Raw genomic sequence first — 57671 nt, 5'->3', positions numbered from 1 at the left:
CTTTGCGTCGAGGCGTTTCACCGTCTCGTAAGACTCCTGCGGCGACATGCGTTTGTTGATGTGGTTAAAGATGATTAATGACGTGCCGGTGTACTCCCAAGTCATATCAATCTGTTTGTTGATCATCGCGTTACGGGAAATCACCGTGGCGATATTGGTTTGCGGCTGTACCTGGAATCCTTTCTTCTGTAAATACTGCACGGTCATGGCCGAGAGAATATGCTGCTCGGTAAAGCTTTTGGTTGCCAGGATCAGCGGGGCTGCTATTGCCTGGCTGGTGAAGAGCGCCGCGGCGCACAGCGCCGTCAGGCCGGAAAACAGTCTCATAAAAGCTCCTTGTTATTGTTATTGAGCGAGATGGGGGCTCATCACGCGACCCAGCGCCGCCAGCAGGGTGTCGAGGATCAGGGCGAACAGGGCGGTGGCCGCCGCGCCGAGGATCAGGGTCGGAAAATCGTTCAGGTAGATGCCGGGGAAAATCAGCTCACCGTAGCTGCTGGCACCAATCAGGAAGGCCAGCGGCGCGGTACCGACGTTGATGGCGGTGGCGATGCGGATCCCGGAGAGCATGACGGGCCAGGCGTTGGGCAATTCAACCTGACGCAGACGCTGCCATTTGGTCATCCCGATCCCGTTTGCGGCTTCAAGTAACGAGGCCGGAACGGAACACAGTCCCGCGTAGGTATTGCGCACAATGGGCAGCAGCGAGGCAAGAAACAGCGCGATGATGGCGGGCGTATCGCCGATGCCAATCACCACCATCGCCAGGGCCAGCACGGCCAGCGGTGGCAGCGTGTTACCCACGTTGAAAATTTGCATCACATATTCGGCGATACCCCGCGCGGCCGGGCGGCTCAGCAGGATACCGGCCGGAATACCGACCAGCAGGGCAAAAAACATCGACGAGAAAACCAGGATCATGTGCTGTTGCCCGAGATAAATCAGGTCAACCTGACGCGCCTTGATTGTCTCAAGTCCGATCCCCCAGATGAGAAGGGCAAGAACCATGATAATCGCGCCAACAAACAGCAGCGAACGTTTGAGTAATGAGTGCATTGCGGTGTGTCTCCCTGTGCGCATGCGTTATAGCAACCACCGGTTGCCTGTTGTTATGCCATGTTTCGGCAGGGGTAATTGACCTATAGCAAGCGTTTGGGAAGGGTTCCAGCGAAGGGGGAAAATCAGTAACCCTATGAAAAGCGTGACAACCTTAAGTCAGGCCTTATGGCGTAAGGGCTGAATATGGCGCAGGCAGAATAGTCCTAAAGCGCAGCCCATAAAGTGACAGGGTCACGTATCGCGATGTTCCTGTCACCCTGCCTGAGAGCTTTATCTGCTGAGTAGGGGGCGTACACGGCGAACACGCACTGAGATACTGATAATCGATACGGTCGCGACAACGGAGAGCATCAACCCGAGCGCCAGCATGGCGTTGAAGCCAACCCATCTGAAGAGCAGTAACCCGGCGATACCCCCGGTAATGAACGAGAAAAGGGTGGTTAAGTGGGTTTTCAACTGACTTTTTTGTGCCGCGGTATCTTTGGAGTAATCCCTGCGAAGCATGGCAACCGTGACGGAGGCCAGGGAAATTCCCGCGTCCGTCAGCGTGCCGGTAATGTGCGTCGATCTCACCCGTCCGCCGGAAAGCTGTGTGGAGGTTGAATTATGAATGCCCATCAGACAGCACAGGAAAATAATAATCTCGCGGTTGCTGGTGAGCGCATGGAAATACATCTCGTAGAGAGATACGCCGGTTAATAATATCCCTTCGACAAAAAGGATTTGGCAAAAAACCAGCCTGACGTTATGGATAATGCCCCATATCACGATAAGACGCGCAAGGATTGCACCCGCCACAAAGGAGAGAATAATCGAGCCAAAGAAAATGATATCGCTCAGATCGGTGGAGGAGACTTCGCTGGATAATTGTGAGGTGTTGCCGGTCATATGAGAGGGGAAAAAGCCAAAGGCCCCAAGGGCAATGGCGTTGAGCAAACCTGCTGAGGTCGCCAGCCAGAGAGCAAGCCGGCGATCCTCCTGGTGCGTTCGTTCTTTCTTGAGTTTAATCAGCAAGAATACCTCCGGGGTGAGCTTTGCCTGAATAATCAGGCTAGCAAAGCGTGTCGACGGGCTGTCCAGGATATTGCTTAATTATTATTCCCTCTGGCGACGTTGAGGGTTTAGTAATTAAATAAAATATCCTTACGAAAAGTATTCCAAACTGAAACCTCACGCTACGCCGTTATTTCCATGAGGCGCTTTCGCGGAGGCGTGAAAGCATAAACGTCAACGCAGCTGCACAAAGCAGCACTATGCCGCTCAGGGCAAACGTGCTCTGCCAGCCGAGGCGATCAAACACCATACCGCCCGCCGTTGAACCCAGTGCAATGGCGAGTTGGATCACCGCGACCATTAACCCTCCGCCCGCTTCGGCATCCTCCGGTAGCGTTCGGGCGACCCACGCCCACCAGCCCGTCGGTGCTGCCGTCGCCAGCATTCCCCACAAGCCTGACAGCAGGGCAACAATCCACACGTTATGCCCGGTCAAAATCAACGCGCCAGCGATGGCGGCCATCAGCAGTGGAATCGCTATTAACGTCAGGTAAAACGCCGCGTTCAGAACCAGAGTAACGAGAAGGGTGCCAACAAATCCGGCAATGCCGATGGCGAGCAAAATCAGCGATAGCCCGGAGGCGCTGACGTGCGTGACGGTCTCGAGAAATGGGCGCACATAGGTAAACAGCGCAAACTGTCCCATAAAGAACAGGCTGCAGGCTATCAGACCGACGGATACGACAGGCTGGCGAAATAGCCGAAAGACGCCTTCACCTGACGCACCGTTTTTACGCCCGCTCATATTTGGCAGGCTAACGTACTGCCACAGGAATGCGGCGATTGCCACGGGCACCAGACAAAGGAAGGCACCGCGCCAGCCAATGGTTGCACCCAGGTAGCTGCCTAGCGGGGCGGCCACGACCGTTGCCAGCGCGTTACCACCGTTGAAAATAGCCAGCGCGCGCGTGACCTGATGATGGGGAACCAGGCGAATAGCCGTTGCCGCCGACATGGACCAGAACCCGCCGATGGCGATGCCGATCAGCGCGCGACCGGTCATATACGTCTGATAGTTCTGGGCGAAGGCAATAATGAGCCCCGAGAGCGCCATCAGTATCGTCATGCCCAGCAGAAGGTGTTTACGATTCATATTCCCGGCAAGCCGGGAGAGGAAGAGGCTGGTCAGTACCGCCAGCGCGCCGGAGATAGCAATGCCCTGGCCTGCAAGCCCCTCCGTCACGCCTAAATCTGCGGCAAGCGGGGTGAGCAGGCTCACGGGCATAAATTCCGAGGCAATCAGGACGAATACGCAAAGGGTCATGGCAAAAATGCCTCCCCAGTACGCATGTTCCTCATGCTGTGAAGTGGTGTGGTTTAATGTGGACATCGTCTGATTTCGCGAAGAGAGCCGCCCGTCGAAACGGGCAGCAGGGAGGTTTATTTCAGGCTGTTTTTAAAGAATTGTTCAAACTGAGCGAATGGGATCTTCCCGGCAGCATTGTCGTAGAGATCGACATGGTTGGCGCCCGGGACAATCACCAGTTCTTTCTGCTTGCTGCCGACCGCGTTAAACGCATCTTCGGCGAAATAACGGGAGTGCGCCTTTTCGCCGGTCACGATAAGCGTCGGGATAGCGATCTCTCCGGCATAGCTCAGCAGCGGCATGTTCATGAACGAGAGCGGCATAGTTGCCGTCCATGCGCCGGTTGAGTTGACGGAACGCGCGTGGAAGCCACGCGGCATGCGGTAGTAGTCATAAAACTCTTTCAGCACCGGATTCGGGTTGGCGGGCAAGGCTTCTGGCAGAATACGTTCTGACGCGGTCACTTTGCCGTTCTCGTCAACATAAATGTCATGGCCGCCCTGTGCAAAGGTGCCGTTCCCGGCATCCTTCCAGCGCTGTTCATTCAGGTACTGCAGCACAGCATGGCGATCTGCCGAAGAATAACGATCTTTGCCGTCGCCTACGCCGTGACCCATCGCCCGGCTCATGTCATACATTACGCTGGTGGCGACAGCTTTGATGCGCGTATCCATGGATGCCGCATTCAGCGCCATACCGCCCCAGCCGCAGATCCCAAGGATGCCAATGCGGTTACGGTCGACCTCTTTCTGCACGCCCAGGAAATCAACCGCGGCGCTAAAGTCTTCGGTGTTGACGTCCGGTGACGCGACGTTGCGCGGCTGGCCGCCACTTTCGCCCGTCCAGGAAGGGTCGAACGCCAGGGTTACAAACCCCTTTTCCGCCAGGGTCTGCGCGTAGAGACCGCTGGACTGTTCTTTGACCGCGCCAAATGGCCCGCTGACGGCAATCGCTGCCAGCTTACGGTCGCCACGGTTTTTAGGAAGATAGAGATCGCCTACCAGGGTAATACCGTAACGGTTCTGGAAGGAGACCTTACGGTGGTCAACCCGGTCACTTTTGGCAAAGGTTTTGTCCCAGGCTGTAACCATCGAGACGGGGGCGTTAGGATTGGTGGCTTCTGCATAACTCATGGTTGTCACTCCACTTAATGATGCGCATAGCAGCATCGCAACAGACAGTTTTTGGGTGAATGTTTTCATGTATCGATACCCTGCGGTGTTGTGTTGCGGCCATTATAGTTAGCAGAATGAGTGCTGATTAGAGGCCATAATCTGCTAGAATTAATATCAAATTGTTATGAATTGCGGGGCGTAATGGCGAAGCGAGAAAACTACAATGAGCTGTATCTGTTTATGCAGGTGGTGCGGGAGGGAAGTTTCACCGCGGCTGCGCAGCGGCTTGGGCTGGCGCAATCCGGGGTGAGCCGCTCGGTGCGCGAGCTGGAGGAGCGGTTGGGCGTCCAGCTTCTCGTTCGCACCACGCGTAAGCTGTCGTTAACCCACGCCGGAGAGCAGCTCTATCAGACAGCCGAATCCGCGTTCGATGCACTTGATTCGGGTCTGGCGACCCTCGCACATTATCGTCAGACACCGTCCGGCACGGTGCGCATTAACGCCAGTCAGCACGCCATCGACAAATGCCTGCTGCCAAAGCTCGCCATTTTTAAACAGCGTTACCCGGATATCAGGCTGGAACTCATAAATGAAAGCCGCTTCGTCGACATCATCACCGAGCGGTTTGATGCGGGTGTCAGGCTGGGAGCTGAGGTCAGTCAGGGAATGATTGCGGTGCGCATCACGCCCGATATGGAAATGGCCGTAGTGGCTGCACCGGGGCACTTCAGGCGTTATGGTTTTCCCCAGACGCCAGCTGATTTAGTGGCGCATCCCTGCATTGCCTATCAGTTTGCTGATGGAAGTGATTATCAGTGGGAACTGGTCGAGGACGGGAAAAAAATCACCCATCGGCCAGAAGGGCAGTGGGCATTGTCAGACAGCTATATGGAAGCCCAAGCCGCCCGTCTTGGGCTTGGGCTGGCTTATGTTCCGCTTGAGCTGGTGGCTGATGATCTTGAAAAAGGAACGCTTATCCGCGTATTGCAGCGCTATAGCCTGCGCATGGACGGGCTGTATCTTTATTATCCGCACCGCAACGTATCGCCGGCTTTGAGGGCCGTTATTGATACGCTGAAAATGTAATTTCTGTGAACGTGTTTTTCTTCGACATGTGAACTGCAGGCCCCTGCTTGCTTAAGTCAGGAAAAAAACTTAGGCTAACGTCAAGATCTGCTTGCTCAACAAAGGCTTAAAAATGGAAAAAATAATCCCGGAATATACGGCTGTTGATTTATCCCGTTGGGCAAGAAAGGAGCATTTTGAGGTATTTCAGGGGTTTGCTCAATCGACGTTTAACCAGACGGTGTTGGTCGATATTACCGTGCTGCTAAGCCATATTAAAAACGTTGGCTGGAAGTTTTATCCGACGATTATTTTTCTCGTTGCTAAAGTCGTTAACCGTCACCCAGAATTCCGTATGGCCATGAAGGACAATGAGCTTGTCATATGGAATGAAATTCATCCAAATTATACGATTTTCCATAATGAAACAGAGACCTTTTCATCATTATGGAGTCATTACGATGGCGATATACAGCACTTTCAGAAAACCTATTCTGAAGACATGGCTCGCTATGGCGATAAACTTGCGTATTGGCCAAAAGAAGAATCCAGGGAAAATATCTTTTTTATATCCGGCATTCCGTGGGTAAGTTTTACGAGCTTCAGCGTTAGCGTGGCTAATATGAAAAACTTTTTTGCCCCTATGTTTACGCTTGGAAAATATTACGAGCAAGCGGGCAGGGTATTATTACCTCTCGCCGTTCAGGTACATCATTCTGTCTGCGATGGTTTCCATGTGGCAAGGTTTTTTAATGAGTTACAAGAGGTCTGCGATGCGTTACCACAGCAGACCGGGCAACAGGAATGATGATGTGGCCATCAGGCCGCTTTAACCGCCCTGATTTTTTTACTGTCAGCTGCACCTGACTCGGTTTTATCGTCAGCAGGGGTATCAAGAGCCGGGAGCTTACTGGTTCGCAAAATATGCTGCACGGCATCTTTCTGCTCGGCGAGATACAGGCCAAGATCTTCAGCCTGCGTTTCATCCATCTGCATTCCGCTTTGCAAAAGCCAGTCGGTAAACGCCTCTGCCATATCAAGCAGTTTGTCGTGAGCGTCAGCCTCTTTCTTACTGGCAAATGTCATTTTCTCTTCACCTTTTCTTACGACAACATATTTTGTTTCAACAGCCATCACGCACCTCTCATACTGTATTTATGTACAGTATAACAGAGGCCGGAAAAAGTTGCAGCAAAATGTGCGTTACGTGTGCGCCTGCTGGGTTTCACGGCAGGCCACACTGCGCCGCCATGCGCCTGGAGCCTGGCCATATTGCCGTTTAAAACTGCGGTTGAAGGATTGCTGAGAGTCAAAACCCAACGCGATCGCCACGTTCAGAATCGGTTCGTCGCTGTGGGTTAAGCGCTCAACGGATTTTTGCAGCTTTTGCGCGCGAATGTACCCGGCGAGAGGGTAGCCCGTATGTTCTTTAAACAGGCGCTGAAGGTGCCATTTCGAATAGCCGGAGCGCCTGGCGACGGACTCAATATCCAGACGGCTATCAAGGTTGTTGTCAATCCAGTCGAGTAAATCATGCATAAATGCGCCCGTGTTCATCGGGTTACCTCCACGCAGCCTGTTAAATGGTATCTTTATCTGTTGCATTTAAAGGTGGCGCGTTTTTGCAGCAATTGCAAGTTTTATTGTTGCATTTAAATCCTTACCTGAAACGGGTCTTTTTAACATCCGATCGAATAGCACATAAAGTGCAACAATTATTCTTGCACTTAGTTAAGCGCCTTCCTACAATCGCCGCGAATAGTGTATTCGCAACTGTTACAGTTTTGTGGCGATGAACGACACAAATGGCCTTAAGCCAGCCCGGACAAAGGAAGTGGCGCGGTGCCTCCTGCCGCGTCTTGCCCGGCGGCTACAATTACCGGAATAAAAATAATGAGCCTGCAAAAAACCTGGGGAAACGAACCTCTGCATGCGCTGGGAGCGATATTGCTCTCCCTGTTGCTTGTCGGATGTGATAACAGCGCCGCGCAAAATGCTGCACCACCTGCGCCCGCCGTCAATGCTGCTGATGTGGTTGTGAAATCCATTAGTCAGTGGGATAGCTTTAACGGCCGGATCGAAGCCGTGGAGAGCGTTCAGCTTCGCCCCCGCGTCTCTGGCTATATCGACAAAGTGAATTTCACCGACGGCCAGGAGGTGAAAAAGGGTGAGGTGCTGTTCACGATTGATGACAGAACCTATCGTGCCGCGCTGGAGCAGGCGCAGGCGACGCTGGAGAGAGCCAAAACGCAGGCCAGCCTGGCCCGAAGCGAGGCTAACCGTACCGATAAACTCATCAATACCAACCTGGTATCCCGTGAAGAGTGGGAGCAGCGCCGTGCGGCCGCCATTCAGGCGCAGGCCGATATTCGCGCCGCGCAGGCTGCGGTAGACGCCGCTCAGCTTAACCTCGATTTCACGAAAGTAACGGCACCGATTGATGGCCGTGCCAGCCGCGCGTTGATCACCAGCGGTAATCTGGTCACGGCGGGCGACAGCGCCAGCGTGCTGACAACGCTGGTCTCGCAGAAGACGGTTTACGTCTACTTTGACGTGGATGAGTCAACCTACCTCCACTATCAAAACCTCGCCCGCAGCGGGCAGGGGGCGTCCAGCAATCACACTGCACTACCGGTTGAAATTGGCCTGGCGGGTGAGGAGGGGTATCCCCATCAGGGCAAAGTGGATTTCCTGGATAATCAGCTGGCGCCGAGTACCGGCACGATCCGTATGCGCGCGCTGCTGGATAACGCGCAGCGTCAGTTCACGCCGGGCCTCTTCGCTCGCGTTCGCCTGCCGGGCAGCGCTGAATTCCAGGCCACGCTGATTGACGACAAAGCGGTGCTGACCGATCAGGATCGCAAATATGTTTATATCGTGGATAAAGAGGGCAAAGCACAGCGACGCGATATTACGCCAGGGCGCCTGGCGGACGGCTTACGCATCGTGCAGCAGGGGCTGAAACCCGGCGATAAAGTCATCGTCGATGGTTTACAAAAAGTGTTTATGCCGGGTATGCCGGTTAACGCGAAAACCGTCGCCATGACCGCCAGCACCGCCCTCAACTGATCATCTGACCTGAGAATCCTACCCATGGACTTTTCCCGCTTTTTTATCGACAGGCCGATTTTCGCTGCCGTCCTGTCGATTCTGATTTTTATCACAGGATTAATCGCCATCCCGCTGTTGCCGGTGAGCGAATACCCTGATGTCGTACCGCCAAGCGTGCAGGTGCGCGCGGAGTACCCGGGCGCCAACCCGAAAGTGATTGCTGAGACCGTGGCGACGCCGCTGGAAGAGGCGATCAACGGCGTTGAGAACATGATGTACATGAAATCCGTCGCGGGTTCTGATGGCGTGCTGGTGACGACCGTCACTTTCCGTCCGGGAACCGACCCGGATCAGGCGCAGGTTCAGGTACAAAACCGCGTGGCGCAGGCCGAGGCGCGTCTGCCGGAGGATGTGCGCCGTCTGGGCATCACGACGCAGAAACAGTCTCCTACGCTGACTCTGGTGGTGCATCTGTTTTCGCCTGGCGGTAAATATGACTCTCTGTATATGCGCAACTACGCCACGCTGAAAGTGAAGGACGAACTGGCGCGTCTGCCCGGTGTCGGCCAGATCCAGATTTTTGGCTCAGGCGAATACGCGATGCGCGTCTGGCTGGATCCCAATAAAGTAGCGGCGCGCGGGCTGACCGCCTCGGATGTCGTCACGGCGATGCAGGAGCAAAACGTGCAGGTATCGGCCGGGCAGCTGGGCGCCGAGCCGCTGCCGAAGGAGAGCGATTTCCTGATCTCCATTAACGCCCAGGGGCGTCTGCATACCGAAGAAGAGTTTGGCAATATCATTCTCAAAACGTCTCAGGACGGGTCGCTGGTACGCCTGCGCGACGTGGCGCGTATTGAAATGGGATCGGGCAGCTATGCGTTGCGTTCGCAGCTTAACAATAAAGACGCGGTCGGGATCGGTATCTTCCAGTCTCCTGGCGCAAACGCCATCGATCTGTCTAACGCGGTGCGCGCTAAAATGGCGGAACTGTCCACCCGTTTCCCGGAAGATATGAAGTGGGCGGCACCTTACGATCCGACGGTATTCGTGCGCGATTCTATCCGTGCGGTGGTGCAAACGCTGCTGGAAGCGGTAGTGCTGGTCGTACTGGTAGTGATCCTCTTCCTGCAAACCTGGCGTGCGTCGATCATTCCGCTGATCGCGGTGCCGGTCTCGGTCGTGGGGACGTTCAGCGTTCTCTACCTGCTGGGCTTTTCGCTTAATACCCTGAGTTTGTTCGGGCTGGTATTGGCTATCGGTATCGTGGTGGATGATGCCATCGTGGTGGTGGAAAACGTCGAGCGAAATATCGAAGAGGGGCTTGCTCCGCTTGCGGCGGCGCATCAGGCGATGCGTGAAGTGTCCGGGCCGATTATCGCGATTGCGCTGGTATTGTGCGCGGTGTTTGTGCCGATGGCGTTCCTTTCTGGCGTCACCGGCCAGTTCTACAAACAGTTTGCGGTAACGATTGCCATTTCGACGGTGATCTCCGCTATCAACTCGCTGACGCTCTCGCCAGCGCTGGCTGCTCTGCTGTTAAAACCGCACGGCGCACCGAAAGATTTCCCGACCCGGCTTATCGATCGTCTGTTCGGCTGGATTTTCCGACCGTTTAACCGCTTTTTCCACCGTAGCTCGACTGGCTATCAGGGGCTGGTGGGTAAAACGCTTGGCCGACGTGGCGCGGTGTTTGTGGTGTATCTGCTGCTGCTGTGTGCCGCAGGCGTCATGTTTAAAGCGGTTCCCGGTGGCTTTATTCCGACACAGGATAAGCTGTACCTGATTGGTGGTGTGAAAATGCCCGAAGGCTCGTCGCTGGCGCGTACTGATGCGGTGATCCGCAAAATGAGCGAAATCGGGATGAATACCGAAGGCGTGGACTATGCGGTTGCTTTCCCGGGTCTGAATGCGCTGCAGTTCACCAATACGCCGAACACCGGAACGGTCTTCTTTGGCCTGAAGCCGTTCGACCAGCGTAAACACAGTGCTGCGGAAATTAACGCTGAAATCAACGCGAAAATTGCGCAAATCCAGCAGGGCTTTGGCTTCTCCATTCTGCCGCCGCCGATTTTGGGGCTGGGGCAGGGGTCGGGCTATTCCCTCTACATTCAGGATCGTGCCGGTCTTGGCTATGGCGCATTGCAGAACGCGGTGAATACCATGTCCGGTGCGATTATGCAGACGCCGGGGATGCATTTCCCGATCTCGACCTACCAGGCCAACGTTCCACAGCTGGACGTGCAGGTTGACCGTGACAAGGCGAAAGCGCAGGGCGTGTCGCTGACCGATCTGTTCGGTACGCTGCAAACCTATCTGGGCTCGTCTTATGTGAATGACTTCAACCAGTTCGGGCGTACCTGGCGTGTAATGGCGCAGGCCGACGGACCGTACCGTGAGAGCGTGGAGGATATTGCGAACTTACGTACCCGTAATAACCAGGGCGAAATGGTGCCGATTGGCAGTATGGTTAATATCAGCACCACCTACGGGCCGGATCCGGTGATCCGCTACAATGGCTACCCGGCGGCAGACCTGATTGGCGATGCCGACCCGCGCGTACTCTCGTCCGCCCAGGCGATGACGCAGCTGGAAGGTATGTCTAAGCAGATATTGCCGAACGGAATGAATATTGAATGGACGGATCTGAGCTTCCAGCAGGCGACACAAGGTAATACGGCGCTGATCGTCTTCCCGGTCGCGGTGCTGCTGGCCTTCCTGGTGCTAGCGGCACTGTATGAAAGCTGGACGCTGCCGCTGGCGGTGATCCTTATCGTGCCGATGACAATGTTGTCCGCGCTGTTTGGCGTCTGGCTGACCGGTGGCGATAACAATGTGTTCGTGCAGGTTGGGCTGGTGGTACTGATGGGGCTGGCGTGTAAAAACGCGATTCTTATCGTGGAGTTTGCCCGCGAGCTGGAAATTCAGGGCAAAGGTATCATGGAAGCCGCGCTGGAGGCCTGCCGCCTGCGTTTACGCCCGATTGTGATGACCTCCATTGCCTTTATCGCCGGAACCATTCCGCTGATCCTTGGCCACGGCGCGGGCGCAGAAGTGCGCGGTGTCACCGGGATTACGGTCTTCTCCGGGATGCTGGGCGTCACGTTGTTTGGTCTGTTCCTGACGCCGGTGTTTTACGTGACGCTGCGTAAATTCGTTACGCGCGGTAAAGAGGAAAGGGAGGTTCTGCCTGCATAGGGATGTTGCAGAAAACAAAAAAGCGCCTTCACAGTAAGGCGCTTTTTTTCACATCAGATCAACCGTTAAAACGTTTCTTTATACTGGGCCATAAGCTCAGGTACCGGATCGCAGCCGCTGCTATCGGCTTTTTTGACCTCTTCCAGCGCGCTTGCCACGGTGTGTCGGGCTAATACCGCCAGCGAAGCCTGCTCAGCTTCTTCGGATACCGATTTAAAGTACCAGCAGGCGTTAGCGCTGACCACACAGCGAGCCGGTACGTCAGGACGCGACGCCCACAGCTTTTTATCTTCAGTGACCGAAAGGTAGATGTCACGCAGGGTGATCTCTTCCGGCGGGCGCCCAAGATGAATGGAGCCGTTGCGGCCAAGCGTGGAGACGATAATTCCGTCACGCGTAAGGGGAACCATCAATTTGCGGATAAAGCTCGGGTTGGCTTCCAGGCCGTAGGCCAGAACGCCACTCGTCGAACGTTTACCTAATTGCTCCGCCATCGCTACGCTGAGGACCATCTGCAAAGCTGTCGGGAAGCGGTAATCTAACATTTCTCTGTCCTGGGTCGCGGTGAATCTTGTTCTTTTTGGCACCGCAGAGGTGAATAAGCAATAAACAACAATATAACAAATAGGGTAATTTTTTTGAAGCAATCTGCGGCATTTGCGATCAAACACCCTGTTCTGGTTTAGCTAAACGTGCGGTTCGGGAAGGCAACCGTCACCAGGAGGCCACCTTCTGCGGACGCACTCAGGGCTGTACTTCACGGCATTTTCAATCAGATTGTCTATCAGCGATATCAAACTTTGCCTGACGCCGCTAATCCGGATGTTCTCCTCGGCGAAGAATTCCAGTTCAATTCTGCGCGCTGAGGCTAACGGTTCCAGCTCGGCCATTCGCTCCGGTATGAGCGACGTTAGCGGCACGGACTCCTTCGCGGCGTCAATGCGCGCCTCACTATGCAGTGGTACGGCTTTTAAGGGGGAGATATAGTCAGGTGTGCGTAAAATGCGGTAACGCTGGCGCTGACCAGCAGTTGGGGCTCCAGCAAGTATATGCAAACGTATTACGGCGTGAGCGATGCCCAGTCGGCGGCATCGGGGTTTGCCCGACATGACGCCGGCGCAGGGATTTACGCCTGGTCGATGGATCTTGACTGGAACCACAAGCTCACCGCCCGCTGGAGCGTGCTTGCCGCAGCGGGCGTAACGCAGTTGACGGGAGAGGCAGGCGATAACCCGATTGTGTAACGAAAAACGTCGCCCACGGGGAGTTTGAAAGTGACGTATCTTATCTCATTAATACCTGAAACAGCTGAACAAAGATATATATTGTCGCTGCCACTTGTATCGTCCGGAACCCCCATCTGAAATAGCGCCATTCATGGCGTTCTCTGGCATCAGCTGCTTCAATAGCGGGGTCAGAACATTTTCTTTTCCTCGCCCTGAATGCACTGATTATCCACAAGATGAGAAGAAAGATGACGATGGTTTTCTCAAGGATTGGATTACCCACAAAATGTGACTCCGTCCTGCCCGCGGTTACAAGCAGGATGGATGAACTACCTTCACATAGCAACCACTAAATGTAGGGGTTATATTCGTTTTCGCTCTGGTGGATTTGCAGTGATTCCGTCACGAGATGTTTTACTCGTAAAATTCGACTTATATTTTGCCAAGCAAAATATTCAACATCCGGCGCAACGGTTCTGCCGCCCCCCATAATAGCTGATCGCCCACCGTCAGAACCGAGTAAATAGGGTCATTATTCAGGGACATTTTTTTGTAACGGCCAACGCCAACCTGTAGCGAACCGCTGATGTAAGCTGGGGTCAATCGACTGACACTTTCATCCTTGTTATTGGGTACGTAGTTAACCCAGGGGTGGGAATGCGTTACTAAGCTTGCGAATTCTTTTTCGCTGACTTCACGCTTGAGCTTCAGGGTGATGGCAGCACTATGGCACCGGATCACGCCGACACGAATACACAAACCGTTTACCGGGATTGTACCTGGAGAAAGCCCAAGAATCTTGTTCGTTTCTGCCTCACCTTTCCACTCTTCGCGGCTATTCCCATCGCCTAAATCGCTATCAATCCATGGAATGATGCTGCCCATAAGAGGTACGCCGAAATTCTGGATGGGCATGTCAGCACTGTTAATAAGCTCACTGACTTTATTGACTAAAGGAAGCACCGATCCTGATGACATGAGTTCATCTGAGGATAAATGCTGGCTGATATATGCGCTTTGAGCGATTAATTCTCTAACATATTTAGCCCCTGCACCTGATGCAGACTGATACGTCATTACGCTCATCCATTCGATTAAGTCAGCCTTTATCAGTCCAGCAAGCCCCATAAGACTCAGGGTGATGGAGCAGTTGCCACCCACAAAAAGTTTAATTCCTTCTTTGATTGCACGATCAATATTAGAACGATTGACGGGGTCGAGAATAATACAGGCTTTCTCATCCATCCGTAACGCTGAGGCCGCATCAATCCAGTAGCCTTTCCAGCCATGATCAATCAAATCAGGATATATTGCTTTAGTATAATCACCGCCCTGACAGGTTATAATGATATCCATTTCGGACAGGGCATTGATTGAATTAGCATCTTTTAGCGTATAGCCGACGCCACCAATGACAGGACCGGCGACACCTGCACTTGAAGTACTGTAAAAATGCACAGAAATACCGTCGAAGTCGTTCTCTTCGACCATTCGCTGTAACAAAACAGAACCTACCATTCCTCGCCAACCGACGATGCCAACCTGCTTCATTTGCTTAACCTTTGTAATGTTATGATATTGTTAACTTGTGTTCGGGGGACGTTATATCGCATCTAAAGTTGAAGGTCATTACGTATGGCATCAGATTTAATCATTATTAAAATGTTTCATACGGCATCAGTGATTTTTATAGCTAAATCAGACAAAAAATTCACATTCACCGGGTATTAAATAAATAATCATGGGCTGGCGCGTCATACATAAGTAATGAGCGTTAAGCATTTAGAACAATTGCGGACATACGAGCCACACATATTACGTCGCTTTCATTAAGGGCTAAGAAGGGCTCTGAATGGTTAAGGTTGAGGAAATAAAAATGAGGAATTCACCTGCCTGGATGAAGAGGTTTATCTGTTATCTTTTTTTAAAAATCCGCTTCCGGCACAAGCAAGACCGCAAGCGGACAATCTCAACACCTCATCACATCCCTTAGCGATACAGCGTCTTTTCCGCAACAGGGATAACCAGCGCGGATCGCCAGTCCGCCAGCGTCAGCTGCGCAAGCCTGCCCAGCGCGGTGTAAAACGGATGACCCGCATTGTCGACAAATACCGACAGGAAGCGGGTACTCCACGGCAGCAGGTGCCACGCCAGGAGCTGGTCGCACTCCGAATCGCGGCCATTCTCAATCAGCCACGCCGCCAGCAGCAGCAGGGTACCGAAATGATCTTCCGGTTCGTTCTGCTGCATCTCAAAAGCGATGCCGTTTTCACGCATCCACTGGCGCAGCGCAAGGGTTGAGTCACCAAACAGCACGGATTCGCGATCCAGCCATACGGAACCCCACGGCGGCGCGGGCAGGGCATAAGGGCCAATAAACAACCGTTGCCAGGCGTCCGTCAGCGGCTCATCGGAAGACGTGGCAAAGGTATCGGCAACGGGCTGCAGCGTTTCCGGAGACAGGGGCCAGTCCTGAACCCATTCGCCAGCGATAAGAGCCTGTACCAGGGGCGCAGTCTGCTCGCTGTCAGGAGCGAAATAAAACAGCGCGCCCAGCACCCGGGCGCTGAACGCGAACGATTCACGCTGTAAGACGTCTTTCATTAAACCTTCCTTGCTTGCGCGGGGCACGCCCGCGCGACTGTGTTAATCAGTAATACACACCATAGAATAAACCACGGCCATCCGTTTCACCCCTTATACCTTCTCAATCTGTACCAGGTTGGTGTGCTGCGGGTTGCCCTTGGCCAGCGGAGACGGGCGATGGGTCGTCAGGGTGTTGATGCAGGAGCCGTGGTCGATACGATCGCCATTCATATTGGCGTCATGCCAGGCGCCCTGGCCCATGGCACTCACGCCGGGCATGATGCGAGGCGTGACTTTCGCTTCAATTCTCACCTCACCGCGATCGTTAAACACGCGCACCGTATCGCCGTTCTTAATGCCGCGTTTTTCGGCATCGAGAGGATTAAGCCAGACCTCCTGGCGGCAGGCCGCTTTCAGCACGTCAACGTTACCGTAGCTAGAGTGGGTACGGGCTTTGAAATGGAAGCCAAACAGCTGCAGAGGATACTGCGCGCGCGCGGGGGCATCCCAACCGTCAAATGTTGAGGCATAGACGGGAAGAGGGCTGATGGTTTCGTCTTTTGCCAGTTCCCAGGTCGCTGCAATTTCAGCCAGCTTACTCGAGTAAATTTCAATCTTACCCGATGGCGTTTTCAGCGGATTGGCTTCCGGGTTTTCGCGGAACTTTTTATACGCCACAAAGTGTCCGTTCGGATCTTTGCGCTTATAAATGCCCATTTTCTTCAGCTCATCATAGGACGGCAGTTGAGGGTCTTTTTCGAGCATTTTGGCATACAGATACTGCAGCCATTGCGCTTGCGTCCGTCCTTCGGTGAATTTCTGATGGATATCCGGCCCAAGACGTTTCGCCACTTCACTCATGATCCAGTAGATGGGCTTGCGTTCAAACTTCGGTGCGGTGACGGGCTGGAGAAAAATCAGGTAACCCATGTTCCCGGCGTAATCGTTAGGAATAATATCTTCCTGCTCGACGGTCATTAAATCCGGCAACACGATATCGGCATACTTCGCTGACGACGTCATGAAATTATCGATGACGACAATCATTTCGCACTTGCTCTCATCCTGCAGGATATCGTGGGTTTTATTGATATCGGAGTGCTGGTTGATGATGGTGTTACCCGCGTAGTTCCAGATGAACTTAATCGGCACATCCAGCTTATCTTTACCGCGCACCCCGTCGCGCAGGGCGGTCATTTCCGGTCCGCGGGCGATGGCGTCCGTCCAGCTAAAGCAGGAGATCTGCGTTTTGACCGGGTTTTCCGGCAGCGGCATCCGTTCGATGGTGATGGTGTACGTCGACTCACGCGCGCCGCTGTTACCGCCGTTGATCCCTACGTTGCCGGTCAGGATCGGCAGCATCGCGATGGCGCGGGACGTCAATTCGCCGTTCGCCTGACGCTGTGGACCCCAGCCCTGGCAGATATAGGCTGGCTTCGCAGAACCGATCTCCCGGGCAAGCTTAACGATACGATCGGCCGGTATGCCCGTAATGCGCGAGGCCCACTCCGGGGTTTTCGCCGTTCCGTCATCGCCCTGGCCGAGAATATACGCTTTGTAGTGCGCGTTAGCCGGCGCGCCTTCCGGCAGCGTTTTTTCGTCGTAGCCGACGCAGTACTTGTCGAGGAAAGGCTGGTCGACCAGATTTTCGTTAATCATTACCCATGCCAGACCGGCCACCAGCGCGGCATCGGTCCCTGGACGAATTGGGATCCATTCATCTTCACGTCCGGCTGCCGTGTCGGTATAGCGCGGATCGATGACAATCATACGCGCGTTGGACCGCTCGCGAGCCTGCTCAAGATAATAGGTAATCCCGCCCCCGCTCATGCGCGTTTCCGCCGGGTTGTTGCCGAACATCACCACCAGTTTGGTGTTTTCGATATCCGAGGTGCTGTTACCGTCATTGCTGCCGTAGGTGTAAGGCATTGCGCAGGCGATTTGCGCCGTGCTGTAGGTGCCGTAGTGGCTCAGGAAACCGCCGTAGCAGTTCATCAGGCGCGCCACCAGCGACGCGTAAGGGGAGGAGCGGGTGATATTGCCGCCGACAATCCCGGAGGAGTAGTTGATGTACACCGATTCATTGCCGTATCTGGCGACCACGTCTTTCAGGCTGGCGGTGATGGTGTTGAGCGCTTCATCCCAGCTGATACGCTCGAACTTGCCTTCACCGCGTTTGCCCACGCGCTTCATCGGGTAGTTCAGACGGTCAGGGTGGTTGATGCGACGGCGAATAGAACGTCCGCGCAGGCAGGCGCGAACCTGGTGATTGCCGTAGATATCCTCGCCGGTGTTATCCGTTTCGACCCAGTACACCTCATCGTCGCGGACGTGCAGACGCAATGCGCAGCGGCTGCCACAGTTAACCGAGCAGGCGCCCCAGACGACTTTATCGTCAGCAGGTTTCGTGGCGCTTTGCACTGCGGCGGCAACGCGTTTCACGCCAAAAGGCAATGAGACGCTACCGGCGGCGAACGCCAGCGATCCTATCGCCGTAGATTTCACGAGTGTTCGACGGCTAATCCCGCCGTGATGTTCGATATCGGACATGGCTCACCCCACCAATGTAATTGCGTATTATTTTTCCCGAAATGATAACCGGGCTAATGGTGGGGTGAGTGTTACTGATTTAGGGGTAGTAAATATTAATCCTTATCAAATCAAAGGGGATTGAGGGTAAATTACTGCGGTTCAGTTGGCGCATTATCCTGACTGGCGGACGCCGCTCCGCTCCCTGTGCGGGTGTACAGAATTTTAAAGGTGTCGTTGGCACAATGGCCTACCACCTGTGCGTCCGGCTGATCGGCCTGATCGTTCGGCACAATGTTCAGCGTGAATCCTGACTCCGGCACGCCGTTGTTGATGATCTTCTGCTGAATATCGCTTTTCACGCGTTCGCAGGAATCGGGTGCCGCCAGGGCGGCCGTTGAAGCACTCATTAACAGCAGGGCGGTAATCCAGGGTAACCGTTTCATCTGTCGCTCCTTTTCTCTGTGTGTAGACATTAATTTTAGCAGGCTTCGTGTAAACAACTGTATTTGCTAATATGATTGGGAATAATCTCTCTGTACGGTAATCAATGTGAAGAAATATGCAGCGATAACGCTCCTGGCAGCCACTCTCGTGGGGTGTGACAACAACTCCGCACCGCTGTCGTTTACGCCGGAGATGGCGAGTTTCTCGAACGAATTTGATTTTGACCCCCTGCGCGGCCCGGTTAAAGACTTTACCCAGACGCTGTTCAACGAGAAGGGCGAAGTGTCTAAACGGGTGACGGGCACCGTGTCGACAGAAGGGTGTTTCGATACGCTGGAACTGCACGACCTGGAGGCCAACACCGGCGTGGCGCTGGTGCTGGATGCGAATTACTACATTGATGCCGAAACCCAGCAGCGCAAAGTGAAGCTGCAGGGGAAATGCCAGCTGGCCGAACTGCCGTCAGCCGGGGTAACGTGGGATACCGACGATAACGGTTTCGTGGTGGCGGCGCACGGCAAAGAGATGGAAGTGAAATACCGCTATGATGCCGATGGTTACCCGTTGGGCAAAACCACCGTCTCCGGGGATCAGCATCTGTCTGTCCAGTCGACACCGTCTCAAGACGTACGCAAAAGGATGGATTACTCGGCAGTGAGTTTGTTAAACGACAAGCCGCTGGGTAACGTGAAGCAGAGCTGCGACTACGATCGACACAACAATCCGGTGAGCTGCGATCTGATCATCACCGATGACAGCGTCAAGCCCGCCGTTGAGCGCAAGTACACCATCAAAAACACGATTGAATACTACTGAGCAATGTATTGATATTATTGCACAATGTAGGCCGGGTAAGCGCAGCGCCACCCGGCAAGAAAGACGGCGCAATTGTTGATGACAGGGGTTGTCATCAAACTCACTGCGCGGTTGGTTTCAGCAGGCTGGCGCCTGAGGGTTTATGCCCGGCCAGGTGCTGATGCTGGAAGATGCACATGCGGATGGTATTGCGGTATTCACCGTTGATAAAGAACTCGTGGATCAGCTCGCCTTCCACCATAAAGCCCAGCTTGCGGTAGATATGGATCGCTTTCTCGTTCTCTTTGTCCACAATCAGGTACAGCTTGTAGAGATTCAGAACGTTGAATCCGTAATCCATCGCCAGCTTCGCCGCGCGTGAGGCCAGGCCTTTCCCCTGGTGCTCAGGCGAAATGATGATCTGGAACTCTGCCCGACGGTGAACGTGGTTGATTTCAACCAGCTCCACCAGCCCGGCTTTTTCGCCGCCACACTCCACCACAAAACGACGTTCGCTCTGATCGTGAATGTGTTTGTCGTACAGATCCGACAGCTCGACAAAGGCCTCGTAAGGCTCTTCGAACCAGTAGCGCATCACGCTGGCGTTGTTGTCGAGCTGATGGACAAAGCGCAGATCTTCACGCTCCAGCGGACGGAGCTTAACGTCACACGAAGCCGACATTATGGGGCTACCGTACGGCCAGTGCGACGGTCCAGGCAGCGTAGAGTGTTAGGCTCCCAGTAGGCATTGACGTTTGCACTTTGCTGACATTTATCGCGTGCGTCAAAAGCGACATCTTCTTTATCCCACTCTTTTTCAGCACGTTTGTTGACCTTCTGACGAAGGCTACGGGTGTCATTCCATTGTTCTTTGTCCATGGCGGCGTTCTGGCGGCTTTGCGCGCTGTCACCAGACTCAATAATGAGTTTGCTGGTTTCCGCTGTCGCAGAGGCGGCAAAAGCGAACGATGACAGCGCCAGCAGGGCTGTCAGACAAAGGCGTTTGCTTAATGTTGTCATAGCGTTTCCTTTTAAATGGGTGCAGATAATCAAGTAACCCCTTACAGATTCTACACCAAAGAGAAAAGACGGCATACCCGCAGCGCAGGTATGGAAAAGTTAACGCCATCATCGGGTATGATGTTTAAATAAATCCTCACCTGAAGTGAAATATGCTCAAAACCACGCTGCTTTTTTTTGCCACCGCGCTCTGCGAAATCGTCGGTTGCTTCCTGCCCTGGCTCTGGCTGAAGAAGGGAGGTAGCGCATTATTGCTAATCCCGGCGAGCGTCGCGCTGGCCCTGTTTGTCTGGCTCTTAACGCTGCATCCGGCAGCAAGTGGGCGCGTCTACGCGGCCTACGGCGGTGTATATGTCTGTACCGCGCTGCTGTGGTTACGCGTGGTGGACGGCGTCAGGCTTAGCGCATATGACTGGGCCGGCGCGCTAATTGCTCTGTGCGGGATGCTAATTATCGTGGCGGGATGGGGGCGGGCCTGAGCCCCCGGTTTTGTGATCGCCAGCTGATTTTATGATCATTATACTTGTATGGTAGTATTGCAATTGAGTAAATTTCCGACATCACAACGAACGATGTAAGGAAAGGAATTATGAAGATTGTCGCGGCTGACGTGTTTGTTACCTGCCCGGGGCGGAACTTTGTCACCCTTAAAATCACCACCGATGACGGGATTGTCGGCCTCGGTGACGCTACGCTGAACGGACGCGAGCTCTCCGTCGCTTCGTACCTGAAGGATCACCTCTGCCCGCAGTTAATTGGTCGCGACGCGCACCGTATCGAAGATATCTGGCAATTCTTCTATAAAGGCGCCTACTGGCGTCGCGGACCGGTCACCATGTCGGCCATCTCCGCCGTGGATATGGCGCTGTGGGACATCAAAGCCAAAGCGGCCAATATGCCGCTCTACCAGCTGCTGGGCGGCGCCTCCCGTGAGGGCGTGATGGTCTACTGCCACACGACCGGTCACACCATTGACGACGTGCTGGAAGATTACGCGCGTCATAAAGAGATGGGCTTCAAGGCGATCCGCGTGCAGTGCGGTGTGCCGGGTATGAAAACCACCTACGGCATGTCGAAAGGAAAAGGGCTGGCCTACGAGCCTGCCACCAAAGGCGACTGGCCGGAAGAGCAGCTCTGGTCGACCGAGAAATATCTCGATTTCACACCCAAACTGTTCGACGCGGTGCGCAGTAAATTTGGCTTCAATGAACACCTCCTGCACGATATGCACCACCGTCTGACGCCCATTGAGGCGGCGCGCTTCGGTAAGAGCATCGAAGACTTCCGTATGTTCTGGATGGAAGATCCCACGCCTGCCGAAAACCAGGCCTGCTTCCGTCTTATCCGCCAGCACACCGTCACGCCCATTGCGGTGGGCGAGGTGTTTAACAGCATCTGGGACTGCAAGCAGCTTATCGAAGAGCAGCTTATCGACTATATCCGCACCACAATCACGCATGCGGGCGGCATCACCGGCATGCGTCGCATCGCTGACTTTGCGTCGCTCTACCAGGTACGTACCGGTTCGCACGGCCCGTCGGATCTGTCGCCGGTGTGTCATGCCGCCGCGCTGCATTTTGACCTGTGGGTACCGAACTTTGGCGTGCAGGAATATATGGGCTATTCCGAACAAATGCTCGACGTCTTCCCGCACAGCTGGCGCTTTGATAACGGCTATATGCACCCGGGTGACAAGCCAGGGCTGGGCATTGAGTTTGACGAGAAGCTGGCGGCGAAATACCCGTACGATCCGGCGTACCTGCCGGTGGCACGTCTTGAAGACGGTACGCTGTGGAACTGGTAAACGAGGAGCGAACGATGAAAAGCATAGTCATTCAACAGCCGAACCAGCTGGTCATTGAAGCGCGTCCACGCCCGCAGCCAGGCGCAGGCGAAGTGCGCGTCAAAATCACACTCGCCGGGATCTGCGGTTCGGATAGCCACATCTACCGCGGCCATAACCCGTTTGCGAAGTATCCGCGCGTGATTGGCCACGAGTTTTTTGGCGTGATCGATGCCGTTGGCGAGGGCGTGGATCCGTCCCGGTCAGGAGAACGCGTGTCGGTTGACCCGGTGATCAGCTGCGGACACTGCTACCCGTGCTCCGTCGGAAAACCAAACGTCTGCACCTCGCTGGTGGTGCTGGGCGTTCACCGCGACGGCGGTTTCAGCGAATATGCAACGGTACCCGCAAAAAATGCCTGGCGCATCCCGGATGCGATCCCGGATAAACACGCCGTCATGGTTGAGCCATTTACCATTGCCGCCAACGTGACGGGGCAGGCCAACCCTGGTGAACAGGACGTGGCGCTGATCTACGGCGCAGGCCCGATGGGGCTGGTCACCGTGCAGGCGCTGAAGGGCGTCTATAAGGTGAAACAGGTGATTGTGGTTGACCGCATAGACGAACGCCTGGCAATGGCCCAGCGCAGCGGCGCGGACTGGGTCTTTAATAACGGCGAGCAGTCGTTGCAGGCCGCGCTGGACGAAAAAGGCATCAAACCGACGTTAATCATTGATGCCGCCTGTCATCCGTCCATTTTACAGGAAGCGATAACCCTGGCCTCGCCGGCGGCGCGCATCGTGCTGATGGGCTTCTCCAGCGAACCGAGCCAGATTGTTCAGCAGGGCATCACCGGCAAAGAGCTGGCGATTTTCTCCTCGCGCCTGAACGCCAATAAATTCCCGGTCGTCATCGACTGGCTGACAAAAGGACTGATCGACCCGGAAAAACTGATCACCCATACCTTTGACTATCACCATGTAACAGACGCCATTGAACTGTTTGAGAAAGACCAGAGGCAGTGCTGCAAGGTCCTGCTCACGTTCAACCCAGAATAATTCACGCGGTGAAGAGCCCGCGAAGACGGGCTCTATGTGGTACGCATCTTACCTTTCAGAGATAGCCATTATGACGCAAGCACAACCTCAAAGAACCACCTCCGATCTGGTGAAAGCCGCCGTTTCAGGCTGGCTGGGCACCGCGCTGGAGTTCATGGATTTCCAGCTCTACTCGCTGGGGGCCGCCCTGGTATTTCATGAAATCTTCTTCCCGGAACAGTCCGCTGCGATGGCACTGATCCTGGCGATGGGAACCTACGGTGCAGGCTATATCGCACGTATCGTCGGCGCCTTTATTTTTGGTCGCATGGGCGACAGCATTGGCCGTAAAAAGGTACTGTTTATCACCATCACCATGATGGGGATCTGCACCACGCTGATTGGCGTGCTGCCCACCTATGCACAGATCGGGATTTTCGCGCCCGTACTGCTGGTGACGCTGCGCATCATTCAGGGACTCGGGGCAGGGGCAGAGATCTCCGGGGCAGGGACCATGCTGGCGGAGTATGCACCGAAAGGTAAACGCGGCATCATCTCCTCGCTGGTGGCGATGGGGACTAACTGCGGGACGCTGAGCGCGACCGCTATCTGGGCCGTTATGTTCTTTGCCCTCGACCGCGAACAGCTGCTCGCCTGGGGCTGGCGCGTGCCGTTCCTCGCCAGCGTCGTGGTGATGATCTTTGCCATCTGGCTGCGTATGAACCTCAAGGAAAGCCCGGTCTTTGAGAAAGTGAACGATGCTCAAACCGCGCAGCCGGACACATCGTTAGGTGCCATGGTGAAAAGTAAATCTTTCTGGCTGGCGACCGGTCTGCGTTTCGGTCAGGCGGGCAACTCGGGTCTGATTCAGACGTTTCTGGCCGGTTATCTGGTCCAGACGTTGCTGTTCGATAAAGCCATTCCCACCGACGCGCTGATGATAAGCTCCATTCTTGGGTTTATCTCTATCCCGCTGCTGGGCTGGCTGTCCGATAAAGTGGGACGCCGTCTGCCGTACATTATCCTTAATATTTCCGCCATTATTCTGGCCTACCCGATGCTGTCGATCATCGTCGATAAAAGCTATGCGCCGGGAACCATTATGCTCTCCATCATCGTTATCCATAATTTCGCGGTACTGGGGCTGTTTGCGCTGGAAAATATCACCATGGCGGAGATGTTTGGCTCGCGAAATCGCTTTACCCGGATGGCTATCTCCAAAGAGGCGGGCGGTCTGGTGGCGGTGGGGTTTGGTCCGGTGCTGGCGGGGATCTTCTGTAACATGACCGGTTCCTGGTGGCCGATTGTGGCCATGCTGGTGGCTTACTCAGTGATTGGTCTGGTCTCGGCCTGCCTGATGCCCGAAGTGCGGGATCGTGATTTGAGCGCAGCGGAAGATGCTGCGGAGGCCACGCCAAAAGAGCCTGTGGCCTACGGCACGGTATCGTCACGGCGGTAATGGTATACAGCCTGCGTGACTTGTCACACAACTTTGCCTTTGTGTCACACCACCTGAACAAAAGTTAATATAAATCAAAATCTCAAATGGCAGTATCAGTATGGTGGATGGCAGAGATTTTTTACCCCAACTGCCATTCTAGTTGGTGTAGTCAGCAGACGCTGCCGCTTTATAACAAGCGGCAGCGATCCACAGCTTTCTAATTAACGAGTCTTAATCATGGAAAACACGTTATTACAGGCCAAAGCGACGCTGCCTCAGTACAATCGCGACAGCCTTAAAGCACGCATTGTTCATTTGGGATTTGGCGCCTTTCACCGCGCGCATCAGGCGGTGTATGCCGACATCCTCGCGTCTGATTATGGCAGCGACTGGGGCTACTGTGAGGTCAACCTGATTGGCGGCGAGCAGCAAATTGCCGACCTGAAGGCGCAGGATAACCTCTATACCGTAGCGGAGATGTCCGCCGAAGCGTGGACATCCCGCGTGGTGGGCGTGGTCAAAAAGGCCCACCACGCGCAGGTTGACGGGCTGGAGACCGTACTGGCAGCGATGTGCGAACCGCAGGTGGCGATTGTTTCACTGACCATTACCGAGAAGGGCTACTGTCACTCTCCCGCAACCGGGCAACTGATGCTCGATCATCCATTCATCGCCGCCGACCTGCAAAACCCGCATCAGCCGACGTCCGCACCGGGTGTGGTGGTGGAAGCGCTGGCGCGTCGCAAAGCGGCGGGGTTACCGGCCTTTAGCGTGATGTCCTGCGACAACATGCCGGAAAACGGTCATGTGATGCGCAACGTAACCTGCTCCTATGCCCGGGCGGTAGACGGTGAGCTGGCGGACTGGATCGAGGCTAACGTCACGTTCCCGTCAACCATGGTGGATCGCATCGTACCTGCGGTCACGCCTGATACGCTGGATAAAATCGAACAGCTCACTGGCGTGCGTGATCCGGCGGGCGTGGCCTGTGAACCCTTCCGCCAGTGGGTGATCGAAGACAACTTTGTGGCGGGGCGTCCTGCGTGGGAAAAAGCCGGGGCCGAGCTGGTATCAGACGTCATTCCGTTTGAAGAGATGAAGCTGCGCATGCTTAACGGCAGCCACTCCTTCCTGGCTTACCTGGGGTATCTGGCCGGTTATCAGCATATCAACGACTGCATGGAAGATGAGAATTACCGCGTTGCGGCTCACGCGCTGATGCTCCACGAGCAGGCGCCGACCCTGAAGGTGAAAGGCGTCGATTTAGGACATTACGCCGATCTGCTGATTGCCCGCTACAGCAACCCGGCTCTGCGTCATCGCACCTGGCAAATCGCGATGGACGGCAGTCAGAAGCTCCCGCAACGCATGTTAGATTCCGTGCGCTGGCATCTGGTGCATCAGAAACCTTTCCCCCTGCTGGCGCTGGGCGTGGCGGGCTGGATGCGCTATGTCGGCGGAGTGGATGAGCAGGGTAATGCCATCGAGGTGAGCGATCCGCAGCTGGCGGTGATTCAGGCGGCAGTGAAGGGAAGTGCTGAAGGGGAAAGCCGCGTGCGTGCGCTGCTCGGCATTGAGTCTATCTTTGGCAAAGAATTACCGCGTGAGACGGTCTTTGTTGATGCGGTGATGACCGCGTACCGGTCTTTGGTGCAAAAGGGCGCGAAAGCTACCGTGGCGCAGTACGCGTCTCAACGGTAATTCAGTACATGCCGCCGTGTGCGGCGGCATGTCAGCGCACAACTTAGTGCATACCCAGACGAATCAGCTCAATCGGCTCGAACTTACCTTCGCATCCTTCCACTTCCACCGTTTTGCTGCGGCGCACCTGCGCGGCATCCAGCCCGTCGCTGTGGATCGCTTTAATCACGCCAGTTTTGCCTGTGCCGCTAATCATCACGCGGCTGCCAGTGGTAATTGCATTGCGGTTACGGTCGTATGTCATCATGGTATTTTCTCCTCTCTAACTTATCCGTTACGGCGGTATTTCAGGTTTCACCGTTCACGGGGCATATAAATACGCCTGTCTGCAAGTGATGTTTTTGTTTTTGATCAAAGTCACACTTTTTTCTTAATGACATGAGGTGGTGACGGTTCGCGACAGCAATTTACAAAGCAGACCGTTATTTTCATTTATTGATAGTTTCAACATGGAAGCGTTTAGGATTGGTTTATATTTCTGCTGCCATTCTGGGTACAGGAAATAACCCTTTCATCGGAATAAGGAGTCAGGCTTATGTATAAGAACATTTTGATGCCTGTAGATGTGTTTGAAATGGATTTGAGCGACAAAGCGGTTCGCCACGCGGCAAGCCTTGCAAAGGCAGAGGGGGCATCAATTACCCTGGTCAACATTCTGCCTGCCAGCAGTCGGTCTCTCCTGCGCGGGTTCAATGCCGATATCAAAAAGTTTGAAGAGTATATGACCGCGGAATCCGCGAAGAAAATGAACGAATTAAAAAGACTGTTTGATATTGCCCCAGAGAATATTCACAGCATGGTTCGTTTTGGCAACGTTCGCGATGAAATTATCAAGCTGAGCAAGGAGGGGAAATACGATGCGATTGTCATCGGGTCGAAAAACCCGAGCATCACCACCCATCTGCTGGGATCGAATGCGGAATCCATTCTGCGCTACGCCACGATTCCGGTGTTAGTAGTTCGCTAAACCCAACGCCGCGCCCAACAGGGTGCGGCGAATATTACTCCTCGCTAAACCACTCGCTGTTTTCCTGACGAATAAGCTGCACGGATTCGCTGATTTCCTGCAAATGCAGCGTCATCGCTTTTTCCACGCCGTCCGGGTCGCGTTTTTCCAGCGCGCTGAAAATATCGTGATGCTGTCTGAGCAGCATTTCCGGCGGGGAGACGTGATCGAGGCTCATATAACGCACGCGGTCGATGGTGGCCTTGATGTTCTCAATGGTATCCCAGGCCAACTGACAATCCGCTATTTGTGCCAGTTTCTGGTGGAATTCATCATCGAGCTGGAAGAAATCGTTGAGCTGCTTACGGTCGATCGCTATACGCTGCTGATGCAGGTTCTGCTCCAGCAGGTAACACTGGTTATCATTGATAAGCGTTGCCGCCCGGCGGGCGACCGCGCATTCAATGGCCTGGCGAACGAAACAGCCGTTACGCACCTGAGAAAGTGAAATTTTGTTTACGTAGCTGCCGCGCTGCGGGCGGATCTGAATCAGGCCGTTTTCAGCAAGCTTAATGAACGCTTCACGCACCGGCTGACGGGAGACGTCAAAACGCACCGAGACCTCTTTTTCAGAAAGCGGCGTTCCCGGCGGAATCAGGCAATGGACAATATCACGTCGCAAAATGCGATAGATTTGCTGGTTTACGGGCTGGGTGGGATTGAGTTGCGATTCAGCGGCCATGAGTTGTCATTTCTCAGAGAGTTAGCCTGAACATACTACCATTCTTTTCGAACCCGAAACAGACCCGGCCCGCAGGCCGGGTGGGGCTTATTTAGCCACGATGGACGCTAAGTCCGGCAAAACTCTGGGTCACTGGCATCATTTCCACGGTATTGATGTTGACGTGCTTAGGCAGCGTCGCCACCCACCAGACCGCTTCAGTGACATCTTCCGGCGTCAGCGCATTAGCATTTTCGTAGGTTTTATCCGCTTTCGCGTCGTCACCCTTGAAGCGCACGTTGGAGAATTCGGTGCCGCCCACCAGACCCGGCTCGATATCGGTAACGCGAATGGCGGTGCCGTGCAGATCGGTGCGCAGGTTCAGGCTGAACTGACGAACAAACGCTTTGGTCGCACCATAGACGTTGCCGCCCGCGTAAGGCCAGCTCCCGGCAGTAGAACCAATATTGATAATGTGACCGCGATTACGCTCAACCATGCCCGGCAACACCGCGCGAGTCATATAGACCAGCCCTTTGTTGTTGGTGTCGATCATGTTTTCCCAGTCTTCAACGCTGGCTTTGTGCGCGGGCTCCATGCCCAGCGCCAGTCCGGCGTTGTTGACCAGCAGATCAATGGCGCGCCACTCGGCAGGCAGGTTAGCAATCATCTCTTCAATGGCTGCGCGATTGCGCACGTCCAGCTGTGCGGTCAGGATGCTGTCACCTAATTCATCTTTCAGCTCCTGCAGGCGCTCCTGACGACGGCCCGTTGCAATCACCTTGTGCCCGTTGGCGACGAAGCGACGCGTGATGCATTCACCAAAACCCGCCGTTGCCCCGGTAACTAAAATAATCATCTCACTGTTCCTCAACGCTTTTTGTGTTGTACTAACATAGCACGGCCGCAGAGGGTGCGTTAAGGCAACATTTGTATGACAGCATTGCAGGTGATGGCGGCCTGGCCTACTCTGGGAAGATATCCGTTCTGAGGAGTGAAAGATGACGGCCACGAATCCTTTTTTTGAAATCAGTCTGTTGCCTTACCAGGCACCCCATTTTGATCAGATTAACGACAGTCACTATCGTCCGGCGTTCGATGAAGCGCTGCGTCAGAAGCGGGCGGACATTGATGCGATTGTCTCGCAAACCGCCGCGCCAGACTTCAATAATACCGTGCTGGCGCTGGAGAAAATCGGCGTTATGCTCTCGCGCGTCAGCAGCGTCTTTTTCGCCATGACCTCTGCGCATACCAATCCGTACCTGCAAGAGTTAGAGGAGCAGTTTTCTACTGAACTTGCCGCGCTGGCGAATGACATCTGGCTGAATGACACACTTTTCGCCCGCGTTGAGAGCGTCTGGCAAGATCGCGGTGCGCTGGATGCCGAGTCCCGTCGGCTGGTCGAGGAGACGTACCAGCGGTTTATTCTGGCCGGTGCGCGTCTGAATGAGACAGAAAAAGCCGAGCTGAAGGCGCTGAACACCGAGGCAGCCTCCCTGACCAGCCAGTTTAACCAGCGTCTGCTTTCCGCCGATAAAGCGGGTGGGCTGGTGGTGGATTATGCGCATCAGCTTGAGGGGCTCAGTGCAGAAGAGATCGCCGCCGCCGCGCAGGCGGCCGCGGAAAAAGGGCTTAACGACCGCTGGCTGATCTCGCTGCTGAATACGACTCAACAACCTGCGCTCTCTGCGCTGCGCAATCGGCAGACGCGTGAAAACCTGTTCAACGCAGGCTGGACGCGTACCCAGAAAGGGGATGAAAACGATACCCGCGCGCTGATCCTGCGTCTGACGGCGCTCCGTGCGCGTCAGGCTCGCCTGCTGGGCTTTGAGGATTACGCCAGCTGGAGTATTGCCGACCAGATGGCGAAAACCCCCGACGCCGCGCTGGCTTTTATGCGCGGCATTGTGCCTGCCGCCCGTGCCCGTGCGGAGCGCGAACAGGCCGATATTCAGAAAGTGATTGATGACGAGCAGGGCGGTTTCACCGTGCAGGCCTGGGACTGGGCCTTTTATGCCGAGCGCGTGCGCCAGGCGAAATATGCGCTTGATGAGTCGCAGATCCGGCCCTACTTTGCGCTCAATACCGTGTTGCATGACGGCGTCTTCTGGGCGGCCAGCCAGCTGTTCGGTATCCGCTTCGTGGAACGCTTCGATATTCCGGTTTATCATCCGGACGTTCGCGTATGGGAAATTTTCGACCATACCGGTGAAGGGATGGCGCTGTTTTACGGCGACTTCTTTGCCCGCGATTCCAAGCAGGGCGGAGCCTGGATGGGCAATTTCGTTGAACAATCTTTTGAGTTTTCTGCCCGCCCGGTTATCTACAATGTCTGTAACTACCCAAAACCGGGTAACGGGGGCACCGCGTTACTCTCCTGGGACGACGTAATTACCCTGTTCCACGAGTTTGGGCATACCCTGCACGGTCTGTTTGCCAGCCAGCGCTTCGCCACGCTGTCCGGTACCAATACGCCGCGTGATTTCGTTGAATTTCCGTCGCAGATCAATGAACACTGGGCCAGCCATCCTCAGGTATTTACCCGCTACGCCCGTCACTACGAAACCGGTGAACCGATGCCGGACGCGCTGCGGGAAAGCATGCTCAACGCGACCCATTTCAACAAGGGTTATGACATGACGGAGCTGCTGGGTGCGGCATTGCTGGACATGAACTGGCACGCCATCAGTGAAGCCGTATCTGACGTTGAAGCCTTTGAAACGGCTGCGTTGAAAAAAGAGGGGCTGGACCTGCCCGCGGTACCCCCGCGTTATCGCAGCAGCTATTTTGCCCATATCTTCGGCGGTGGCTATGCGGCGGGGTATTACGCCTACCTGTGGACGCAAATGCTGGCAGACGATGGCTATCAGTGGTTTGTCGAGCAGGGCGGGTTGACGCGTGAAAACGGACAGAAATTCCGCGAGGCGATTTTGTCGCGCGGGAACAGCACTGATTTAGGTGAACTTTACCGGAACTGGCGCGGGCACGATCCGAGGATTGAACCGATGCTGGAGAATCGTGGGTTAAGTGAATAGTGTCCATTTGGGCTGAAAAAAAGAACCGGGCGTGAAGCCCGGTTTTTTATACCCTTTAATCAGCGATATTTTAGCATGCTTTTGAAAGATAACCGGTGAAATTGAACGCGCCGATAAAAGGATTTTTTTATTAATAGAGACAAAGCTCTACATTCGAGAACTGTTAATAATTTGATCTGGGTTGTAAGAAATAAAATCTTCTTTCAAATGTCTTTTTTAATTCTAAATTTTTGCCCTTTTATGCCGATAAATGAGGATAACAAAAAAATCGACGTTATAGCAGTTAAGAAGGCGAAAGATGACCCTACCTCTGACCACTCCTGGCTTTACGGATGCTGAGCATTCTAAGAGGCTGATAAATAAAACCTTTACCTATGTTGTAACGTTGCTGATCGCTATTTTTGCGGCGGCAATAATTTCTTTGTTGATAATAAAAAATAATGTTAATGAAATCAGCGATTCGCATGATGATTTCTTACTAAGAAAAGCGTTAGATACCCGACAGGAGAGCATCCGTAGCCATTTGAAAGACTATGCCGAGTGGGGGGATGCCTACAAACATCTTCATCAGAATGTTGACATGCACTGGGCATGGGATAAGCAGAATCTTGGCAAGTCTCTGTATGATAACTTTGGCTATGAGGGGGTGTTTGTTCTCTCTCCGGAAGGCGCCACGCGCTACAGCGTGATTTCCGGGAAACGGATACCTGAAGATCTGGAGCGTTGGTTGGGTCAATCCACAAAAGACCGTTTACTCAGTGAACTGAGCAAAAAAAAGGGATTGCCGGTGTCCATGCTAACGCTTATCGACGGCATACCGGCCATTGTTTCTGCTGAATGGATAACAACGGGTGATGATTCGAGTGTGCAACCGTTACCGGGCAGGCCTTCAGTCATGGTGTTTGTCGACAAATTAACGGCTAAAAAACTCCTTGCGATTGGGCATGATGCCGCCATCAAAAATGTTCGCATTTCACCCAATGAAGTGAATAATCAGACGTCATTGACCATAAGCACGCCAAATGGTGATGTGCATATTTTATGGGACAGTGAAAATCCTGGCCAGGCGCTGATCGTTTATTTCCTGCCATTACTCATTCTTTCCGTACTGCTGACAATATCGATGACGGTGATCCTTATGCGTCATATTATGCACAAGGCGAGAATTCATGACGAAAATGCCTTTCTCCTTGAGCAGGCACGGTTGAATCTTATCACCAGTGAAAAACGATTCAGGGATGTCAGTGAAACAACCAGCGATTGGTTCTGGGAAACTGACTTATCGTTAAAGATTACATGGCTATCAGGTCGTTTCTCCACGGTAACGGGATATGAACATAGTCAATGGATCGGCTGCAGGCTGGATGAGCTCTTTCCGTCGACAAGTCACTTACTTTATGATCGTGTCCGCCACCGGGAATTAACTGGACGCTTCGAATTTAAGAATTGCCCTTATATTAACTATCAGCAATCCACGTCCTACTGCACGCTTCTGGCTAAATTTTCTTCTCAGCCTGATGGTTCGGTGGTTTTACGGGGCGCGGCAACAGATGTCTCTCTGGAAGTGGAAGCAACTAAACGTGTGGAATTCCTGTCACGGCATGATGAATTAACGGGGCTTCCAAACCGGTATCATATTAAGGAGTTTCTGGCGGGCCGGTTAGCGAATGAAGGCGTCAATAATTATCCCTTTGCAATGATTTGCCTGGATCTGGACAAGTTCAAACCCGTCAATGACATTTTTGGGCATTCCACCGGCGACGCTCTGCTTGGCGAGGTCGCCTTACGTCTTAAAAGCTGTATTCGGAGCGGTGATTTTGTTGCACGGCAGGGCGGGGATGAATTTATGCTGCTCCTCGGTAATACCAGCCAGACAGACCAGATTGAAGAGGTGTGCCAGCGCATCGTGTCAGAACTCAACCGTCCTTTCACCATTGATGGCAATGATGTGACAATAGGGGTAAGCATGGGGATTGCACTGGCGCCACAAGACGGCAACAGCGCAAACGATCTTCTGCGCTATGCTGACATTGCGCTTTACCAGGCAAAACAATCCGGGAGAAACCGATGGGTCTATTATCGCCAGGATATGTCGGAAAAGCTGACCGAACGCAGAAAACTCGAACTGGAGCTGAAGACCGCCATTCGCGAAGACCAACTCTATCTGGTTTATCAACCGCGTTATAACCTCCGATATTCGAAAACAGATGCCGTCGAAGCGCTGGTCCGGTGGCAACACCCGGATCGAGGAACCATGATGCCCGATCAGTTTATCCCGTTGGCTGAAGAAACAGGGCTGATTATTAGCCTCAGCAACTGGGTCATTCGTAAAGCGTGTACGGAGGCCAAAGAACAATTGCCAGGGTTATCGGTATCAGTCAACATTTCGGCTATTGAATTCCAGGCGAGCGATCTGGCTGAAAGAGTAAAAGAAATTCTTCACGAAACGGGACTTGAACCCACCAGGCTGGAAATAGAAGTGACTGAAAATGTCACGCTTTCCGATCCAGAAAAAACGTTGTACACCATGAAAGCCCTCAAAAAAATGGGCGTACGGATTCTGATCGATGATTTCGGTACAGGCTATGCCTCTCTGAGCTATCTTCGAAAGTTTCAGTTTGATGGGCTAAAGCTCGATAAAAGCTTTATTTTTACCTTAGCGGATTCGCCACAGAACCAATCGGTAGTCGAGAAGATAATCGATTTGGGTAAAGCCTATTCCATGGAAGTGACCGCTGAAGGAGTGGAGACCAGCGAACAGCTGGCTTTTCTTAAAAAAAATAAGTGTGATGAAGTTCAGGGATATTTACTTGGAAAACCCGCCGCCATTGCCGATCTCAATTTAAACGCCAGCGTGGTGAATACATAAACGCGTTTTAGCATTTTCCGCGCCCCCTGGGACAGGGAAGTGTCAGCAAAAAAACCGGGCTCTTCGCCCGGTTTTTTATCTTACGACCAGCACAGGGCATTTTGCGTGGCGCACCACTGCCGCCGCATTTGAACCTAACAGATACGTTGATATGTCAGGCTTATGGGAGGCGATGATGATCAGGTCGGCGCCGATCGTGTCCGCGAGTTTAAGGATCTGATCTTTTGGCGATCCCGTAACGGCGTGCGTCTGCACCTTTTCTGGCGGAATTTTAAATTGCTTAACGATTTCATCCAGTTTTTCTAAGGCCGCATGCTGGAACTCTTTTAGCTTCGGCATCTCCACGGAGTAGGCCAGGCCTAAAGATGAATAATAAGGTAGCGAAGGAATGACCGTAAGAAAATGGACTTTAGCTGTGTTAAGTGCGGTATGAGCCTGAACGAAAGGAATCACCATATGCGTCAGGCTATCTTCGGAAATATCAATTGGAACCAAAATTGAATTGTACATTTGTCCCTCCTGAGTGTTTTTTACACAATTCAGGTTAGACCGTTAATTCCAGGAAAACAGAGAGCAGGTTGTCATAACGGAGACAAATTTCGGTTCTGTGATAGCTATACAGGCGAACGTTCCCGGCATGGGGTCAATGACGCGTTCAGCCTGTCGTGACGATGAACATCCTGGCCTGCTGGGCTAGCTGGCGTTCAGCCTTAATCGGCGCATACTTTTCTGAATGATAGAAAGCAAGCGCCTGATCTAAAGTCGGGAATTCAAAAATGCCAGCATAGGGTAACGGGGCTTCATCGCCTTCGAGTACTTCTGCAACCGAACCAAAATGCACAATTATCCCTCCCGCTTCCTCTAACGCTAATGTGAAGCGGGGGGCAAGGCTGGCCTGTCGCGCAGGGTCAATAATACGTAAGTTGATGTGGACGAATGCGGGCATCACTGTTCCTCAAATCTGATTAATAGTGTATATACAGTATTTGATATTGTATTGATTGTCGAGATGAAAAGATGAACAACATCGATGTGGCGCTGCTGAAGACCATTCCGGAAGTCTGTCCTGTGTTTCAGGCGCGAGCCACTGCCCGGGCTATTACACGCTATTACAACGCCTGCTTAAGACCGTTTGGTCTGACCGCAGAGCAGTTCAGTCTTTTGGTTGGGATCGGAGGTGCACCCAATGAAACCGTTGCAGAACTGGCCGCAAGGGCGGGGGTAGATGCCACCACGCTGAGTCGAAATATAGGTAGTATGGTGTCCCGCGGCATTATCGACGCGGTGGGAGGCCGGGGGCGTGCCGGTAAACGACTCACCCTCACAGCAGAGGGCTGGAGCCTGCTCGAACAGGTCATTCCGGTATGGAAGGCAGCGATGGAAGAACTGTCCCATCAGATGGGGAGCGAACAACTTAGCCTGACGACGAATATGATGAGAAGCCTGGGCAAAGCCACTGCTTCTTTATGACGCGATCCGCGACAATCCGTACCTGCGACGCGACGTACCAAACCGCGCAATGCCGGGTATACTACGTTTTAATTTTTTCAGGCGACCCTTTGTAAAGGCAGGCAGTATGTCTCTTCGTTCGCTGCGGGCGTTATGCCTGACCAGTTTTTTCATTGCGGATGTCCGCGATGGCCTCGGCCCTTTTCTCGGTATTTTTCTCACCGAACGTCACTGGACGCCTGATGATATTGGTATTCTGATGACGGCGGGTGGGCTGGCGGGTTTACTGGCCACGCTCCCGGCGGGATTCATCACCGACACCTCCCGAAACAAACGCGCTGTACTCGCGCTACTTTGCCTGTTGATCACCCTGAGCACGCTTCTGCTCTGGTTTAGCCAGCAGAGCGGCGTTGTCGCCGTTTCACAAATTATCACCGGCATCTGTGCGGCGTTTGTGGGGCCATTGATCACCGGAATTACCTTAGGGCTGACCGGCCAGAGTGGGTTCAGCGCGCAGATGGGCAAAAATGAGGCGTTCAATCATGCGGGCAATTTTATGACCGCACTGATGGCTGGTGGCATTGCCTGGTACTGGGGCGTCGGCGGAATTTTCCTGCTGATGACCTGTACGACGTTGCTAACGTTGTGTGCGCTGCTTGCCATTCGCAATAAGGATATCGACAACAATGCCGCGCGCGGGTTGTCCTCTTCAGCGAACCTGCCTGTTCCGGGCTTTGCGGTGCTGATTAAAAACCGGGCGCTGTTTGTTACCGGACTGACGCTGCTCCTGTTTCATCTGGCGAACGCTGCGCTGTTACCGATGCTCAGCATGAGGGTTGCGGCGGCACCCGCCTCAATCAACCCCGGCTTGTATGCAGCGGGCACTGTCATTATCTCTCAGGCCGTGATGATCCCCGTCGCCATTTGGGTCGCACGGAGAATAGAACACTACGGCTACTGGCGATTAATTATGCTGGCGCTGCTGGTGATGCCGGTGCGTGCGGCGCTGGCGGCGTCCACGGACGCGCCGTTGATGATGATCCCGGTGCAAATTCTCGACGGGCTGGCCGCAGGCATCCTCGGCGTCGTGGTACCGTCGTTTATTGTTGTGCTGTTGCGAGGGAGCGGGCACGTCAATGCCGGGCAGAGCGTGGTGATGTTGATGCAGGGCGTTGGGGCATCGATGAGCCCGGCGCTAACCGGCACGATAGCAGGGCATTACTCCTTTGCGACGGCATTCAGCGTGCTGAGCGCGATTGCGCTGGTGGCCGTCCTGCTCTGGTGGCGCGTTGCTCACCGAACCTGGGAAACAGACAGTACGCCGGGTGGGGCATAGCCGCCACCCGGCGTCATACTTATGCCAGCTCGTTAGGGCAGGTTTCGCCTTTTTCCAGCTGCTGCAGGTTACCCAGCGTGGTTTCTGAAATGCTGATCAGCGCTTCAGCCGTCAGAAACGCCTGGTGACCGGTAAACAGGACGTTATGACAGGCAGACAGGCGGCGGAACACGTCGTCCTGAATCACATCATTGGACTTGTCTTCAAAGAACAGATCGCGTTCGTTCTCATACACGTCCATCCCGAGTGCGCCAATCTTCTGGGTTTTCAGCGCTTCGATAGCGGCCTGAGAGTCAACCAGGCCACCACGGCTGGTGTTGATAATCATCACGCCGTCTTTCATCTGGTCAAACGCCGCCTGGTTAAGCAGGTGATAGTTTTCCGGCGTCAGCGGGCAGTGCAGGGAGATCACATCAGACTGCGAGAACAGGGTCGGCAGGTCGACATATTCCACGCCCAGCTCCAGCGCCGCGGCGCTTGGATACGGATCAAATGCCAGCAGACGCATGCCAAAGCCTTTGAGGATCCGCAGGGCAGCGACGCCAATTTTCCCGGTCCCGATCACCCCTGCGGTTTTACCGTACATAGTAAAGCCGGTCAGCCCTTCCAGCGAGAAGTTGGCATCACGGGTGCGCTGATAAGCGCGGTGAATACGACGGTTGAGCGACATCATCATGCCAATCGCATGTTCCGCGACGGCTTCCGGGGAGTAGGCCGGAACGCGCACCACCTTCAGCCCCAGCTCTTTCGCCGCATCGAGATCCACGTTGTTAAAGCCTGCACAGCGCAGGGCGATATACTTCACTCCCTGTTTTTTCAACTCTTCCAGCACCGGACGACTGCCGTCATCGTTAACAAAAATGCAGACGCCTTCACAGCCGTGCGCCGTTTTGGCGGTTTTTTCGGACAGCAGAAAGTCGAAAAATTCAAGCTCAAACCCGTAAGCTTCGTTAACATGTTGCAGATACTTTTTGTCGTACTGCTTTGTGCTATATACCGCGAGTTTCATAAGACTTTCTCCAGTGATTTTGCATTCACGTTAGCATGATTAAAATTATCTTACAATTTCTAAAATATTATTGAATTCAATAAGTTCTATGAATTATTCTAGAGCATCTTGTTACCCTAACTCCATGATATTCTTAATGCCAGAAACATCAGGAATCGGGTGGATTTTCAGGCAGAGATGGAGAGTAATGTATGCCGTTACAACTGGAGTTGTCTTTATCCCCGCCAATGTTGCCTGCCTTGTACTATTTCATTATATCTATTGCGTTTTTATTGTTGCTGTACAGAGGTAAACTCAAAGTTGAAAGAGCTAGAAAATATCCTCTTTTCATTGCTTACACCTTGTTTGTGTTAGCCAGTGCTGCCATACAACTCAACGTGTTCGCCAATGGCCAGGACTTTGTGAGCGGTTTTCTGCATATCAACTTTGACCCATGGCGGTATGACTCCGTGTATTGGGGGTCATTAATATTTGCCATGCTTTACCTCCTGGCGATACCTCGTAACAGGTACTAGCTTCGCAACTTAACGCTACAGCTTCTATCCTTAAACTTGCCTTTGGCTTCAATTGACCCGCTAAACATGCGACAATGTTCAGCATCGTCGGCTTAATTCTTTCGCTAAATCAGGATATTAACTGCCCATGAAGGGTAAATACAAAGCCGCACTTGCGCTTTTACTGCTGTTCATTTTATTGCCGCTGACGCTGCTGATGACGCTCGCTCAGTGGGTACCGACGCTTGCCGGAATCTGGCTTCCCGTCGGGACGCGTATCGCTTTCGAAGAGAGTCCTAAACTGACTCGTCATGCGCTGGTGATCCCCGATCTCCGCTATCTGGTTGAAGAGTGCGAAATTGCTCGCATTGAAAACGTGACGCTGTCACATCCGAGCCGCTGGCAGCTGGATATCGGCGCGCTGGATCTTAACGCCGTCTGCCTCAGCAAAATTCCCCAATCCGCGCCGTCGACCGTTGCCCCCAAAACGCTGGCGCAGTGGCAGGCGGTATTACCGAATACCTGGCTGACCATTCACCGTCTCACCCTCTCGCCCTGGCAGCAGTGGCAGGGTGAGCTGAAGGCCTCGCTGACCCCGTCCAGCCAGGAGATAGCCTATAAAGGCGAGCGGGTGAGCATTCAAGGAACGCTTCGCGGCCAGACGCTTTCGGTCAGCCAGTTCGATGTTCAGCTACCCGATCAGCCGCAGCCCATCAAACTGGTGGGGGAGTTCACTCTGCCGCTGGTGCCGGATGGCGTGCCGGTAAAAGGCCACGCGGTGGCGACCTTTAACGTGCCACAACTGACGTCTCTCGTCGATGCCGATCTGGACTGGGAAGACAACCGTGGACAACTGGTGGTGATGGCGCGAGACAACCCTGATCCACTGCTCGATCTGCCGTGGCAAGTTACGGCGGAACAGCTGAACATCAGCGACGGGCGCTGGAACTGGGATCTGTCCGGTATGCCGCTGAGCGGACGCGTTTCGCTTCGCGCCGATAACTGGCAGCAGGGGCTTGAGAAAGCCACCCTGACCGGGCGTTTGAACGTGCTTACCCATGGTGATGCGGGGAAAGGCAACGCGGTACTCAATATTGGGCCCGGCAGGCTCAGTATGGAAAACAGCGACATGCCGCTGCATCTGAGCGGTGAGGCGAAGCAAAACGACCTCATTCTTTATGCCAAATTGCCGGCAACACTGACCGGCAGCGTATATGAACCGCAACTCGCTTTTGAACCGGGCGCACTGCTTCGCTCGCGCGGGCGCATCATTGACTCGCTTGATATCGATGAAATCCGCTGGCCGCTGGCAGGTGTGAAGCTGACGCAGAAGGGCGTGGACGGGCGTTTACAGGCTATCCTGCGTGCCCATGAAAACGAGATGGGCGATTTTGAACTGCATCTGGACGGGCAGGCGAACGACTTTTTACCCGACAGCGGTCTCTGGCAGTGGCGCTACTGGGGAAAAGGGAGTTTTACGCCGATGCATGCCCGCTGGGATGTCGCCGGGAAAGGCGAGTGGCGTGACAAACTCATTGAGCTCACGGCGCTCTCCACCGGTTTTGACAAGCTCCAGTATGGAACCATGGAGGTCAGCACGCCGCGTCTGGTGCTGGATCAACCCGTGCGCTGGTTCCGTGACGCCGAAAAGCCGACGTTCAGCGGCGCGCTGGCGCTCAATGCCGGGCAAACCCGTTTCTCCGGTGGCAGCACGCTGCCACCGTCGGTGCTGACCTTTAGCGTCGACGGCACCGATCCGACGGTGTTCCAGTTTAAGGGCGACCTCCATGCAGAGAAAATCGGCCCGGTACAGGTGAATGGTCGCTGGGATGGTGAACGCCTTCGCGGGCAGGCCTGGTGGCCGAAACAGTCGCTCACCGTGTTCCAGCCTCTGATCCCTCCGGACTGGAAAATGATGCTGCGTGACGGGGAACTCTATGCGCAGGTGGCTTTCTCGGCGGCGGCCGATCAGGGCTTTGAGGCGGGGGGGCACGGCGTGCTGAAAGCCGGTAGCGCCTGGATGCCGGATAACCAGATCAACGGTGTCGATTTTGTGCTGCCGTTCCGCTTCAGCAAGGGGACCTGGTCCCTGGGCACGCGCGGCCCGGTTACGTTGCGTATTGGCGAAGTGGAAAACCTGGTGACCGCGCGAAATATTACCGCCGATCTACAGGGGGATTATCCCTGGACGGAGGACAATCCGCTGCTGCTTACCAACGTGAAAGTGGAAACCCTCGGCGGGAAGATTACGATGCAGCAGTTGCGGATGCCGCAGCACGATCCGGCGCTGCTTCGCGTGGACAATATCTCGTCAAGTGAACTGATCGGCGCCGTCAATCCGAAACAGTTTGCCATGTCTGGCCCGGTAAGCGGGGCGCTGCCATTCTGGCTGGACAATGAAAAATGGATCATTAAAGATGGCTGGCTGACCAACCCTGGCCCAATGACGCTGCGTATCGACAAAGATACGGCGGATGCCATCGTGAAAGATAATATGGTTGCGGGTGCCGCGATCAACTGGCTCCGCTATATGGAAATTTCTCGTTCGTGGACAAGAATCAATTTAGATAACCTGGGTGAATTAACCATGCAGGCGACCATCAAGGGAACCAGCCGTGTGGATGGCAAAAGCAGCTCCGTCAACCTGAACTATACCCATGACGAGAATGTCTTTACCCTCTGGCGCAGCCTGCGTTTTGGAGACAACCTTCAAACCTGGTTTGAGCAACACGCGGCGATACCCGGTCTCCGCAGTTCGACTGGCAAGGAAAGTGAGGAACAACAATGAAAAAGATGGCTGGTGTACTCACCGTTGCCGTTGCTGCGCTACTGACCGGCTGTACGCCGCGTATTGAAGTCGCTGCGCCGAAAGAGCCGATTACCATCAATATGAATGTCAAAATCGAACACGAGATCCACATTAAGGTCGATAAAGACGTTGAAACCCTGCTGAAATCGCGCAGCGATCTGTTCTGAGGATGCCATGAAACGTTTAGCTCTGATTCTACTGGCTCTGGGGATGAATGCGCAGGCGGCTGCGCTGACCTTAAATGATGCCCGGGCGCAGGGGCGCGTGGGGGAAACACTCAGCGGGTATATTGCCCCGATCCAACAAGATGCTGAAACGCTGGCGCTGGTAAACCGTATTAACGCGGCGCGCACCGAGAGCTATCAGAAGCTGGCCGACAGCAATAATTTACCGGTCGATGAAGTGGCGAAAATGGCGGGGCAAAAACTGGTTGCCCGCGCGCAGCCGGGCGAATACGTGAAGGGAATTAACGGCAAATGGCTGAAAAAATAGCTAGCGGTGGCGCTTGCGGTATTCGCCGGGCGAGACGCCAAAACGCTGCTTAAAGGCCGTTGAAAAATGGCTATGGTCGGTGAACCCCCAGCTGTAGCCAATTCCCGCCAGCTTTTCATCATCCCCGGCAGAGCGCAGCACCTGCGCACAGAGATCCAGCCGACGGTTTTTAATGTACTGCGCGACCACCAGCCCCTTCTCGGCAAACATGCGGTAGAGGCTGCGCACGGACATCCCGCTCTCGGCGGCAATCCACTCCGGGCGCAGAGAGTCAGACTGAATATGATCGTCAATCAGCGCCACGACATGCTGGAACTGGCGTTCCTTGCGCGGCTGAATCACGTCGCGTTGCTGAAACGCCGGGCGCAGCAGGCAGACCATGGCTTCGAGCGCGGCTTCGCTCTCCCGGTCACTCAGGTCGGCGTTGTTCATGCTTTCCATCAGCAGGCGATGGCTCAGCTGTACCGTTGGTAGCGAGCGAGAGAGGGCGAGCGCGCAGCTAATCTCATGAAAACGACACTGTTGCTCAATAATCTGGCGGGGTACCAGCAGCGAAATCTGGCGGGATTTTTCCTGCCAGTTGATTGAGCAGGGCCGGGAGGCGTCAAGCAGCGTGATATCGCCTGTTCGGAGCACAGCGCGACGGTCATCCTGTTCAATTTCCGCACTGCCCTCAAGCTGGAAGACGGTATAGAACCAGGCATCATTACTCTGTTTGATCTCCTGACGGGAGCGGAACAGATTTACGCCGCCGGCGGTGACGGTGCTGAGCTTCAGGCTGCGCGCATAGCTGGTCTCCAGTTCGCCGACGAATTTCCCCCCGGTGGGCTGTGCATTAAAACGCCCGCACACCTGGTTAATCTGCGCCAGCCACTGCTGATACTGTTCCTGCTCGCTTGCACACGCCATCGTTTCTCTCACTGCACCGTCAATGTTTTCGCATTGTTGCATTTATGTTGCGTTTTGTCAGAGCTCTGGGCTGACTATAGGAAAGAACACTCATCGGGAACAGCGATATAAGGTGGAATTATCACGATTTGCGGCACCTGTCACAGGTGGCAAAGCGAATGTCACAGAGACAAAAGCGAGAATGCGAAACCCCTCTTAGACTGGATGAACACCCTGCGAATAATAACGAAGGAGTATCCTATGTCTGAATCCCAGGTGGCTATTCAGCCTGCCGTGCAGCAATTTTTAGACCGACATCATGGCCTGTGGATTGAAGGGCGTCAGGCCGCGTCGGACAGCGAAAAGCGGCTCAACGTCTATAACCCGGCCACGGGCGATGTGATTGCCTCGACGGCCGATGCCAGCGTCGATGACGTTGACCGTGCCGTCATGTCCGGCTGGCGTGCTTTTGTTGCCCGCAGCTGGGCCGGAAAATTACCGGCGGAGCGCGAGCGAATCCTGCTCCGTTTCGCCGATCTGGTTGAACAGCACAGCGAGGAGCTGGCCCAGCTTGAAACGCTGGAGCAGGGGAAATCGATTAACATTTCCCGTCTCTTTGAAGTGGGTTGTACCCTGAACTGGATGCGCTATACCGCCGGGCTGACCACCAAAATCGCAGGCAAAACCCTCGACCTTTCTATTCCCCTGCCACAGGGGGCGCGTTATCAGGCATGGACACGTAAAGAGCCGGTTGGCGTGGTGGCCGGGATTGTGCCCTGGAACTTCCCGCTGATGATTGGGATGTGGAAAGTGATGCCTGCGCTGGCGGCGGGGTGCTCGATTGTCATCAAGCCATCAGAAACCACGCCACTGACCATGCTGCGCGTGGCGGAACTGGCCAGTGAAGCGGGCATTCCGGACGGGGTATTCAACGTGGTGACCGGGAGCGGCGCGGTGTGCGGCGCAGCGCTGACCTCGCATCCGCATATTGCAAAGGTGAGCTTTACCGGCTCAACGGCGACGGGCAAGCAAATTGCCCGCGCGGCGGCAGATACCCTGACAGGCGTGACCCTGGAACTGGGGGGCAAAAACCCGGCTATCGTACTCAAAGATGCGGACCCGGCGTGGGTGATCGAAGGCCTGATGACCGGGAGCTTCCTGAACCAGGGACAGGTGTGTGCGGCGAGTTCCCGTATCTACATTGAAGCGCCGCTGTTTGACACGCTGGTCAGCGGCTTCGAACAGGCGGTGAAATCCCTGAGCGTCGGGCCGGGTATGTCCCCGGAAGCATTTATCAACCCGCTGGTGTCGCGTGCGCATTGTGACAAGGTGCAGACTTTCCTCGATGAAGCGCAATCTCGCCACGCAGAGCTGATTGTCGGTAACCGTGGCCCGGAAGGGAAAGGCTATTACGTTTCGCCGACGCTGGTGGTCAACCCGGATGCCGCGCTGCGCTTAACCCGCGAAGAGGTGTTTGGCCCGGTGGTCAATCTGGTGCGCGTTGCCGATGGTGAAGAGGCGCTTCAGCTGGCAAACGACACCGAATATGGCCTGACCGCCAGCGTCTGGACGCAGAATATCAGCAAGGCGCTGGAGTACACCGACAGGCTGCAGGCGGGCACCGTCTGGGTAAACAGCCATACGCTGATCGACGCCAACCTGCCGTTCGGCGGCATGAAGCAGTCTGGCACCGGTCGCGACTTTGGCCCGGACTGGCTGGACGGATGGTGTGAGACGAAGTCGGTTTGCGTGCGGTATTAAGAAACAAGCCGGGTGGCGGCTACGCCTTACCCGGCCTACTTTCTCTGGTTTTGTAGGCCGGGTAAGCGCAGCGCCACCCGGCATTATTCAAAGCGACCACCGATCCCGTCCGGCCTCTTTCGCCCGATAAAGCGCCGCATCGGCGCGGGCGATTATTTCGGTGCCGGCTAACCCCTCCGTCATGCCGGCAATCCCCATGCTCACGGTCACATGGTCGCTGACCGTCGAGGCGCCATGCGGTATGGCCTCCGTGCGCAGCCCGTCCTGAATACGCATGGCAACCTTTTCTGCGATGTTTAGCGGGCAATTGAAAAGGATCACCACAAACTCCTCGCCGCCGTAACGTGATACGACGTCGTCCGGCGTTCGTACCGACTGCTTCAGCACCCGCGCCACGCGCGTCAGGCAGTCATCACCCGCCTGGTGGCCGTAGGTGTCGTTGTAGCGTTTGAAATAGTCGATATCCAGCATAATCAGCGAGAAAGGTTTCTTCTGCTCAACCGCGTTTTCCAGCACCACCTCCATTCTCCGGCGGTTGGCGGTTTTGGTTAGCGGATCCTGATGCGCCAGCGCATCCAGCCGTGAGATCAGCAGTTGATTTTGCTGATTACGACGCCAGGCTTCATCAAACCAGCTCAACAGGATAAAACGCCCGCAGATCAGGATCAGGGTAAACACGCTCCAGATGATGACAAAGTGAAGGTTGAGGCCATCGTTGAGTATCCAGCTTGCGACCGGCAGGGTGATCCAGAGCGGAAGCACAAAGGCGAGTAATCCCTCAGGGTAAAAGTAGAGCGCCGTTAACCCTGCGAGTAACAAAATTACGCACAGCGGCCAGACGTGGGGCAGCAGCAAATAGGTAATAAACAAAAAACAGGATACCGACCAGATGGCGCTACAGATAAAGAGCACCACGCTGATACCCGCAATACGCCGCCAGGCCATCAGGATCAACGCGGCAGAGAGGATAATAATGCCGAGCATCGAGGCATCGACCAGGGTCGTCAGTTGCGGTATATGAGGATAAAGCGGATCGCTGGCCTTAAGCAGGACGTGTCGCAGCAGGATCATCACGGCGAAGCTGACGTTGACGAACGCCAGCCAGGGCAGGTTCATCGCCAGCCCATGCATGACCATCGCGTGGCGCGTCGGCCAGGTAGCGCGTTCCAGTGTCGGTTTTTTTCTTTTTTCCATAAAGCCCTTTCCCGTCCGGGGGATAAATCATGCAGGTGAGATATCTGTAACTATAAGCAAGCATGGACGATCCTCAAACGGCAGGGCAAAAAAAACCGGGCGATTGCCCGGCGGTGGGTTATTTTTCGTCTTTTTTCTTTCCGAGCGTTGGCGTCTCGTCGAAGAAGTTCCACGGTTTAAGCAGGGCATGCACCCATTCCGTTGGCATGATCGGCCACTCTTCAGCACGGGCGACATGGGTCGTGCCGGTGGTCATCCAGACTACGTCATCCTGATCGTTAAGCGACTCGTTATCTTTGCTGTACTGTCCCAGTCCCGTGTCGTGGATGGAGCGGTTAGGGAATTTACCTTCCGGATAGCGTTCATCCGGGTGGTAACGGGTCACCCACAGCTGTTTATCCATAAAGCTCAGGCGATGGTAGATCCACTCATCCGGGGCAAATTTCGCGCCGGTTGCCACCGGGTGGGTGCCGCCCGCGTAGGGGATAATCTGATACGAGACCGGGTTGCCCATGCGGTTCTCTTTACGGGTGTTGCTCAGCAGGCGAATGGTGCCCGGGTCAAATTTCTGTGCCGCCTGCTGTTCGGTATCAATGTCGTACTGATTGACCTGCATGGTACTGGTGCGCGGGCCAGCGGCGGTATTGGGTTTCACTTCCGGATCCATCGCCACCAGCTTGTTGTTAATACCATCGACATCCATATCAAGACGGAAGTTATAGATGTGCTGGTGCGTGGTGCCCACAATGTTGTGGTCAATCAACGTGCCGTAACGGGTATCGTCTTTGGCGGTGGCGTCATGCATGGTTTTGGCCTGAACGCCTTTCACGGCTTCGATACCCGTCGCGCCAGCATCAATGCCGAGGGTGCCGTTCTCATGGAATACCCAGTCGAAGATGTAATCGTAGTTACCGACGGTACTCACCCAGCGCACCACCAGTTCACGGCGCTCGGCGCTGACGTTTGGCTGACCCATCTCCTGATGCTTGTATTCCGGCCCCGCATAGCGTTCGAAAATGGCGATTGCGCGCGGGATCTCCATCGGCGCGCCGGTATAGTCCGGGATGGTTTCATTGAGCATCACGGCGTTGGACGGCACGTCTTTACCCCGCACCAGCGGCGAGGTCAGGGTGCCCATGCCGTAGTCGCCGGAGTCGAGATAGGCTTTAAAGTACCAGCCCACGTCCGGATCGCCGTAAGGGACAATCATGCCGCCGAGCGACCCTTGATACATCACCTGACGTTTCTTGCCGTTGTCGTTATACGTGACGGTTGAGATCATCGGGCCCACGCGCGAGTCCAGGCTCAGGTGGAAATCCCAGTTCTGCCAGTGCACTCTGTCGCCGGTTATGGTGTAGTTCTTGCCTTCCGGTTCAATAATGTCGAGCGGTTTTTTCGGTGTCTCTATGCGGTCGCGGCCATCATAGGGACGTGGGGTCAGAGGAACCGGGATAACGGCGCCTTCTTCAATCTTCTGGATCTTCTTCTGCTCAAGGTCGACCACCGCCACCAGGTTTTCAATCGGATGTGCCCAGTAGTTGCCGTCGCCGACATCCAGATAGCTCACCACTTTCAGCAAACGGTCTTCCTGCTTAAGACCATCTTTACCGTCGAAATAGCCGACGGTCAGCGGCGTGGTAATCACTTTTTTCGGGTCGGTTATGCCGTGCTTTTTAAGCACCTCAGCAAATTCGGTACTGTCGTTAATGATCTGCTGAACCGCGGTGAAATCATCCAACAGCACCATGCCGTGCGCGTCTTTGACCGGTTCCCAGCGCAGAATTTTTTTATCCTTCAGATCCACCAGGCTCTCGATGACATGCTTTCCGTAAAGCATGACGATCTTCGCCTGGCGAGGGGTATCCACTGCCGTGCCGTTGAGCACATAGTCCCACACTTTGGCTTTCTCTGGCTCCGCAAGGGCGATCTGGGTAAAGCGGGTATTCGGTTTAAAATCTGCAGAGGCTTTAACAATCTCTACGGCTTGCTTAATTTCGTCTGCCGTGAGCGCATTTAACGGGTGAGGACTTTTTTCAACCTGGAAGGTCTGATCGAGACCGGACTGGAAAACATCGTTGATGAACGTCTCTGAGATAAAGGCCTTGTTGCCTTTCATCACCACCGGCACCTCAAGCGTGAGGGTTTTACCGTTGACGATAGCGGTTTTTGCGCCCGGTTTGACCTTCACAAAGGCGCCGTCTTTCGCAATGGTGAACATCTGTGCGTAATCGTCCCACTGCACGTCTGCGCCGAAGTCCTGCAGCGTTTTGTCCATCGGGACCATATGCGCCTCGCTGCCGTGGGCGAAAACAGGGGATTGCCAGGCGCAACACAGCGCAACGGCCATGGCCAGTGCCGTTCTACGGGCAGAAAAAGAAGAATTGCTTCCCATCGTAGACCTCATCTTGTTGTGTTTATTGTGTTGTGTCAGCCTTATCCTGACAGACGCCTGAGAAAAGCGTTTGCCTGCATCTGCCAGGTTATTTGTTGCACTTGCCAGGTTAAAAAAAGAGCGGGACGGTGTCACACCCGGCAGGTCGTCGTAGGCCGGGTAAGCATCGCGCCACCCGGCAGGGAAGGCGGTGAAGGTAAGGTGTTAGAATTCACCCCGCTGGCGCGCCACCAGCGTCAGGATGGAGTAGAGCGCTACGGCCTGCTGGTGCTGGTTGAAAATCTCAACCGCCCACTCCACCACGCCCGTCGGTTTTTCTTCCGCGGTGCGCTGCTTCTTCAGCGTTTTGCGTTTGCAGGTGAGGCGCACCTGAATGGTGTCGCCCGGTTTGACCGGCTCGATAAAGCGCAGGTTTTCCATACCGTAATTGGCAATCACCGGTCCGACCCCCGCATCGACGAACAGTCCCGCGGCGGCGGAGATCAGGAAGTAACCGTGAACCACCCGTTCGCCAAAGATCGACTCTGCCGCACCAATCTTGTCCATATGGGCGTAGAAGTGATCTCCGCTCAGACAGGCAAAGTTCACAATATCCGCTTCCGTCAGGGTGCGACGCGGCGTCAGCAGGCTGTCGCCCGGCTGCAGCTCCTCAAAGTATTTGCGGAACGGATGCACGCGATCTTCCTGCACGGTTGCGCCGCGCACCCACTGCTTGCCAATGGCCGCCAGCATGGTCGGACTGCCCTGAATCGCCGTGCGCTGCAGGTAGTGCTTCACCGCGCGCAGGCCGCCCAGCTCCTCACCGCCGCCCGCGCGACCGGGCCCGCCGTGCACCAGCTGCGGCAGCGGGGAGCCGTGGCCGGTGGACTCTTTGGATGATTCCTCGTTGAGGATCTGAATACGCCCGTGGGCACGTGCCGCACCGGCAATGAACTGGCGGGCAAGGGCTAAATCAGCGGTAACCAGCGTTCCTGCGAGGCTGCCGCCGCCCGCGCGGGCAAGCGCCATCGCGTGCTCTGTATGGCGATACGGCATCAGCGTCGCTACCGGGCCGAAAGCTTCAGTTGAGTGCACCGCAGGGGTTTCGTCCGGCTGTGGACAGAACAACAGGGTCGGTGGGAAGAACGCGCCCGCGGCCTGTAAATCCGCTTTGCCACCCAGACGGATCTGGCATCCCGCCGTAACCAACTGGTCCACTTTCTCCTGCACGTCGGCGCGCTGTTCGGCATTCACCAGAGCGCCCATCTTCACCCCGTCCTGCGCCGGATCACCCACCACCACTTTTTCCAGCCGGGCAATCAGCGCCTGGCTGACGGCATCAATCTGATTCTGGGGGACGATGATACGGCGGATAGCGGTACATTTTTGTCCGGCTTTGGCGGTCATCTCGCGAACGACTTCCCGGATAAACAGGGCAAACTCCGGCTGCTCCGCCGTGACGTCTTCACCCAGCACGCAGCAGTTCAGGGAGTCGGCCTCCATGGTGAACGGTATCGCGTTCGCCACAATATTCGGGTGAACGCGCAGGCTTTGCCCGGTACTGGCGGAGCCGGTAAAAGTCACCACGTCCTGGCTGTCGAGATGGTCAAGCAGGTCTCCCGCGCTGCCGCAAATCAGGCTAATGGCGCCGTCCGGCACCAGTCCGCTGTCCACGATAGATTTCACCATCTCCTGTGTCACCTGCGCGGTGGCGGTGGCCGGTTTAATGATGGCGGGCATCCCGGCAAGCCAGGTCGGCGCCAGCTTTTCCAGCATCCCCCAGCAGGGGAAGTTAAAGGCGTTGATATGTACCGCCACGCCGGATTTCGAGGTCAGAACGTGGCGAGCGGCAAAACCGCCTTCTTTTGACAGCGGGATCAACTCATCTTCCGGCCACAGCGTGTCATCCGGCAGCTCCCGGCTGCCCAGGCTTGCGTAAGTAAAGAGGGTGCCGATCCCGCCTTCAATATCCACCCAGCTGTCCGCTTTCGTCGCCCCGGTCTGGGCGGAGAGGGCATAGAACGTCTCTTTTTCGCTAAGCAGGTGTTTCGCTACCGCTTTCAGCATGGCTGCACGTTCAATAAAGGTCATCTTATGAAGCGCTTCGCCACCGCGCTCAATCGCATAGCGACGAGCGGCCGCCATATCCAGCCCTTCGCTGGTGACTTCCCACAATGCTTCGCCGCTGATGGCGTGATGAATGGCTCGTTCACGGCCCCGGCCAGACTGCCAGGTACCGGACAAGAAGCTGGCTAACTGCTGCATCGCTTATCTCCAAGTGTTACGTAATTTCATCATTAATAGTTTAATTATGAATCATAAAAAGCAAGCTGAGATTTTAATGAATTGTTAATGCTGTGATCTGGCTTGATGAATTGCAGCCCGTCAGAGCGCTTTCTGCAAGGGCGAAAGCAAAAGCCTTGCGAGCACCATCACAAAACAAGGAAACAATTCTTGGGGTTATATTTAACCTTTGTGTAACTTTTAAAAAACAAAGTGATTCATAATTTCGCTTTAATTTGCAAACTAACGAATCATAAAGGTGATGACGTGACGCAAGAACAACGGTTTGAGCAGCGCATAGCGCAGGAGACGGCGATTGAGCCTCAGGACTGGATGCCTGACGCCTACCGTAAAACGTTGATCCGCCAGATTGGTCAGCATGCGCATTCCGAAATCGTCGGCATGCTGCCGGAAGGTAACTGGATCACCCGCGCACCCACGCTGCGCCGAAAAGCGATTCTGCTGGCGAAAGTGCAGGATGAAGCCGGACACGGACTCTACCTCTACAGCGCGGCAGAAACGCTGGGCTGCGCACGGGAAGACATCTACCAGAAGATGCTCGACGGCAAGATGAAGTACTCCTCCATTTTTAACTATCCCACCCTGAGCTGGGCCGACATCGGTGTCATCGGCTGGCTGGTGGACGGGGCTGCCATCGTCAATCAGGTGGCGCTGTGCCGCACCTCTTACGGTCCGTATGCCCGGGCGATGGTGAAAATCTGCAAAGAAGAGAGCTTCCACCAGCGTCAGGGCTTTGAAGCCTGCATGGCGCTGGCCCAGGGAAGTGACGCGCAGCGCCAGATGCTGCAGGACGCCATCAATCGCTTCTGGTGGCCTGCGCTGATGATGTTCGGGCCGAACGACGATAACTCGCCAAACAGCGCCCGCAGCCTGGCCTGGAAAATCAAACGCTTCGGAAACGACGAGCTGCGTCAGCGTTTTGTCGACAACACGGTGCCGCAGGTGGCGATGCTGGGGATGACGGTACCGGATCCCGACCTGCGTTTTGATGAAGAGAGCGGTCACTACCGCTTCGGCGAAATCGACTGGCAGGAATTTGAAGAGGTGATTAACGGGCGCGGCATCTGCAACCACGAACGGCTGGCCGCGAAACGTAAAGCCTGGGAAGACGGGGCGTGGGTGCGGGAAGCCGCCCTGGCCCACGCAGAAAAACAACGCGCCCATCAGGCCGCATAAGAGGAAATAATCATGAGCAATGTCTACTGGCCGCTGTACGAAGTGTTCGTACGCAGCAAACAAGGGTTGTCCCACCGTCACGTGGGCAGCCTGCATGCCGCCGACGATCGCATGGCGCTGGAAAATGCGCGCGATGCTTACACCCGTCGCAGTGAAGGATGTTCTATCTGGGTGGTGAAGGCGAGCGAAATTATTGCCTCCCAGCCGGAAGAGAGCGGCGAATTTTTCGATCCGGCGGAAAGCAAGGTTTACCGCCATCCGACGTTCTACACCATCCCCGATGGCATCGAGCACATGTGAGGCGAAGGATGAAAACAGTCACAGCCTATGCCCTGCGTCTGGGCGACAGCGGTCTGGTGCTCTCCCAGCGTCTGGGTGCCTGGTGCGGCCACGCGCCGGAGCTGGAGATCGATCTCGCGCTGGCCAATATCGGTCTTGATCTGCTGGGCCAGGCGCGCAATTTTCTGGCCTACGCCGCTGAATGTGAAGGTGAGGGCGACGAAGATACCCTGGCGTTTGGGCGCGACGAGCGCCAGTTCCGCAATGTCCTGCTGGTGGAGCAACCCAACGGCAATTTCGCCGACACGATTGCCCGTCAGTACCTGATGGATGCCTGGAACGTGGCGCTGTATGAGCGCCTGACCCGCAGCACTGACGGCCAGCTTGCCGCCATCGCCGCCAAAGCGATCAAAGAGGCGCGCTACCACCTGCGCTTTAGCCGCGGCTGGCTGGTACGCCTGGGCGACGGGACCGAAACGTCCGCACAAAAAATGCAGCAGGCCATCGATAATCTGTGGCGCTTTACGGCAGAGCTGTTTGACGCCGATGACGTTGAGCTGGCGCTGATGGATTCCGGCGTGGCGGTGGACCCGCGCACCCTGCGCCAGCCGTGGGAAAGCGAAGTGTATGCCGGTCTTAAAGAAGCCAGCCTGAGTGTACCCGACGAGGTGGCGTACCGCAGCGGGGGTAAGAAGGGGCTGCATACCGAACATCTGGGGCCGATGCTGGCAGAAATGCAGTATCTCCAGCGCGCGTATCCCGGTCAGCAGTGGTAAAGGAGAAGGCTATGCAACGTCTCGTCGACATCGCACCGGCGCAAATCCCGCAGATCTGGTCGCTGTTAAGCCAGATCCCGGACCCGGAAGTGCCGGTATTAACCATCACCGATTTAGGCATGGTGCGCAGCGTGAAGGCACAGGGGGAAGGCTGGGTGATTGGCTTCACGCCAACCTATTCGGGCTGCCCGGCAACGGAACACCTGCTGGGGGCGATCCGCGACGTGATGACCGCGCATGGCTTTACCCCGGTGCACATTGTGCTCCAGCTTGACCCTGCCTGGACCACCGACTGGATGACCGCCGACGCGCGCGCACGCCTGCGGGCTTACGGCATCAGCCCGCCCGTGGGGCATAGCTGCCACGCGCACGCACCTTTGGAGGTGAGCTGCCCGCGCTGCGCCAGCACCGACACCGCGCTAATCAGTGAATTTGGTTCGACGGCCTGCAAAGCGCTTTACCGCTGCAACACCTGTCGCGAACCCTTCGACTATTTCAAATGCATTTGAGGCTGCCATGACAACGTTTCATTCATTAACAGTGGCAAAAGTGGAACCCGAAACCCGCGACGCGGTGACCATCACGTTTGCGGTGCCGCAGGCGCTGCAGGAAGCCTACCGCTTTCGCCCCGGACAGCACCTGACGCTGAAAACGAAGCTGGGCGGGGACGAGCTGCGCCGCTGTTACTCGATCTGCCGGAGTACCGCGCCGGGTGAGATAAGCGTGGCGGTCAAAGCCATCGAAGGCGGGCGTTTTTCCCGCTATGCCCGGGATGAGATCAAAGCAGGCATGGCCCTGGAGGTGATGGTTCCACAGGGGCAATTTGGCTACCAGCCGCAGGCCGAACGTGAAGGCCACTACCTGGCGATAGCCGCAGGCTCCGGCATCACCCCGATGCTGGTTATCCTCTCCGCCACGCTGGCCACCGAACCGAACAGCCATTTCACTCTGATTTACGGCAACCGCAGCAGCCAGAGCATGATGTTCCGCCAGGCGCTGGCGGACCTGAAAGATAAATATCCGCAGCGGCTGCAGCTGGTCTCCATCTTCAGCCAGGAGCGGCTGGACAGCGATCTGCTGTATGGCCGCATCGACGGGGAAAAGCTGCAGGCGCTGGCGAAAACCCTGATTAACTTCCGTCAGTACGACGACGCGTTTATCTGCGGCCCGTCGTCGATGATGGACGAGGCCGAAGCCGCGCTGAAGGCGCTGGGGATGCCGGAAAAATCCATTCATCTTGAACGCTTTAATACGCCGGGGACCGCCGTGAAACGCACGGTAAGCGTGCAGGCGGAAGGACAGAAAGTGACCGTGCGACAGGACGGGCGCGACCGCGAAATTACCCTGACGGCAGACGACGAAAGCATCCTCGATGCTGCCCTGCGTCAGGGGGCGGACCTGCCTTATGCCTGCAAAGGCGGCGTGTGCGCGACCTGTAAATGCAAAGTGCTGCGCGGGAAGGTGGACATGGCGACCAACTACAGCCTGGAGCCGGACGAGCTGGCCGCCGGGTATGTGCTGAGCTGTCAGTCACTGCCGCTCACCGCCGACGTGATCGTCGACTTTGACGCAAAGGGGATGGCATGAGCGGACTGACTGTTACCCGTCATGGCCGCGTGCTGCAGCTGACGCTGAACCGTCCGGCGGCGCGTAATGCCCTGAATAACGCCCTGCTGACGCAATTAGCCGACGCGCTGGAAAGCGCTGCGGTTGATGCCGACATCTCGGCCTGTGTGATCTACGGCAACGAACGCTGCTTTGCCGCCGGGGCCGATCTCAACGAAATGGCAGAGAAAGACCTGCCCGCCACCCTGAACGATATCCGCCCGCAACTGTGGGCGCGCATTAACGCGTTTAACAAACCGCTGATCGCCGCCGTCAACGGTTTCGCGCTGGGCGCCGGATGTGAACTTGCGCTGCTGTGCGACGTGGTGATTGCCGGGGATAACGCACGATTTGGTCTGCCGGAAATCACCCTCGGCATTATGCCGGGGGCGGGCGGTACCCAGCGACTGATCCGCAGCGTCGGTAAATCCCTTGCCAGCAAAATGGTGCTGACCGGAGAGAGCATTACTGCGCAGCAGGCGTTGAGCGCCGGGCTGGTCAGCGATGTCTTCCCGGCATCCCTGACGCTGGAGTATGCCCTGAAGCAGGCGGCAGTGATGGCGCGCCATTCCCCGCTGGCGCTGCAGGCGGCGAAACAGGCGCTTCGTCAGTCTCAGGAGGTGCCACTGCAGGCTGGCCTGATGCAGGAGCGTCAGCTTTTTACGCTGCTCTCTGCCACCGAAGACCGCCGGGAAGGTATTGACGCTTTCTTGCAAAAACGCACCCCCGACTTTAAAGGACGCTAATTGTGGAATGTATTCTCAGTCAAGTAGAACAGGGCGTAATGACCATTACGCTGAACCGTCCGGAGCGTCTGAACAGCTTTAATGACGTGATGCATCAGCAGCTTGCCGAATGCCTGAAACAGGCCGAGCGCGATGACACCATCCGCTGCCTGCTGATCACCGGCGCAGGGCGCGGTTTTTGCGCCGGGCAGGATTTGAACGACCGCAACGTCGACCCCAACGGCCCGGCACCGGACCTGGGGATGTCGGTTGAAACCTTCTATAACCCCCTGGTACGCCGCCTGGCAAAACTGCCGAAGCCGGTCATTTGTGCAGTCAACGGCGTAGCGGCCGGCGCGGGCGCCACGCTGGCGCTCGGCTGCGACATGGTGATTGCCGCCCGTTCCGCCAACTTTGTGATGGCCTTCAGCAAGCTCGGCTTAGTGCCGGACTGCGGCGGCACCTGGCTGCTGCCACGCATGGCCGGACGTGCCCGCGCCATGGGACTGGCGCTGCTCGGCGATAAACTCAGCGCCGAACAGGCGCAGGCGTGGGGAATGATCTGGCAGGTGGTGGATGACGACCAGCTCTCCACTACCGCGCAGCAGATGGCGCTGCACTTTGCGTCTCAGCCAACCTTTGGGCTGGGGCTGATCAAGCAGGCCATTAACGCCGCGGAAACCAACACCCTGGATGCCCAGCTTGACCTGGAGCGCGACTATCAACGTCTGGCCGGTCGCAGCGACGACTACCGCGAAGGCGTCAGCGCTTTCCTGGCGAAGCGCACGCCGAACTTTACGGGGAAATAAGATGCTGAACATACGCACGGTCGCCGTGATTGGCAGCGGCACGATGGGCGCGGGCATTGCCGAAGTTGCCGCCAGCCACGGCCATCAGGTTCTGCTTTACGACATCGCCGGCGATGCGATTTCACGCGCCATCGACGGGATTCGCCAGCGTCTGGCCTCCCGGGTAACGCGCGGAAAGCTCTCCGCCGATGCCAGCGCCCAGATCCTGGCCCGGCTGCTTCCGGTGACGGATATCACCGCGCTTTCCGCGGCCGAGCTGGTGATTGAAGCGGCCTCCGAACGGCTGGAGGTGAAAAAGGCGTTGTTTGCGCAGCTGGCGGAGATCTGTCCGCCCCAGACGCTGCTGACCAGCAACACATCGTCCATTTCCGTCACGGCGATTGCGGCAGACGTGAATCATCCGGAGCGCGTGGCGGGGCTGCACTTCTTTAACCCCGCGCCGGTGATGAAGCTGGTGGAGGTGGTCAGCGGGCTGGCGACCTCTGCGGAAGTGGCAGACGCGCTGTGTGAACTGGCGCTGAACTGGGGTAAACAACCCGTTCGCTGCCAGTCAACGCCTGGGTTCATCGTCAACCGCGTCGCGCGCCCGTTTTATTCCGAAGCCTGGCGTGCGCTGGAAGAGCAGGTCGCTCCACCGGAGGTGATTGACGCTGCGCTGCGCGAGGGCGGCGGTTTTCCGATGGGGCCGCTGGAGCTGACCGACCTGATTGGTCAGGACGTCAACTTTGCGGTGACCTGCTCGGTGTTTAACGCCTTCTGGCAGGAGCGTCGTTTCCTGCCTTCGCTGGTGCAGCAGGAGCTGGTGCTGGCCGGAAGGCTGGGTAAAAAGAGCGGAAAAGGGGTTTACGACTGGCAGGGGGAGAAACCCGTCGTGCAGTGGGTTGAGACCGTAAATGACAGCTACAGCCCGATGCGCGTGGAAAAAAGACGTGACGGTGTCACAGAAATTGATGATGTGTATCTGGTTGAAACGCAGGGGGAAACCGCTCAGGCACTGGCGCTGCGCTTCAACGGCCCGGTAGTGGTGGTAGACCGTATTGAGCGTGACGTGGCGGTGATTGCGGCGGCCGCCAGCAACCCGCACACCGCGACGCAAAAAGCCATCCGCTACCTGCAACAGCAGGGTCACCGGGTGGTGCAAATTGCCGATTATCCCGGCCTGCTGGTCTGGCGCACGCTGGCAATGATTGCTAACGAAGCGCTGGATGCCCTGCAAAAGGGGGTCGCCAGCGAGAAGGACATCGACACCGCCATGCGTCTGGGCGTGAACTACCCGAGCGGCCCGATCGCGTGGGGCGAGCGTCTGGGCTGGCAGCGCCTGCTGACCCTGCTGGAGAACCTGCAACGACATTACGGCGAAGAACGTTATCGCCCCTGTTCACTGCTGCGCCAGCGGGCGCTTCTGGAGAGTAGCTATGAGTCATAACGCCTGGCATAACGCCCGCACGATGTACGAAAAGGACGCCTGCGCGCAGGCGATGGGGATGGACATTGTCGATATGGACGAGGGCTACGCGGTGGTGACGATGACCATCACCCCGCAGATGCTCAACGGCCACAAAACCTGTCACGGCGGCCAACTTTTTTCGCTGGCAGACACCGCCTTTGCCTACGCCTGCAACAGCCAGGGGCTGGCGGCGGTGGCCTCCGGCTGCTCGATCGATTTTCTGCGTCCGGGCTTTGCCGGAGATAAGCTCACCGCCACCGCGCGGGTGATGCATCAGGGCAAACTGACCGGCGTGTACGACATTGAAATTCAGAACCAGCAACAGAAAACCGTCGCCCTGTTCCGCGGAAAATCACACCGCATCGGCGGCACTGTCACAGGAGAGGCCTGATGCGTGACGCATTTATTTGTGATGGCGTTCGAACGCCAGTGGGGCGCTACGGCGGCGCGCTTTCTGCCGTGCGAACGGACGATCTCGGTGCTGTACCGCTGCGTGCGCTGCTGGACCGCTACCCGCAGCTCGACCTGGAACGAATTGATGATGTGATTTTCGGGTGCGCCAACCAGGCGGGGGAAGATAACCGCAACGTGGCGCGAATGTCGGCGCTGCTGGCCGGATTGCCGCAGACGGTATCCGGAACCACCATTAACCGCCTGTGCGGCTCGGGTCTGGACGCAATAGGCTTCGCTGCTCGCGCTATTAAAGCAGGTGATGGCGACCTGCTGATGGCGGGTGGCGTCGAGTCCATGTCCCGCGCACCGTTTGT

At 55.5% G+C, this 57671-nt stretch carries 54 protein-coding genes and 2 pseudogenes (2 of these 56 only partly in view); 30 read left to right on the top strand and 26 right to left on the bottom strand.

All coding sequences use genetic code 11. From position 1 onward, the window contains the following. From osmX to L977_RS16910, 5 genes are all read right to left on the bottom strand, one after another. A protein-coding gene (gene osmX / locus L977_RS16930; protein ID WP_047626301.1) for an osmoprotectant ABC transporter substrate-binding protein OsmX crosses the window boundary here: on the bottom strand, positions 1-327 show its 5' portion. The gene continues 573 nt to the left of window position 1, outside the view; the window shows 327 of its 900 coding nt (coding positions 1-327); the start codon lies at positions 325-327; its stop codon lies off the left edge, out of view. An 18-nt stretch (positions 328-345) separates the two neighbouring features. Beyond that, positions 346-1056 (bottom strand): osmoprotectant ABC transporter permease OsmY, encoded by a 711-nt coding sequence (gene osmY, locus L977_RS16925; protein WP_045134995.1) that lies wholly within the window; start codon positions 1054-1056, stop codon positions 346-348. A 273-nt stretch (positions 1057-1329) separates the two neighbouring features. Continuing rightward, positions 1330-2073 (bottom strand): YoaK family protein, encoded by a 744-nt coding sequence (locus L977_RS16920; RefSeq protein ID WP_014883641.1) that lies wholly within the window; start codon positions 2071-2073, stop codon positions 1330-1332. Positions 2074-2242: 169 nt separating this feature from the next. Continuing rightward, positions 2243-3442, bottom strand: a complete 1200-nt coding sequence (locus L977_RS16915; RefSeq protein WP_047626300.1) for an MFS transporter — start codon at positions 3440-3442, stop codon at positions 2243-2245. A 50-nt stretch (positions 3443-3492) separates the two neighbouring features. Next, positions 3493-4620, bottom strand: a complete 1128-nt coding sequence (locus L977_RS16910; protein ID WP_045134997.1) for an alpha/beta hydrolase — start codon at positions 4618-4620, stop codon at positions 3493-3495. A gap of 114 nt (positions 4621-4734) precedes the next feature. Here L977_RS16910 and L977_RS16905 point away from each other — a divergent pair, with 114 nt between their 5' ends. Together L977_RS16905 and catA are read left to right on the top strand one after the other, a co-directional pair. Further along, on the top strand, positions 4735-5619 hold the full coding sequence (locus L977_RS16905) for a LysR family transcriptional regulator (protein WP_032636721.1): 885 nt from the start codon (positions 4735-4737) through the stop codon (positions 5617-5619). A 112-nt stretch (positions 5620-5731) separates the two neighbouring features. Further along, entirely contained in the window at positions 5732-6406 is a 675-nt protein-coding gene (catA, locus tag L977_RS16900; protein ID WP_047626298.1) for a type A chloramphenicol O-acetyltransferase, read from the top strand. An 11-nt stretch (positions 6407-6417) separates the two neighbouring features. Here the strand turns inward: catA and L977_RS16895 are convergent, their stop codons facing one another. Both L977_RS16895 and L977_RS16890 read right to left on the bottom strand, forming a co-directional pair. Beyond that, a complete protein-coding gene (locus L977_RS16895) occupies positions 6418-6732 on the bottom strand; it encodes a YebG family protein (protein WP_014883646.1) in 315 nt (104 codons plus the stop codon). 69 nt (positions 6733-6801) lie between these two features. Next, positions 6802-7155, bottom strand: coding sequence for a helix-turn-helix domain-containing protein (locus tag L977_RS16890; protein WP_014883647.1), 354 nt, complete (start codon positions 7153-7155; stop codon positions 6802-6804). Between the two features lie 336 nt (positions 7156-7491). Between L977_RS16890 and L977_RS16885 the strand changes: the two genes are divergently transcribed. Both L977_RS16885 and oqxB read left to right on the top strand, forming a co-directional pair. Beyond that, a complete protein-coding gene (locus L977_RS16885; protein ID WP_045269516.1) occupies positions 7492-8667 on the top strand; it encodes an efflux RND transporter periplasmic adaptor subunit in 1176 nt (391 codons plus the stop codon). 24 nt (positions 8668-8691) lie between these two features. Beyond that, positions 8692-11844, top strand: coding sequence for a multidrug efflux RND transporter permease subunit OqxB (gene oqxB, locus L977_RS16880; protein WP_047626295.1), 3153 nt, complete (start codon positions 8692-8694; stop codon positions 11842-11844). 65 nt (positions 11845-11909) lie between these two features. Here the strand turns inward: oqxB and L977_RS16875 are convergent, their stop codons facing one another. Both L977_RS16875 and L977_RS25040 read right to left on the bottom strand, forming a co-directional pair. Further along, on the bottom strand, positions 11910-12389 hold the full coding sequence (locus L977_RS16875) for an RrF2 family transcriptional regulator (RefSeq protein WP_023330297.1): 480 nt from the start codon (positions 12387-12389) through the stop codon (positions 11910-11912). A gap of 198 nt (positions 12390-12587) precedes the next feature. Beyond that, positions 12588-12803 (bottom strand): annotated as a pseudogene (locus tag L977_RS25040) (sensor histidine kinase); the annotation flags it as partial. Between the two features lie 42 nt (positions 12804-12845). On the opposite strand from L977_RS25040, the pseudogene L977_RS16865 reads away from it, so the two are divergent. Next, positions 12846-13088 (top strand): annotated as a pseudogene (locus tag L977_RS16865) (MipA/OmpV family protein); the annotation flags it as partial. Between the two features lie 40 nt (positions 13089-13128). Here L977_RS16865 and L977_RS25035 read toward each other — a convergent pair. The 5 genes from L977_RS25035 to L977_RS16840 all read right to left on the bottom strand — a co-directional run bounded on the left by L977_RS25035 (position 13129) and on the right by L977_RS16840 (position 18631). Beyond that, a complete protein-coding gene (locus L977_RS25035) occupies positions 13129-13353 on the bottom strand; it encodes a hypothetical protein (protein ID WP_014883667.1) in 225 nt (74 codons plus the stop codon). 149 nt (positions 13354-13502) lie between these two features. Beyond that, positions 13503-14621, bottom strand: coding sequence for an aspartate-semialdehyde dehydrogenase (gene asd / locus L977_RS16855; protein ID WP_047344086.1), 1119 nt, complete (start codon positions 14619-14621; stop codon positions 13503-13505). 438 nt (positions 14622-15059) lie between these two features. Continuing rightward, positions 15060-15674 carry a Tat proofreading chaperone DmsD gene (gene dmsD / locus L977_RS16850; protein ID WP_014883669.1) on the bottom strand — a complete coding sequence of 205 codons (615 nt, stop codon included), beginning with the start codon at positions 15672-15674 and terminating at the stop codon, positions 15060-15062. 93 nt (positions 15675-15767) lie between these two features. Then, on the bottom strand, positions 15768-18206 hold the full coding sequence (gene ynfE, locus L977_RS16845; protein WP_047626291.1) for a selenate/tellurate reductase subunit YnfE: 2439 nt from the start codon (positions 18204-18206) through the stop codon (positions 15768-15770). A 131-nt stretch (positions 18207-18337) separates the two neighbouring features. Continuing rightward, positions 18338-18631, bottom strand: a complete 294-nt coding sequence (locus tag L977_RS16840) for a DUF1161 domain-containing protein (RefSeq protein ID WP_023330302.1) — start codon at positions 18629-18631, stop codon at positions 18338-18340. Between the two features lie 106 nt (positions 18632-18737). Here L977_RS16840 and L977_RS16835 point away from each other — a divergent pair, with 106 nt between their 5' ends. Next, positions 18738-19448: a YnfC family lipoprotein gene (locus L977_RS16835; RefSeq protein WP_047626289.1), complete on the top strand. Its 711-nt coding sequence runs from the start codon at positions 18738-18740 to the stop codon at positions 19446-19448. A gap of 100 nt (positions 19449-19548) precedes the next feature. Here the strand turns inward: L977_RS16835 and speG are convergent, their stop codons facing one another. After that, entirely contained in the window at positions 19549-20109 is a 561-nt protein-coding gene (speG, locus tag L977_RS16830; RefSeq protein ID WP_014883673.1) for a spermidine N1-acetyltransferase, read from the bottom strand. Next, entirely contained in the window at positions 20109-20447 is a 339-nt protein-coding gene (locus L977_RS16825; protein WP_008502414.1) for a DUF1283 family protein, read from the bottom strand. Before L977_RS16825 ends, speG begins: the two co-directional genes overlap by 1 nt. 152 nt (positions 20448-20599) lie before the next feature. Here L977_RS16825 and L977_RS16820 point away from each other — a divergent pair, with 152 nt between their 5' ends. From L977_RS16820 to L977_RS16800, 5 genes are all read left to right on the top strand, one after another. After that, a complete protein-coding gene (locus L977_RS16820; RefSeq protein ID WP_047626287.1) occupies positions 20600-20926 on the top strand; it encodes a YnfA family protein in 327 nt (108 codons plus the stop codon). 110 nt (positions 20927-21036) lie between these two features. Then, positions 21037-22251 (top strand): starvation-sensing protein RspA, encoded by a 1215-nt coding sequence (gene rspA / locus L977_RS16815; protein WP_014883675.1) that lies wholly within the window; start codon positions 21037-21039, stop codon positions 22249-22251. Between the two features lie 14 nt (positions 22252-22265). Further along, positions 22266-23288: a Zn-dependent oxidoreductase gene (locus tag L977_RS16810; protein ID WP_047626285.1), complete on the top strand. Its 1023-nt coding sequence runs from the start codon at positions 22266-22268 to the stop codon at positions 23286-23288. A 70-nt stretch (positions 23289-23358) separates the two neighbouring features. Then, positions 23359-24726 carry an MFS transporter gene (locus L977_RS16805; RefSeq protein WP_014883677.1) on the top strand — a complete coding sequence of 456 codons (1368 nt, stop codon included), beginning with the start codon at positions 23359-23361 and terminating at the stop codon, positions 24724-24726. A 219-nt stretch (positions 24727-24945) separates the two neighbouring features. Further along, a complete protein-coding gene (locus L977_RS16800; protein ID WP_047626284.1) occupies positions 24946-26409 on the top strand; it encodes a mannitol dehydrogenase family protein in 1464 nt (487 codons plus the stop codon). A gap of 43 nt (positions 26410-26452) precedes the next feature. Here the strand turns inward: L977_RS16800 and ydfZ are convergent, their stop codons facing one another. After that, positions 26453-26656 (bottom strand): putative selenium delivery protein YdfZ, encoded by a 204-nt coding sequence (gene ydfZ, locus L977_RS16795; RefSeq protein ID WP_014883679.1) that lies wholly within the window; start codon positions 26654-26656, stop codon positions 26453-26455. A 288-nt stretch (positions 26657-26944) separates the two neighbouring features. Here ydfZ and L977_RS16790 point away from each other — a divergent pair, with 288 nt between their 5' ends. Continuing rightward, on the top strand, positions 26945-27376 hold the full coding sequence (locus tag L977_RS16790) for a universal stress protein (protein ID WP_014883680.1): 432 nt from the start codon (positions 26945-26947) through the stop codon (positions 27374-27376). Between the two features lie 34 nt (positions 27377-27410). Here the strand turns inward: L977_RS16790 and L977_RS16785 are convergent, their stop codons facing one another. Next, complete coding sequence (locus tag L977_RS16785) at positions 27411-28097, bottom strand: GntR family transcriptional regulator (protein WP_014883681.1); 687 nt, start codon at positions 28095-28097, stop codon at positions 27411-27413. Between the two features lie 91 nt (positions 28098-28188). Next, on the bottom strand, positions 28189-28935 hold the full coding sequence (ydfG, locus tag L977_RS16780) for a bifunctional NADP-dependent 3-hydroxy acid dehydrogenase/3-hydroxypropionate dehydrogenase YdfG (RefSeq protein WP_023330307.1): 747 nt from the start codon (positions 28933-28935) through the stop codon (positions 28189-28191). A gap of 142 nt (positions 28936-29077) precedes the next feature. Here ydfG and dcp point away from each other — a divergent pair, with 142 nt between their 5' ends. Continuing rightward, the gene (gene dcp, locus L977_RS16775; protein WP_047626283.1) at positions 29078-31111 is read left to right on the top strand and encodes a peptidyl-dipeptidase Dcp; all 2034 of its coding nucleotides are present in this window, start codon (positions 29078-29080) and stop codon (positions 31109-31111) included. A 298-nt stretch (positions 31112-31409) separates the two neighbouring features. Beyond that, positions 31410-33980 carry a bifunctional diguanylate cyclase/phosphodiesterase gene (locus tag L977_RS16770; RefSeq protein WP_047626282.1) on the top strand — a complete coding sequence of 857 codons (2571 nt, stop codon included), beginning with the start codon at positions 31410-31412 and terminating at the stop codon, positions 33978-33980. A 75-nt stretch (positions 33981-34055) separates the two neighbouring features. On the opposite strand, the gene uspF is transcribed toward L977_RS16770, so the two are convergent. Together uspF and L977_RS16760 are read right to left on the bottom strand one after the other, a co-directional pair. Next, the gene (gene uspF, locus L977_RS16765) at positions 34056-34490 is read right to left on the bottom strand and encodes a universal stress protein UspF (RefSeq protein WP_023338284.1); all 435 of its coding nucleotides are present in this window, start codon (positions 34488-34490) and stop codon (positions 34056-34058) included. A gap of 145 nt (positions 34491-34635) precedes the next feature. After that, positions 34636-34926, bottom strand: coding sequence for a DUF1330 domain-containing protein (locus L977_RS16760; RefSeq protein ID WP_047626281.1), 291 nt, complete (start codon positions 34924-34926; stop codon positions 34636-34638). Positions 34927-34997: 71 nt separating this feature from the next. Between L977_RS16760 and L977_RS16755 the strand changes: the two genes are divergently transcribed. Beyond that, the gene (locus L977_RS16755; RefSeq protein WP_023330311.1) at positions 34998-35450 is read left to right on the top strand and encodes a MarR family winged helix-turn-helix transcriptional regulator; all 453 of its coding nucleotides are present in this window, start codon (positions 34998-35000) and stop codon (positions 35448-35450) included. Between the two features lie 106 nt (positions 35451-35556). Further along, positions 35557-36765 carry an MFS transporter gene (locus L977_RS16750; protein ID WP_023330312.1) on the top strand — a complete coding sequence of 403 codons (1209 nt, stop codon included), beginning with the start codon at positions 35557-35559 and terminating at the stop codon, positions 36763-36765. A 19-nt stretch (positions 36766-36784) separates the two neighbouring features. Here the strand turns inward: L977_RS16750 and L977_RS16745 are convergent, their stop codons facing one another. Beyond that, the gene (locus L977_RS16745; protein ID WP_023338286.1) at positions 36785-37774 is read right to left on the bottom strand and encodes a 2-hydroxyacid dehydrogenase; all 990 of its coding nucleotides are present in this window, start codon (positions 37772-37774) and stop codon (positions 36785-36787) included. 642 nt (positions 37775-38416) lie between these two features. Between L977_RS16745 and L977_RS16735 the strand changes: the two genes are divergently transcribed. From L977_RS16735 to L977_RS16725, 3 genes are read left to right on the top strand one after another with little or no spacing between them, the layout of a single operon-like run. Further along, positions 38417-41056 carry a YdbH family protein gene (locus tag L977_RS16735; RefSeq protein WP_047626279.1) on the top strand — a complete coding sequence of 880 codons (2640 nt, stop codon included), beginning with the start codon at positions 38417-38419 and terminating at the stop codon, positions 41054-41056. Then, entirely contained in the window at positions 41053-41244 is a 192-nt protein-coding gene (locus L977_RS16730) for a YnbE family lipoprotein (RefSeq protein WP_014169918.1), read from the top strand. The genes L977_RS16735 and L977_RS16730 overlap by 4 nt, the downstream gene beginning before the upstream one ends. Positions 41245-41251: 7 nt before the next feature. Beyond that, a complete protein-coding gene (locus tag L977_RS16725) occupies positions 41252-41569 on the top strand; it encodes a YdbL family protein (protein WP_023330315.1) in 318 nt (105 codons plus the stop codon). On the opposite strand, the gene feaR is transcribed toward L977_RS16725, so the two are convergent. Then, a complete protein-coding gene (gene feaR, locus L977_RS16720) occupies positions 41570-42478 on the bottom strand; it encodes a transcriptional regulator FeaR (RefSeq protein WP_014883693.1) in 909 nt (302 codons plus the stop codon). 240 nt (positions 42479-42718) lie between these two features. Between feaR and L977_RS16715 the strand changes: the two genes are divergently transcribed. Further along, positions 42719-44218: an aldehyde dehydrogenase family protein gene (locus tag L977_RS16715; protein WP_047626278.1), complete on the top strand. Its 1500-nt coding sequence runs from the start codon at positions 42719-42721 to the stop codon at positions 44216-44218. 87 nt (positions 44219-44305) lie between these two features. Here L977_RS16715 and L977_RS16710 read toward each other — a convergent pair whose 3' ends face one another. The 3 genes from L977_RS16710 to paaZ all read right to left on the bottom strand — a co-directional run bounded on the left by L977_RS16710 (position 44306) and on the right by paaZ (position 50048). Next, the gene (locus tag L977_RS16710) at positions 44306-45412 is read right to left on the bottom strand and encodes a GGDEF domain-containing protein (protein ID WP_023330317.1); all 1107 of its coding nucleotides are present in this window, start codon (positions 45410-45412) and stop codon (positions 44306-44308) included. 118 nt (positions 45413-45530) lie between these two features. Beyond that, the gene (tynA, locus tag L977_RS16705; protein ID WP_047626277.1) at positions 45531-47804 is read right to left on the bottom strand and encodes a primary-amine oxidase; all 2274 of its coding nucleotides are present in this window, start codon (positions 47802-47804) and stop codon (positions 45531-45533) included. Between the two features lie 204 nt (positions 47805-48008). Beyond that, positions 48009-50048 (bottom strand): phenylacetic acid degradation bifunctional protein PaaZ, encoded by a 2040-nt coding sequence (gene paaZ, locus L977_RS16700; protein ID WP_047626275.1) that lies wholly within the window; start codon positions 50046-50048, stop codon positions 48009-48011. A gap of 285 nt (positions 50049-50333) precedes the next feature. Between paaZ and paaA the strand changes: the two genes are divergently transcribed. The 10 genes in view from paaA to pcaF are tightly spaced (at most 12 nt apart) and all read left to right on the top strand, a layout consistent with a single transcriptional unit that may run on beyond the window. After that, the gene (paaA, locus tag L977_RS16695; RefSeq protein ID WP_047626274.1) at positions 50334-51263 is read left to right on the top strand and encodes a 1,2-phenylacetyl-CoA epoxidase subunit PaaA; all 930 of its coding nucleotides are present in this window, start codon (positions 50334-50336) and stop codon (positions 51261-51263) included. Positions 51264-51275: 12 nt separating this feature from the next. After that, the gene (gene paaB / locus L977_RS16690) at positions 51276-51563 is read left to right on the top strand and encodes a 1,2-phenylacetyl-CoA epoxidase subunit PaaB (protein WP_006175064.1); all 288 of its coding nucleotides are present in this window, start codon (positions 51276-51278) and stop codon (positions 51561-51563) included. An 8-nt stretch (positions 51564-51571) separates the two neighbouring features. After that, the gene (gene paaC, locus L977_RS16685; RefSeq protein WP_047626273.1) at positions 51572-52318 is read left to right on the top strand and encodes a 1,2-phenylacetyl-CoA epoxidase subunit PaaC; all 747 of its coding nucleotides are present in this window, start codon (positions 51572-51574) and stop codon (positions 52316-52318) included. A gap of 11 nt (positions 52319-52329) precedes the next feature. Continuing rightward, the gene (paaD, locus tag L977_RS16680; protein WP_047626272.1) at positions 52330-52827 is read left to right on the top strand and encodes a 1,2-phenylacetyl-CoA epoxidase subunit PaaD; all 498 of its coding nucleotides are present in this window, start codon (positions 52330-52332) and stop codon (positions 52825-52827) included. A gap of 7 nt (positions 52828-52834) precedes the next feature. Further along, on the top strand, positions 52835-53905 hold the full coding sequence (paaE, locus tag L977_RS16675; protein ID WP_047626270.1) for a 1,2-phenylacetyl-CoA epoxidase subunit PaaE: 1071 nt from the start codon (positions 52835-52837) through the stop codon (positions 53903-53905). Next, entirely contained in the window at positions 53902-54669 is a 768-nt protein-coding gene (paaF, locus tag L977_RS16670) for a 2,3-dehydroadipyl-CoA hydratase PaaF (RefSeq protein WP_047626269.1), read from the top strand. The genes paaE and paaF overlap by 4 nt, the downstream gene beginning before the upstream one ends. Continuing rightward, positions 54669-55457: a 2-(1,2-epoxy-1,2-dihydrophenyl)acetyl-CoA isomerase PaaG gene (paaG, locus tag L977_RS16665; protein ID WP_047626268.1), complete on the top strand. Its 789-nt coding sequence runs from the start codon at positions 54669-54671 to the stop codon at positions 55455-55457. The genes paaF and paaG overlap by 1 nt, the downstream gene beginning before the upstream one ends. A 1-nt stretch (position 55458) precedes the next feature. Continuing rightward, positions 55459-56883, top strand: a complete 1425-nt coding sequence (gene paaH, locus L977_RS16660; RefSeq protein WP_047626267.1) for a 3-hydroxyacyl-CoA dehydrogenase PaaH — start codon at positions 55459-55461, stop codon at positions 56881-56883. Further along, positions 56873-57295, top strand: a complete 423-nt coding sequence (gene paaI / locus L977_RS16655; protein WP_014883705.1) for a hydroxyphenylacetyl-CoA thioesterase PaaI — start codon at positions 56873-56875, stop codon at positions 57293-57295. The genes paaH and paaI overlap by 11 nt, the downstream gene beginning before the upstream one ends. Beyond that, positions 57295-57671, top strand: the 5' end (the start) of a protein-coding gene (pcaF, locus tag L977_RS16650) for a 3-oxoadipyl-CoA thiolase (RefSeq protein ID WP_047626266.1). 829 nt of this gene lie beyond the right edge of the window; the window shows 377 of its 1206 coding nt (coding positions 1-377); its start codon is at positions 57295-57297; its stop codon lies off the right edge, out of view. Before paaI ends, pcaF begins: the two co-directional genes overlap by 1 nt.

This window comes from Enterobacter sp. ZOR0014, from assembly GCF_000798855.1.
Classification (GTDB): domain Bacteria; phylum Pseudomonadota; class Gammaproteobacteria; order Enterobacterales; family Enterobacteriaceae; genus Enterobacter; species Enterobacter kobei.
The sequence above is the reverse complement of the archived record's forward strand: the minus strand, read 5'-3'. Positions and strand labels throughout refer to the sequence as shown.

Coding starts and splice junctions, on each gene's coding strand:
- osmY (WP_045134995.1), bottom strand. CDS start 1,056: ATGCACTCATTACTCAAACGTTCGCTGCTGTTTGTTGGCGCGATTATC.
- L977_RS16915 (WP_047626300.1), bottom strand. CDS start 3,442: ATGTCCACATTAAACCACACCACTTCACAGCATGAGGAACATGCGTAC.
- L977_RS16910 (WP_045134997.1), bottom strand. CDS start 4,620: ATGAAAACATTCACCCAAAAACTGTCTGTTGCGATGCTGCTATGCGCA.
- L977_RS16905 (WP_032636721.1), top strand. CDS start 4,735: ATGGCGAAGCGAGAAAACTACAATGAGCTGTATCTGTTTATGCAGGTG.
- catA (WP_047626298.1), top strand. CDS start 5,732: ATGGAAAAAATAATCCCGGAATATACGGCTGTTGATTTATCCCGTTGG.
- L977_RS16895 (WP_014883646.1), bottom strand. CDS start 6,732: ATGGCTGTTGAAACAAAATATGTTGTCGTAAGAAAAGGTGAAGAGAAA.
- L977_RS16890 (WP_014883647.1), bottom strand. CDS start 7,155: ATGAACACGGGCGCATTTATGCATGATTTACTCGACTGGATTGACAAC.
- L977_RS16885 (WP_045269516.1), top strand. CDS start 7,492: ATGAGCCTGCAAAAAACCTGGGGAAACGAACCTCTGCATGCGCTGGGA.
- oqxB (WP_047626295.1), top strand. CDS start 8,692: ATGGACTTTTCCCGCTTTTTTATCGACAGGCCGATTTTCGCTGCCGTC.
- L977_RS16875 (WP_023330297.1), bottom strand. CDS start 12,389: ATGTTAGATTACCGCTTCCCGACAGCTTTGCAGATGGTCCTCAGCGTA.
- asd (WP_047344086.1), bottom strand. CDS start 14,621: ATGAAGCAGGTTGGCATCGTCGGTTGGCGAGGAATGGTAGGTTCTGTT.
- dmsD (WP_014883669.1), bottom strand. CDS start 15,674: ATGAAAGACGTCTTACAGCGTGAATCGTTCGCGTTCAGCGCCCGGGTG.
- ynfE (WP_047626291.1), bottom strand. CDS start 18,206: ATGTCCGATATCGAACATCACGGCGGGATTAGCCGTCGAACACTCGTG.
- L977_RS16840 (WP_023330302.1), bottom strand. CDS start 18,631: ATGAAACGGTTACCCTGGATTACCGCCCTGCTGTTAATGAGTGCTTCA.
- speG (WP_014883673.1), bottom strand. CDS start 20,109: ATGTCGGCTTCGTGTGACGTTAAGCTCCGTCCGCTGGAGCGTGAAGAT.
- L977_RS16825 (WP_008502414.1), bottom strand. CDS start 20,447: ATGACAACATTAAGCAAACGCCTTTGTCTGACAGCCCTGCTGGCGCTG.
- L977_RS16820 (WP_047626287.1), top strand. CDS start 20,600: ATGCTCAAAACCACGCTGCTTTTTTTTGCCACCGCGCTCTGCGAAATC.
- rspA (WP_014883675.1), top strand. CDS start 21,037: ATGAAGATTGTCGCGGCTGACGTGTTTGTTACCTGCCCGGGGCGGAAC.
- L977_RS16810 (WP_047626285.1), top strand. CDS start 22,266: ATGAAAAGCATAGTCATTCAACAGCCGAACCAGCTGGTCATTGAAGCG.
- L977_RS16805 (WP_014883677.1), top strand. CDS start 23,359: ATGACGCAAGCACAACCTCAAAGAACCACCTCCGATCTGGTGAAAGCC.
- L977_RS16800 (WP_047626284.1), top strand. CDS start 24,946: ATGGAAAACACGTTATTACAGGCCAAAGCGACGCTGCCTCAGTACAAT.
- ydfZ (WP_014883679.1), bottom strand. CDS start 26,656: ATGATGACATACGACCGTAACCGCAATGCAATTACCACTGGCAGCCGC.
- L977_RS16790 (WP_014883680.1), top strand. CDS start 26,945: ATGTATAAGAACATTTTGATGCCTGTAGATGTGTTTGAAATGGATTTG.
- L977_RS16785 (WP_014883681.1), bottom strand. CDS start 28,097: ATGGCCGCTGAATCGCAACTCAATCCCACCCAGCCCGTAAACCAGCAA.
- ydfG (WP_023330307.1), bottom strand. CDS start 28,935: ATGATTATTTTAGTTACCGGGGCAACGGCGGGTTTTGGTGAATGCATC.
- dcp (WP_047626283.1), top strand. CDS start 29,078: ATGACGGCCACGAATCCTTTTTTTGAAATCAGTCTGTTGCCTTACCAG.
- L977_RS16770 (WP_047626282.1), top strand. CDS start 31,410: ATGACCCTACCTCTGACCACTCCTGGCTTTACGGATGCTGAGCATTCT.
- uspF (WP_023338284.1), bottom strand. CDS start 34,490: ATGTACAATTCAATTTTGGTTCCAATTGATATTTCCGAAGATAGCCTG.
- L977_RS16760 (WP_047626281.1), bottom strand. CDS start 34,926: ATGCCCGCATTCGTCCACATCAACTTACGTATTATTGACCCTGCGCGA.
- L977_RS16755 (WP_023330311.1), top strand. CDS start 34,998: ATGAACAACATCGATGTGGCGCTGCTGAAGACCATTCCGGAAGTCTGT.
- L977_RS16750 (WP_023330312.1), top strand. CDS start 35,557: ATGTCTCTTCGTTCGCTGCGGGCGTTATGCCTGACCAGTTTTTTCATT.
- L977_RS16745 (WP_023338286.1), bottom strand. CDS start 37,774: ATGAAACTCGCGGTATATAGCACAAAGCAGTACGACAAAAAGTATCTG.
- L977_RS16735 (WP_047626279.1), top strand. CDS start 38,417: ATGAAGGGTAAATACAAAGCCGCACTTGCGCTTTTACTGCTGTTCATT.
- L977_RS16730 (WP_014169918.1), top strand. CDS start 41,053: ATGAAAAAGATGGCTGGTGTACTCACCGTTGCCGTTGCTGCGCTACTG.
- L977_RS16725 (WP_023330315.1), top strand. CDS start 41,252: ATGAAACGTTTAGCTCTGATTCTACTGGCTCTGGGGATGAATGCGCAG.
- feaR (WP_014883693.1), bottom strand. CDS start 42,478: ATGGCGTGTGCAAGCGAGCAGGAACAGTATCAGCAGTGGCTGGCGCAG.
- L977_RS16715 (WP_047626278.1), top strand. CDS start 42,719: ATGTCTGAATCCCAGGTGGCTATTCAGCCTGCCGTGCAGCAATTTTTA.
- L977_RS16710 (WP_023330317.1), bottom strand. CDS start 45,412: ATGGAAAAAAGAAAAAAACCGACACTGGAACGCGCTACCTGGCCGACG.
- tynA (WP_047626277.1), bottom strand. CDS start 47,804: ATGGGAAGCAATTCTTCTTTTTCTGCCCGTAGAACGGCACTGGCCATG.
- paaZ (WP_047626275.1), bottom strand. CDS start 50,048: ATGCAGCAGTTAGCCAGCTTCTTGTCCGGTACCTGGCAGTCTGGCCGG.
- paaB (WP_006175064.1), top strand. CDS start 51,276: ATGAGCAATGTCTACTGGCCGCTGTACGAAGTGTTCGTACGCAGCAAA.
- paaC (WP_047626273.1), top strand. CDS start 51,572: ATGAAAACAGTCACAGCCTATGCCCTGCGTCTGGGCGACAGCGGTCTG.
- paaD (WP_047626272.1), top strand. CDS start 52,330: ATGCAACGTCTCGTCGACATCGCACCGGCGCAAATCCCGCAGATCTGG.
- paaE (WP_047626270.1), top strand. CDS start 52,835: ATGACAACGTTTCATTCATTAACAGTGGCAAAAGTGGAACCCGAAACC.
- paaF (WP_047626269.1), top strand. CDS start 53,902: ATGAGCGGACTGACTGTTACCCGTCATGGCCGCGTGCTGCAGCTGACG.
- paaH (WP_047626267.1), top strand. CDS start 55,459: ATGCTGAACATACGCACGGTCGCCGTGATTGGCAGCGGCACGATGGGC.
- paaI (WP_014883705.1), top strand. CDS start 56,873: ATGAGTCATAACGCCTGGCATAACGCCCGCACGATGTACGAAAAGGAC.